Here is a 57,671-nt window from a genome sequence, read left to right as displayed (position 1 = left end):
GAAACGGAAGATCAGATCCGTTCCATCGTGGAAGTGAAGCAGGACATGGAAAAGGAAAGACCGATGGACCGCTTGCTTTGTGGAGACGTTGGATACGGGAAGACAGAAGTGGCCATCCGGGCGGCTTTCAAGGCGGTTTCGGATGGGAAACAAGTGGCTTTCCTCGTTCCGACGACCATTTTGGCACAGCAACATTATGAAACGATGAAAGAGCGGTTTACCGGCTTTCCTGTGGAAGTTTCTTTGTTGAATCGCTTCCGGACGAAAAAGGAACAAACTGAAACGTTGAAAGGCTTGAAAGCAGGAACGATCGATATTGTTGTCGGCACACACCGGCTGTTATCGAAGGATGTCGTTTATCAGGACCTTGGATTGCTGATTGTCGATGAAGAGCAGCGGTTCGGCGTGACGCATAAAGAGAAGCTAAAGCAATTGAAGACAAATGTCGATGTCCTGACGCTGACGGCGACGCCGATTCCTCGGACACTCCATATGTCGATGCTCGGTGTACGGGATCTGTCCGTTATCGAGACGCCGCCGTCCAACCGTTTCCCCGTCCAGACGTATGTCATGGAACATAATTTTGCGTTGGTCCGGGAAGCGATTGAGCGGGAAATGGCTCGCGGCGGACAAGTGTTTTATTTATATAACCGAGTGGAAGATATGACGCGCAAAGTGGATGAAATTCGCCAGCTCGTCCCCGAAGCCCGAGTGGCATTCGCGCACGGTCAGATGGGGGAATCCGCATTGGAGTCGATCATCTTAAGTTTCCTGGAAGGCGAATATGATGTCTTGGTGACGACAACTATCATCGAGACGGGCATTGATATTCCAAACGTCAACACGTTGATCGTCCATGACGCGGATAAGATGGGGCTTTCCCAACTGTATCAGCTGCGCGGACGGGTCGGACGCTCCAATCGGGTCGCGTATGCCTACTTCCTCTATCAGCGGGATAAAGTATTGACAGAAGTCGCCGAAAGCCGTTTGCAGGCGATCAAGGAATTCACGGAACTCGGCTCCGGCTTCAAGATCGCGATGCGAGACCTGTCCATCCGGGGAGCGGGTAACCTCCTCGGTTCGCAACAGCACGGGTTCATCGATTCGGTCGGGTTCGATCTGTATTCCCAAATGTTGCAGGAGGCCATTGAGGAAAAACGGACGGGTGTGGCCAAAGAGGATGTGCCGGATGTGGAAATTTCAATTCCGGTCAATGCGTATATCCCCGAATCGTATATTAAGGACGGATTCCAGAAAATCCAGATGTATAAACGGGTAAAAGCGATTGAAAGTGAAGAGGAATACGGGGAATTGGTCGATGAGATGACCGACCGTTTCGGCGACTTGCCATTCGAAACCGATCTGTTGCTTCGCATTGCCCGTGTCAAAGTATGGGCCCGCTCGGCAGGTGTGGAATCCATCAAACAACCGCGTTCGGTTATCGAAATTCGCTTAACACCGGAAGGGACGGCAAAAACGGATGGCGGGAAGTTGGTGTCGGAATCCGTGAAATTCGGCCGGGCAGTCGGATTCACGATGGAGAACAATCAATTGATCGTAACGATAGACGAGCGCCACGCCGGAAAGCAGCAGGTGTTTGACATATTGGAAGAAGTCATGAAGCTGCTTCAAACATCCGTGAGTTACGCTTCGGCGTGATAAATATATGGGCCCGTGAAGGAATTTGTTTCATCGGACCCCGTGTTCAGGACCTCTTGCATATTTTGTCCAAACTTGACGCATACTAGGACCAGTAATGAAAGCAACGTCCAATTTTGTGGAAAGTGAGGCATCATGCATGAAGGCAACAGGAATCGTCCGCAGAATCGATGACCTGGGAAGGGTTGTCATCCCGAAGGAAATACGGAGGACGCTCCGGATCCGAGAAGGGGATCCGCTTGAAATTTTTACTGACCGAGACGGAGAAGTCATCCTGAAAAAATATTCACCAATATCCGAGCTTGGACAGTTTGCGAAAGAATACGCAGAGACTTTATATGAAACGCTGGGGACTCCTGCACTCATTAGTGACCGTGACGAAATGATCGCGGTTGCAGGATTGTCCAAGAAGGACTATATGAATCGGCAACTGTCGCCGGATGTCGAGGAAATGATGGCCACCCGGAAAGTCATCACGGAAAAGCTCGAAAAAACAATCGAGTGGGTCCCGGGTCAAGTGGAGCAAGTGAAATCGTACTGCATCGCTCCAATTGTCGCAGGCGGCGATACAATCGGTGCGGTCTACATCTTATCCAAAGTGCATTTCGTTGGTGAAGTCGAACAAAAAGCGGTGGAAACCGCAGCCCATTTTCTGTCCAAACAGATGGAGCAATAGGAAACAGCCCCTCGTACCAATGAATGGTCCGCTGGGGCTGTTTTTAATATTAGGGCAGTGGGTTAGAAAGCTTTATAAATCTTGCCCGACAATCACTTTCCATTTGTTTTTCTTTTGCTGGATCGGAAGGGTTAATTCCAATTGCCCGTCCTCCTCAACTATTTCAACGGTAGCTTCAAACTCGGTCGGACTGATGGATTGAAGTTCGATGATTTTCGCAATAGGATTGGTATGCTCTATATCAAGGTAGTTTTCCTTTTGCACCGACTTGTCAGGAAACCTCAAGTCATCTGAGTACTTTACCAACGCATTGATATCATGGTTTTCCAATGCCGACAGGTAATTGGATAGGACATTCTCTGCCTGTTCTTCCAGGGTCATTTTTGAACATCCGAATAAAAGCACCAAGAAAAGTAATCCCATGGGTGCTAACTTCCGCATTTAAATCCTCCTCTCAGAATAATTTCCCCTGTATGAGTCTATGCAAATAGTGGGATATATGTATTATTTTACATAACATAATAGCATATAAAAAATGGTCTCTCAATGAACTATTTGGATATAAGGTGGTGTGAAACAGCATCGGCGAGTAAAACAGTGTGATATTGTTTTAATATCAGCACCTTTTTCAATGATGGTATACTAAGTTTATTCAAACATTGAAAGAGGCGCGGCCATGTCTTCAGCGGATTGGAATATGAAAACGTTCATGAAAGGCGCTTCGATTTTGGCGGTGTCGGCTATTCTGGTCAGAGTGCTCGGCGCGGTCTATCGTGTGCCTTTTCAAAACCTAGTGGGGGATAAAGGTTTTTATATTTACCAGCAAGTGTATCCGTTCATTGGAATTTTTATCGTTTGGACTTCTTACGGATTTGCGGTTGCCGTTTCGAAACTTTTGGCGGCTAGCGAGAGCCGAGATGAAAAGAACGCAACGAGGCGAATTGCGTTTTTTTATTTAGCCCTGGTCTCCCTTGTCTTTTTTATAGGGCTGACTGTTTTGGCTCCGTTTTTTGCACGCTCGATGGGGGATATGGAGTTGGCCCCCTTGCTCCGGACCGGTGCGTATATTGTACTTGTCATGCCGGCACTGGCCGTTTTGAAAGGCTCCTTTCAAGCAGAGGGGAACATGGTGCCGGTTGCTGTTTCCAGTGTTGGTGAGCAGGCGGTCCGGGTCTGTATTATTTTAGTGGGGACATGGATTGCCGTGCATGCAGGCGCAAGCCTCTATACAACCGGAACCATCGCGATGTGGGGTGGCGTCGTTGGACAGGCTGCCGGGGTCGCAATCCTTGCGTTTTATTCCCGAAAGTTGTTCCAAGGCCCGTTGATAGGGGTCAAACCTTGGCCGATCGTTAAAGAATTGACGGTTGTCAGCATTAGCGTTAGTGCCAGCTCACTCATTCTCCTGTTATTTCAATTGGTCGATTCATTCACCGTTTACAATGGTCTGTTGGCAAACGGGTTTGCGGAGGAAGCCGCCATGGCACGGAAAGGTGTCTATGACCGTGGTCATCCACTCGTCCAAATGGGAATCTTGATTGCGACGACATTGGCATTGGCGATTGTCCCGCTCATCGCGCATCATGCCCCCAAAGAAGAGGGGAGGGGCGCCTTGCCTTTCATCCGCTTGACGTTCCGGACAGCATTTTTATTCGGTTGGGCGGCGGCGGCCGGCCTCGCGCTCGTAATGCCCTATGTGAATGAAATGTTGTTCGAGACGAGAGACGGTTCCCTGACATTGATCATTTTTTCATTCCAAATTTTTTGGCTATCTTTAATCCTGCCGTTGACTGCCGTCTTGCAAGGGGCTGGAAAAGTGAAAATCCCGACGTTGCTCCTTGCGGGTGGACTCGTTATTAAAATAGTTTCCAATTATGTAGGGGTGCCGCTCTTCGATGTGACCGGTGCGGCCCTTGCGGGGAACATCGGATTGGCTGCCATTTCGCTTGGCCTTTTGTTATATTTTAAGAAGGTTTGGCCGATTGCGCTTGCGCCCATCCGTTTCTATGGATGGATAGTGGCCGCGACTGTATTGATGGCGGCAATTGTTATGTCGTGGATGATTCTAGGCGACTGGGTATTGTTCGACAAACTGCCATCCCGCATCGGCTCCGCCCTAATTGCGCTGTCGTCCGTCGCGCTGGGTGCAGCCGTTTTCTTAAGTGTCGTCATGAAATCACGTATAATGGCGGAGAAGGATTGGTATTTGCTACCGTTTGGCAAACGGTTGGCCGTCATCCAACTCTGGCTGAATAAAAATAGAAGGTGAAGAACATGAATCGAATTACAATTATCGGCCTCGGTGCAGGCGAGCTGGAGCAACTATCCATCGGTACCTACCGAAAATTGAAAGAAGCGGACATCATTGTCGCACGAACAGACCAGCATCCTGCTGTTTCGGAGTTAAAGGCGGAAGGCGTGGAACTGGCAAGTTTCGACGGAATTTACGAACGGAATGATGCGTTTGAGGACGTCTATGAACAAATTGTCGAGGAACTGCTTCGGATGGCGGCCGATCGCCCGGTGACTTATGTCGTACCGGGGCATCCGCTTGTAGCGGAACGGACCGTGCAGTTATTGATCGAAAGGGAGAACGCAGGTGAAGCAAGCCTTGATATCTTAGGCGGCAACAGCTTTCTAGACCCTATTTTTGCTGCGCTGCGCATCGATCCAATTGAAGGATTTCAATTGCTTGATGGAACTGATTTGAAGCGGGATGAGGTCCATATGCAGCAACATGTCCTCATTGGACAGGTGTATGATGCGTTCGTCGCTTCTGAGGTGAAATTGGCCTTGATGGAAAAGTACGCGTACGACCATCCGGTGACGATTGTGACGGCAGCTGGTTCTTCCAAGGAACAGCTGCGAACCGTCCCACTGTTTGAACTGGATCGGGAGACGACGATCGACAATTTGACGACGGTGTACGTCCCGCCTGTTGGAAAGCGGGAAGAGCGCCTGAAAGAATGGGCGACGTTCCGTGAAATCATAGCAGCTTTGCGCGCGCCGGATGGCTGTCCATGGGATCGGGAACAGACGCATGAAACGTTGAAACGCTATCTCGTGGAAGAGGCCCATGAGCTATTGGAAGCGATCGACCAGGAGGATGACGAGGCCATTATCGAAGAACTGGGCGACGTTCTATTGCAAGTGTTCCTTCATGCACAAATCGGGGAAGACGATGGTTTTTTTGCAATGGAAGACATTTTAGAATCGATCGGTTCCAAAATGATCCGCCGTCATCCCCATGTGTTTGGTGATATTGATGTGAAAGATTCGGAGGAAGTATTGCGGAACTGGCAGGATATTAAAAAGAGCGAAAAACCGCAGCAAGAGTCTTTATTGAAGGGGCAGGAACGGTCCGAATCATCTTTGTTGACAGCCTTTAATTATCAAAAAGAGGCGGCGAAAGTCGGGTTTGATTGGCCGGATATTGAAGGAGCCTTTGACAAGTTCGAGGAGGAATGGGCGGAATTCCGACAGGAGGTGGAGGAAGGAACGCCCGCAAGCCAAGTGGATGAGCTTGGGGATGTCCTCTTCACGCTCGTCAATCTGGCACGGTTCTTGAAAATCTCGCCGGAAGAGGCGATGATTCACGCCAATCAAAAATTCCATTCACGCTTTTCATTTGTCGAACAACAGGTAAAAGAGGGAAGCGGGAATTTCACCGACTACACACTGGATGAACTGGAAGAGTTTTGGCAACAAGCGAAAGGAAGGAGAAAGAAATGAGATTAGATAAGTTTTTGAAAGTATCCCGCTTGATCAAACGGCGGACTTTAGCGAAGCAAGTGGCCGACCAAGGCCGCATTACGATTAACGGGAAAGTGGCGAAAGCTTCTTCGGTAGTGAAGGCAGGCGATGAATTGGCCATCCGATTCGGCCAAAAAATCGTCACTGCACGAGTCGAGGTATTAAAAGACTCTACGAAAAAAGAAGATGCCGCGTCCATGTACATAATATTGAAAGAGGAAAAGTTGGAAAAGGTAGAGCCGGAATTTATTGACGATGAGGATTGAAAAGGGGGAAGTGTGAATTTCAGCAGTTGCGCTGAGATATCAGCTCTCCGGGAAAGTTATCAGCCGTTCGGTAGAGTTATCGGCGGTTGTGAAGAAGTATCAGCCGTTCGGTAGAGTTATCGGCGGTTGTGAAGAAGTATCAGCCGTTCGGTAGAGTTATCGGCGGTTGTGAAGAAGTATCAGCCGTTCGGGAAAGTTATCGACGGTTGTGAAGAAGTATCAGCCGTTCGGTAGAGTTATCGGCGGTTGTGAAGAAGTATCAGCCGTTCGGTAGAGTTATCAGCGGTTGTGAAGAAGTAACAGCCGTTCGGGAAAGTTATCAGCAGTTTTGCCAAGATATCAGTTTTCCGGTAGAGTTATCTGCGCCGTCGGTAAGCATTCGAAGAACGGCCAGTGTCCTCCTTTTGCAACGTGAATGTTCCTGTCATCTTTTCAAGCCGCACGGCATAAGATGGCTGTGAACGTACAAGCAAAGGAGGAAGCATATGCAAATCCAGACGGACAGCCCTACGTATACAATCCCATCAGGTGATCATGTAGTCACAATGCGCAACAGAAAAAGGATGGACCTCACTTCAGTCAAATCAATCGACCGGTTCGACCAAGAAGAATTCCTCATTCGGACATCGCAAGGCATGCTGCAAATACGCGGGGAGGAACTGCGCATCGTCCATCTCGATGTCGATAAGGGGCTTCTCACATTGGAAGGGACGGTATCGACCATCCAATACGATGAAGAAGAATCAGGATCACGGAATTTCCTCCATAAATTATTTGGATGAGCCTCTCCGTCCAGTTTCTTAGTCTCCTGGCGATGATCGGGACAGGTGTGGCAGGCGGAGCACTCATCGATTTGATTCAAACCGGGACGACGAATATGGGAAAACGGTCATTTATCCGCAGACACGCAATCTGGTTTGAAGCGATCGGGTGGATTGTGGTCGGTTGCGGGTCATTCTATGTCTTGTTCCTTGTCAGGGACGGGGCCTGGCGGATGTATGATCCGATTGCCCAGATTTGTGGATTGCTTTTGTATGCGAGTATTTTCCACAAGCCGTTTCGATTGGTCGGGCGCATCATCCTGCTAGTTGTGGTGAGGCCCATATTGTTTGTCTTGCGTATCATAATCTCCATCATACGGCGGATCATCCGAATTTTCATCAGACTGATCATCCTTCTCTTCACACCGTTCATCCGGCTCTATCAGGCCCTTCGTAGAAAACTCTTTAAAACGAAGGAAGACTGATGTATACTTTATGAAATACTGATCGGATGATGTGAAGAGAGGATGTGCAAGACATGGAGGAACGATCGTCGCGTGCAACAGTGGCATCGATTCAAACCGAATACGTCCGCAATCTCCAAAAACAACAGCAACGGAAGGCGGCGCGGAAAGTCCGTTTGTTTCGCAGGCTGGCAGTACTTGGCATCATTTCGGCTATCTTTTTCGGTGCATTGATCCACACCCATTTTAAACAGAAACAGGTCTTGGCTGATAAAGAGCAGCAAAAGGCCGAGTTGACTGTCCAATTGCAAGAAGTGCAAGCAGAGCAGGAATTATTGGAAAAGCAACTTGTGAAATTGGACGATGATGAATATATTGCAAAGCTGGCGAGAAAAGAATATTTCTTGTCAGACCGGAATGAAATCATATTTTCCATCCCTGAAAAGCACCAAAAAAAGGATGGAAATATGGAAGGAAAAGAGTAGTCTTATTGACACTCTTTTTTTGTTGGCTATAATAAGAGTAGGAATCTTGCACTTAGCAGGACCCGTCAATACGGTTGCACGGCTTCCGGTGCGAGGCCCGCTTAAAATTTAAGGAGGAGCATTTTTTTTATGTCAATTGAAGTAGGCAGCAAGTTAGAGGGTAAAGTAACAGGAATCACAAACTTCGGAGCATTTGTTGAGCTACCGAACGGTTCGACAGGCTTGGTCCATATTAGTGAAGTAGCGGACAATTATGTCAAGGACATCAATGATCATTTAAAAGTAGGCGACATGGTTGAAGTGAAAGTGATGAATGTCGGAACAGATGGCAAAATCGGTCTGTCGATTCGTAAAGCACAGCCTGAATCCGAACGCCCACAACGTCCTCAGCGCCCGCATCGTCCTCGTCAAGGCGGTCGGCCAATGAATGATCGTCCAGAAAATTTTGAACAGAAAATGGCAAAGTTCATGAAAGATAGTGAAGAACGCCTCTCCACTCTCAAGAGAGCGACGGAGTCCAAACGTGGTGGACGCGGAGCAAGAAGAGGATAACTTGCTGGCTGTTTCAATTCGGAAAAAATGACATTGCAATCCCCGCCTCATATGAGGGGCGCGGGATTTTTTTTGTGTCTTAGGAAATTAAAAGCTTACGGCCAGGCTTTGAGTACCAAGGACACGGCAATTTTAGTCGGCCGGCGCTTGTCGGGGCTTTGTACTTTTATTTTGGCCTAAGAAGTTAGACGCCGTCGAACAGGGTTATGTTTCTGCTTTTATGGCGATTCATGGCTACTCCTTCGAGGAAGAACTCTAGAAACGGTAGCAAATCGACAAGAAAAGCTCATAAAAAAAAGCAGCCTTTTCAGTTCAAAGCTGCTTTTTCATTTATCCGATTTTGTCTCTTCAATATGGCGGCGGAGGGAGTCGAACCCCCGACCTTACGGGTATGAACCGGACGCTCTAGCCAGCTGAGCTACGCCGCCTTGCTTGCAACAATACTCATAATACATGGGAACCCCGCATGTGTCAACCCGCTTAGGAAAAAAGAAAAACAGTCCCGGAACACGTCGAAACATTTTTTTGGCCACCCGCCAGGAACAGACAATTTCTTGTTGTCCTTCTATGTATACTCAATGAAAAGTGAACATAGGGGGAAATGGGATATGAAAATGATGAGCAATGTGGAACATTCAGCTGGGCAGTCCATCCGTATGTATATCGAGGCAATCGGAAAACGAAAACTGTATCTATTCATCTCACTCTTATTTTTGCTCGGTTCCTTCTTTTTATCGCAAGCGGTCTTGTTTGATGCGGCTGTTCCGTTTTTTCTTCCGGTGTGGGCATTGGCAAAGGCGCGTTTCCGTAAACACTTGATCTGGGTCTTTATCGGCGGAATGGCCGGAAGCGCTTTCCTTGGTCTTGGACAAGCGATCCTCCATCTTTTGCAACTTATTCTATTCAATGCGGTCATCAAATATCCATTCACACGGAAATCCGTTCCCATTACCGTCGCGGGATGTCTAATCGTCGTCCAAGTCGTATGGCAATTTATCATGCATGCGGGGCAGCCGCCGGTCATGGTCCAGCTGGCCATCGGATATGAAGCGGTGCTTGCCTTATTCATGACATTCTTCCTGTTTGTCGCCTTTCCCCCGATCGACCGCCTCTATTTTGAAAAATGGACGCCGGAACGTTTGAGTGCGGCTTGTATTATCGGTGCGATGGCGGCGACCGGGATGAGCGGGGTGATGATCGGCCATGTGTCAATTGCAAGTACCCTGATCCATTTGACAATTTTGCTTGCGGCTCTGGCAGGCGGGATTCCGTTTTCGACCACGGTCGCGATGATCATTGCAGCAATCATTGGCATAGCGGAGCTGTCCTTCACCGGGATGATGGCCGTGTATGGCATGACCGGATTCCTCGCGGGTGCCTTGAGGCGATTCGGCAAAATGGGCATTGCCTTGTCGGGATTATTTGTGTCGGTGTTCTTTCTCCTCTATGATTTGACACTGCCATTGGATACTTCCTATTTTGTTTCGATTGGGGTGGCTTCGATTTTATTTCTATTGATTCCTACCAAAAAGGTGGATCCGCTTCGTCATGCGTTGTTTCCCGAACGGCAGGAAGTTTCGGAAAAGCGGCAAAAGTGGCTGGCCGAGCGCTTGGATGAACAATTAGCGGACTTCCAGCAATTTGCAGAGTTCATGTCCACGCTCGTCAAAGACCGATTCTCCTCGACGGATGCATCGGCCGTGCGGGCGGTTCCTTCCATCTGTCAGTCCTGTTTCCGCTATTCGAAATGCTGGGAGGGACAGGATGAGGAGATGCCGCGCTTATTCCAGGCATGGGAGGCGACGTATTCCGTGACGAAGAAGGCGGCGCGCCATAAAGTGGAGGAAAAGATCCGATATAAATGTATCCGCTTCACCGGACTCGTCGCGGAGCTGGAGGAGCAGTCCGCCAGCCGTCTTTTGAACGGTCAGCTTCAGCATGGCCGTAAAATGTTGGCCCTCCAACTGAGGGACATGAGCGCCCATCTAGAGAAGATGATGAATGAAATTAAAGAGGATATTTCCGTCTATAAACCAGACGAGGAGGAGATTGCCAAGTCGTTGAAAGAAAGGAATATCGAATTCTTCCAGATTGATATTCTGTCAGGCGAGAGAGGGGCCCGTCGGATTGTCATCTGCATCCCGGAAAAGCGATCTGATTTCGAAACGGATACGACGGTGGCGGAACGATTGGTGCTGCCAATACTGGAGGAGCAGTATAATGAACCGTTCCAAGTCGTCAAGTCGTCTGTCCAGCAGCATCCGTTCCCTCATTTACAATTGACATTCGGTTCCGCTGTTCGTTTTTCATTGGAATACGGAATTGCGGCGGCATCGGGAAGTGGATCCTTCCAAGCGGGGGACGCCTATGAAGTTTTTCCGATCCATGAAGGCTTGACGGCTGTTCTGTTATCAGATGGAATGGGACAGGACCTGAATGCCTACCGGGAGAGCAGGAAAGTGATCCGGTTGATGCGTGAGTGCCTGAATCGGAAGATGAATCCTGAAACGGCAATGCACACGCTACATTATATGATGGCGTTAAATGGGTTGGACGATATGTACGCCACGCTGGATCTCGCTTTGGTCGACTTGCAGGAAGGACGCCTTTGGTCTTGGAAGGCCGGATCTATGAGTACGTATATCAAAAGAGGGGAAGACTTTATCAGATTGGACAGTAAATCGGTCCCGGTCGGCTTTTTACCATCATTTTCAGTGGAGGCTAAAAACGAAGAATTGAAATCCGGTGATTTAATTGTCATGATGACGGATGGACTGTTAAATGGCGAGATTTCATTGGAAATACAAGAGAAGGCAATATACAGCACACTTGAAAGATGCGGACATTCGGATTGCGATAAGATTGCCGACCGGATTATGAATGAAATGGAGCGCAGGTTCAGGGCGGTAGGGGATGACCGGACGGTGCTCGTCATGAGGGTGGACCACGCCCTTCCGAAATGGACAGGATTCAGACCGAATTCATCGGTTATTTCCCGGGAAAAGATGATAGGATAGAGAGAAGTGAAAGAGTTGGGGGGATGGTGAAGCTTTGGGAGAATTCGAACGGACCGTTTTACGTTTTATTGAGGAAAATGGGCTTGTGAAACGGGGGGACAGTTTGTTGGTCGCTTGTTCGGGGGGGATCGATTCCGTTGCGGTTCTTCATTTTATGGCGAGCCGCCGAAAAAGGTGGGGGATCGAAGTCGCCGCTGTCCATGTGGATCATATGTTGAGAGGGGAGGAGTCTGCCGAGGACGGTGTGCTGGTGAACAGCTTATGCAAGCAGTACGGCATTCCGTTTTACGGCAGAAGTGTGCCTGTCCCCGACATTCTTGCCGAAAAGGGGGGCAATGTCCAAGCGGTATGCCGTATTGGAAGATATGCTTTATTTGAAGAAATTATGCAAAAGGATGATTTCGCCTGCTTGGTGACGGCCCATCATGCCGATGACCAACTGGAAACGATGTTGATGCAGATGACCAAGGGGGTCCCGCCGCTTGGCATGCCAGCGGAACGGGAATTGGGCGTCGGCAGGCTGATCCGTCCGTTCTTCCCAGTTACCAAAACGGATATTCAGGGGTATGCCGCGGAGAATGAATTACCGTATCGAGAGGACCCAAGTAATGAAAGCGACGACTATATGCGGAACCGCATCCGTCATCAGCTACTGCCCTTCATCTTGGGGGAAAACGCGTCGGCGGCTGTTAATGCCGTCCGGATTTCCAACAGATTGCAAGAGGATAATGAGTTGCTTTGGCAGCTCGTCGAGGAGCGGGTTGGCCAATTCGTACAATTTGATGAAAACGCACTCCCTTTCATTGATGACCATGCCTTTTTCGGCATGCCCGTCGCTTTACAAAGGAGGGCGATTCCTCTACTATTGAATTATCTTTATGATGGTCGGCGTATATCGGTGGAATACCGTGACGCGCTAACTGAACAACTGCTGCGTCATGTTTCTTCGCAACAAGGAAATGTCACGGTTGACCTGCCGGAAGGATTTCGTTTTGTAAGGGAATATGGCAAATTGTTTTTCACTCAAAGACAATTTGCCGATGAACCGACAACTCAAAAACGATTGGAGAAAGGCGTTTGGACTCCATGGACAAATGGGCTCGAGCTTCTTTGGGATGATGTACATAAAGTAGAGGAAGACATGCTGGAGGATGGAACCGAAATCATGTATTTCACTCTCCCCGATGTGGCTTTTCCGCTTTTTGCACGGATCAGGGAAGACGGAGACCGGATCCTATTGGAAGGGATGCCGCATCCAAAGCGGCTATCGAGGCTGTTCATCGACGAAAAGATCGCAAGGACAGAGCGCGATCGTTTACCCGTAATTATTACCGCCCAAGGGGATGTATGTGCTGTACCAGGAGTGCGATACGGCATGGCTTTCTCGAAGAGGAGGACCGGCCAGCCATACATATTTGCAATGAAGAGACGACCTGCGCTTGCAGAAGATAAACTCCTAGAGAATTAGTGGAAGAGGGTGGATTTCGATGTTGGCAAAAGATATCGAAGAAGTACTGATTACGGAAGAAGAAATAGAAGGAAAAATTAGTGAGCTCGGTGCCGTTTTAACCGAAGAATACCAAGATAAGTTTCCGCTTGCCATCGGCGTGTTGAAAGGTGCATTGCCTTTCATGAGCGATTTGATGAAGAAGATTGACGCTTACATCGAATTGGATTTCATGGACGTGTCCAGTTATGGCAACGCGACCGTCTCCTCAGGTGAAGTGAAAATCATTAAAGATTTGAACACCAGCGTAGAGGGACGGGATGTCCTTATTATCGAGGATATTATCGACAGCGGAAAAACATTAAGCTATCTCGTTGACCTGTTGAAGTATCGGAAGGCTAACTCCATCAAAATTGTAACTTTGCTGGATAAACCGACCGGGCGTAAGGTCGAACTGAAAGCGGATTATGTTGGATTTATTGTCCCGGATGCCTTCGTCGTAGGGTATGGTTTGGACTACGCGGAAAAATACAGAAACTTGCCTTATATCGGCGTGTTAAAGAAGGAAATTTATTCTTTCTAAGAGCTTGCAGGATTGCCCTCTTGACAAGATGGAGGAAAAGCTCTTTGTCTTTATTCAGCTGAAGACTTCCAGCTCTATAAGATGGTGAGTTGAATGCGGTTTTATTTCCAATTCAGTGGGCGTCCAATTGCTCGCTGAATAAAGACAAAGCCTCCGGCGGATGTCACAGATTTTGTGGTGAGTTAATCGAGCAAGCTCGATTCAAAATCCGGACTCAATTACGCCGAGGCGTAATTGATATAAGGCATTTCCTTTGGAGAATGAAACCAACCTATGTTAAGATTTACAATAGTTTTCTTTTACTGAGTGAGGAGGCTTGGGATGAATCGGATATTTCGTTACTTTCTATTATACGGATTGATATTCCTGGCAATCATGGGAATTTTCAGTTCTTTAAACAGTACAAATCCGAAGTTGAAAGAGATTACTACCAGTGAATTCATCTTAGCTCTGCAAGATGGGGAAGTAACCTCCTTGACACTCCAACCAAATCAGCTTGTATATGAAGTTAGAGGGGAAATGAAGGGTTACGAGAAAGGCGAGGAATTCGTAACGAATATTGCGCAGAATGATGATCAGCTGCTAAGTAATATTCATGAACTTGCCCGTAAAATGGAGATTGATGTGAAAAAAGCACCTGAAACAAGTGCTTGGGTTTCTTTCTTTACTGGTCTTGTCCCGTTTATTATCATTTTCATCCTTTTCTTCTTCCTGTTAAATCAGGCGCAAGGCGGTGGCGGTGGCCGTGTCATGAACTTCGGGAAAAGCAAGGCGAAGCTTCATACGGATGATCGGAAAAAAGTCCGTTTTACAGACGTTGCGGGAGCGGATGAGGAAAAGGCGGAACTTGTGGAAGTCGTTGATTTCCTAAAAGATTCGCGGAAGTTTGCGGAAGTCGGTGCGCGGATTCCAAAAGGGATTTTGCTCGTCGGACCTCCAGGTACAGGTAAGACATTATTGGCCCGTGCAGTTGCGGGGGAAGCAGGCGTGCCATTCTTCTCGATCTCGGGTTCCGATTTCGTGGAAATGTTCGTAGGGGTCGGGGCTTCACGTGTACGTGACCTCTTTGAAAATGCGAAAAAGAATGCACCATGTATCATATTCATTGACGAAATTGACGCAGTCGGCCGTCAACGGGGCGCAGGTCTCGGCGGCGGGCATGATGAGCGGGAGCAGACATTGAACCAGTTGCTCGTCGAAATGGACGGCTTCGGGGAAAATGAAGGCATTATCATCGTTGCAGCGACGAACCGACCGGATATTTTGGACCCAGCCCTATTGCGTCCTGGTCGTTTCGACCGGCAGATCACTGTTGGAAGACCGGATGTCAAAGGACGGGAAGCTGTTTTGCGCGTGCACGCACGCAATAAACCTCTCGATGATTCAGTCAACTTGAAGGCACTTGCTCAACGGACGCCAGGTTTCTCCGGTGCGGACTTGGAGAACTTGCTGAACGAAGCCGCGCTCGTCGCAGCACGCCGCGGTAAGGAAAAAATCGATATGGCCGATATTGATGAGGCGACGGACCGTGTTATTGCGGGACCAGCGAAAACGAGCCGTGTCATCTCGGAAAAAGAACGGAATATCGTCGCATTCCACGAGGCAGGTCATGTTGTTGTCGGCTTGATGCTCGACGATGCGGAAATCGTCCATAAGGTAACCATTGTTCCACGCGGCCAAGCGGGCGGGTATGCCGTCATGCTGCCGAAAGAGGATCGTTATTTCATGACGAAGCCGGAACTTTTGGATAAAATTGCAGGGCTCCTCGGTGGCCGTGTAGCGGAAGAAATCGTCCTTGGTGAAGTATCGACCGGGGCACATAATGACTTCCAGCGCGCTACGGGTATTGCCCGATCTATGGTGACGGAATACGGAATGAGCGACAAGCTTGGACCGATGCAGTTCGGCCAGTCCCAAGGCCAAGTATTCTTGGGCAGGGATTTCAACTCCGAGCAAAATTATTCCGAATCCATTGCTTATGAAATTGACCAAGAAATGCAGCGCATCATTAAAGAGCAGTATGAGCGGACGAGACAGATCCTGACGGAAAAACGGGATTTGCTTGATTTGATCGCGACTACACTCCTTGAAGTGGAAACTCTCGATGCCGAGCAGATCAATCACTTGAAAGATCACGGCACGTTGCCGGATCGACCATATGAACGGAACGGCAAGGACCAAGACGCTCCTCCCGTTGCGGATAATGAACAAGACTCTGTGATCCCGGATGTCACGGGTGCACCTACGGATCCTTCAATCGGCGACTTGCCGAAAGAGAACAGTGGCGACCGTCCACTGCGACCGATCGACGAAGAACGTAGGGACTGAACGATGAATGATAGCCGACTGTTTCTTTCGAAGCGGTCGGCTATTTTTCTATTAGTCTTCAGCTTATGAAATTTCCTGTTCTCATAAGACGGAACCTGAGCCGGATTTATGGTATGATGTGGTGGAAAAAAGTCGAAATAAGCGAGGAAACCATTATGATCTTAGTGTTAGATACCGGTAATACGAATATTGTCCTTGGGGTATATGAACAAGGAGACTTGAAATACCATTGGCGCATGGAAACATATAGGCATAAGACGGAAGATGAGTATGCCATGCAAGTGAAATCGCTTTTCACGCATGTCGGCCTGTCTTTCGAGGACATTAACGGCATCATCATTTCATCCGTCGTCCCGCCGGTCATGTTCCCGCTAGAGCAGATGTGCCGCAAATATTTTAATCAGAAGCCACTCGTTGTCGGACCTGGCGTGAAGACCGGCTTGAACATTAAGTACGAAAATCCGCGTGAGGTGGGAGCGGACCGGATTGTAAACGCCGTAGCGGCGACTCATGATTATGGCGATCCGCTCGTCATTGTCGATTTTGGGACCGCCACGACCTATTGTTATGTGAATGAACGCGGCGAATATATGGGAGGCGCCATTGCACCAGGAATCGGCATCTCCATGGAAGCCCTATTTGACCGGGCATCCAAACTGCCACGTATTGAACTGACCCGGCCGGAACACGTCATCGGAAAAAATACGGTTGCTGCCATGCAGGCGGGGATCGTCTATGGGTACGTAGGCCAAGTCGAAGGTATTGTTACCCGGATGAAAGCGCAGAGTAAAGTGGAACCGACCGTCATTGCAACCGGTGGACTTGCTGATTTAATCGCAAGTGAAACGGATGTTATTGACGTGGTTGACAATTTCCTGACGTTAAAAGGGCTTCATCTAATTTACGAACGGAATATGTAATTCCCCCAAAAGAAGGAGAGATAGATGAAAATGAGTGATTATTTAGTGAAAGCCATTGGATATGAGGGGACGATCCGGGCCTATGCAGTCCGTTCGACCGAGACAGTGGCTGAAGTGCAACGCCGACATACAATGTGGCCCACTGCGACAGCGGCACTCGGCCGAACGATGACTGCGGCGGCCATGATGGGTGCCATGGCGAAAGGGAAGGACAAGCTGACGCTTAAAGTCGAAGGGAATGGGCCGATCGGCGCGATGGTAGTCGATGCCAATGCCGATGGCGAAGTACGGGGCTATGCCACGAACCCCCATGTCCATTTCGAATTGAATGACCAAGGGAAATTGGATGTTCGACGGGCTGTCGGAACAGAGGGAATGTTGACGGTTGTAAAAGATCTCGGTCTGCGTGATTTCTTTACCGGTCAAGTTCCGCTCGTTTCGGGGGAAATTGCCGAGGACTTCACGCAGTACTTTGTCGTTTCTGAGCAGGTTCCTTCCGCTGTTGGACTTGGGGTGCTTGTCAATCCGGATAATACAGTGAAGGCGGCAGGCGGTTTTATTATCCAAGTAATGCCGGGGGCAACTGACGAAACGATTAGCCTATTGGAAGAAAAGATCGCCAAGGTAGATCCGATTTCAAAACAGATTGACCGAGGCTTGACGCCGGAAGAAATTCTCGGTGAGGTCCTAGGTACGGAACAAGTGACCATCTTAGATCGTTTAGATGTAAAGTTCTCATGCAATTGTTCAAAAGAACGATTTGGGAACGCCATTATCGGGTTGGGTGAAAAAGAAATCCGGGAAATGATCGTAGAGGACGGAAAAGCAGAGGCACATTGCCACTTCTGCCTGGAGACATATACGTATTCAAAAGATGAGCTGGAAGGTTTTATCGATGAAATACGGTCGCAGTCCTAAGGAAACTTCTACGAAACGAAGATTGAAGACCAAGCCGCTTCTTATTTTGATCGGCATCCTGTTTACTTGCAATGTCCTCTGGTTTATTGGATGGTTGATTCCCGACAAGTCCAAGAAATCGGATGAAGTCGTGGCGACAGTCGCAGGGGAGCCGATCATGAGGGAGGAGTGGCTGACGGCCATGGAAGAGGAAGTGGGCCGTGAAACGTTGCTTGAACTGGTCAATGGACATGTCATGGAAGCGGCGGCCAAGCGGTATGGCATCAAGGTGAACGATCAGGAAATCGATTTGGAGCTCGCTTTGATCGCTTCTGTTGGAGGTCAATCATACTCTGGCCTGGACGCTGAAAAGATGCGTCAAAAAGTCCGTTCCAATTTGATATTGGAAAAGGTATTGACCAATGATGTCATCATCCAAGATCAGGAGATCGAGGATTACTATGACACCAATACGAGCCTCTATCATATCGAGACTGCCTATCGTACATCTGTGATCGTTTTGCCTAGTAAGGAGGAGGCGGAACAGGCCACCGACGAGTTGGCGGATGGGTCGAATTTTGCGGTCCTCGCCAAAGAGCGGTCCGTCGATGCCGCTTCTGCAAGCCTTGGCGGAGATATCGGTTATATCAACGATTCGACAAATACCATCGACCCGGCGATAGTGGAGGCGGCTGTCGGGGGCAAGGTCGGGAAACCGAGCGATGTCATCCAATTGAAAGACGGTACATATGCAATTGTTCTTGTTAATGAAGTGGTGGAAGGGCGCTCCTTCAAACTGAACGAAGTCAAAGATCAGATAAAGCGTGAATTGGCCTTGGAACAATTGTCCCAGTCCGTTAGTCCAGAAACGTTCTGGAAAGAATTCGATGCAGAATGGTTTTATGGGAAATAAAGAAAAAGCTGTCTGCGGGCAGCTTTTTTGCTTACCAAGATATTTTATTAGAAAATTAGGGTAAGTTTCAGTGATGTCCTCATTGACAAAAGTCACAATTCAGTAGTACAATAAAACATATTAATATAGTAGGGATTGGGAGAGGGTAAAAATGAGTAAAGTCGGAAATTCGGTTGTAGATTTAGTTGGAAAGACACCGCTCGTGAAATTGAATCGTTTGACAGGACCGGAAGATGCGGAAGTATATCTGAAATTAGAATACTTCAACCCGGGTTCCAGCGTCAAAGACCGTATTGCGCTTGCCATGATCGAAGCAGCTGAGAAATCAGGGGAATTGAAAGAGGGCGGCACGTTAATCGAACCGACTAGCGGAAACACCGGAATTGGTTTAGCGATGATTGCGGCGGCCAAAGGATATAAGGCTGTTCTCGTCATGCCGGATACGATGAGCTTGGAACGCCGCAACTTGCTGCGTGCGTATGGGGCGGATCTTGTTTTGACACCAGGAGCGGAAGGAATGAAAGGCGCCATCGCGAAAGCGGAAGAACTGGCCAAAGAAAATGGCTGGTTCGTGCCACAACAATTCAACAATGAAGCAAATCCGGAAGTCCACCGTTTGACAACTGGACCAGAAATCGCCGATGCGTTGGACCGTGTCGATGCTTTTATTTCAGGCATCGGTACCGGCGGAACGATTACAGGGGCAGGCAGCGTTTTGAAAGAACGTTTCCCGGAAGTGAGAATAGTAGCGGTCGAACCGACAGATTCCCCGGTCCTTTCGGGCGGCAAACCAGGTCCTCATAAAATCCAAGGGATCGGCGCCGGGTTCGTTCCAAAAGTATTGGATACCGATATCTACGATGAAATCATCCAAGTGTCCAACGACGAATCATATGATACGGCAAGACGCGCAGCGAGGGAAGAGGGAATCCTTGGAGGCGTTTCCTCAGGGGCAGCCATCTTTGCGGCATTAAAAGTGGCGAAAGAACTGGGCAAAGGCAAAAAAGTCGTTGCCATCCTCCCGTCGAACGGAGAACGCTACTTGAGCACACCGCTCTACCAATTTGACGAATAAGAAATTTGCGAAAGAAGGAGTCTAATTGCTCCTTCTTTTTTTATTGGGTTGGGCGTAAACCGGCGTAGCTGGGACTGTCGTGAGGTGGTGGAACTGTCATGGCAATTCGTGCAACTGTGCGGGCAAATTGGAGAACTGTCATGGCTCGTCCGGAAACTGTCATGGAGCGCCGGAACTGTCAGGGCAATTTCAGCAACTGTGCGGGCAAATTGGAGAACTGTTATGGCCCGGTCGGAAACTGTCATGGGGCTGCGGAACTGTCATGGCAATTTCAGCAACTGTGCGGGCAAATTGGAGAACTGTCATGGCTCGGCTGGAAACTGTCATGGAGCGCCGGAACTGTCAGGGTAATCCAAGCAACTGTCAGGGGAATCCAGAAAACTGTCATGCCCCCAAAATTCCTTCCCCCCCACCCAATTCCAAAGCAGGAAAGATGGGAAATTTCGGGTGGCCTCCAGTTTTGGAGTGGCATAATCGCCTTCCGCCGCGGTAAGATAGAAGGACTATGAGTGACCAGGGGGAACAGAACATGCAAGGACAGACACCGAGCTATACCACGACGAAAATGACGAAGGAGCAATTTTTCCAAGCCTATAAGGAATTGGCGCAGGGGAATGAAAAGCATATTCTTTTGGAAAGCGGGCGGGGCGGCGAGATGTGCATCGTGGGGATTGATCCGCTTGTTACGCTGCAGGCATTGGAAGGAGACCGGCTCCAGATGGACTGGCGTGACGGCCGGAGTGAAATCCGGGAGGGCGATCCTCTCCAACTGCTGACGGAATTCGTACAGGATTATGAAATGGAGCGCATGCCGGAACTGCCGGCCTTCCAAGGAGGCGTGCTTGGTTTTATCAGCTATGATTATGTGCGACGCTATGAAAATTTGCCGGATTTAGCGCGGGATGATCTCGAAACGCCGGATTTGTATTTTTATTTATTCGACCGGTGGGTGGTGCTCGATATTGCAACGGAGACTGCGTATTTCATGACGCTCCCGGATTGTCAAGATGTCCCTTCTACCGTAGCGGCTCAGTGGTTGGATGCAGCCTCCGCGACTCAAAAGCCGGCATGGGAACATGTGTCGGCGGACTATAAAAGACCGAAAAACGTCGATGTCTCCGTATCGGGTTCAGAATTCGAGCAAATGGTGCGGGATGTTCAGCAATATATTGAGCAAGGCGAGGTCATTCAAGTGAATCTGACCGTTCGCCAATCTAAGACTTTGCTTGCCGCTCCACTTGATATGTACGAAGCGCTTCGAGCTTTGAATCCATCACCTTACATGGCTTCCCTCGGCGCTCCGGAATTCGCGGTCGTCTCCGGCTCTCCTGAACTGCTCTTGAAAAAGCGTGGCAATGAATTGAGCACTCGGCCGATTGGCGGGACGAGAAGGAGAGGAAAAGATGAAAAGGAAGACGTCGAATTGCAGGCGGAACTCTTGTCGAATGAAAAAGAGAAAAGTGAACATAAAATGCTTGTCGATCTGGAAATGAAAGATTTCGAAGGCGTGTGCATACCCGGTACCGTCGAGACGGATGAATTCATGGTTATCGAAAAATATTCCCACGTCATGCACCTCGTTTCGAATGTCAGGGGAACGGCCGCGGAAGGGTTGTCGAATGCAGCGATCATCCAAGGAATCTTCCCTGGCGGCTCCATTACAGGCGATCCGAAACTTCGGACGATGGAAATCATCGAGGAATTGGAGCCGACGCGGAGAGGGCTTTATACCGGCTCGATCGGCTGGTTTGATTTCAATGGGGATGCGGAGTTAAATATCGTCATCCGGACCGCTTATATCAAAGACGGTATCGCCCATATCCAGGCAGGCGCCGGCCTCGTGGCGGAGTCTGTCCCGGAAGCGGAGTACATTGAATCATTGAATAAAGCAAAAGCCCTTTGGCAGGCGAAGGAAATGGCGGAATCGGTGAGCCGGATAACAGAGGAGGGATAAGGCATTCATGTTATGTTGGATGAATGGTGAATATAAAGAGGATACGGAGTTGACCATTTCCCCGTTCGATCATGGCTTCCTGTACGGAGTCGGTTTTTTCGAGACGTTTCGGACCTATGGAGAAGATGTGTTTTTATTCCGAGAGCATATGGAACGATTGCGTACCGCGCTCGCTGAATTCCGCATTTCGATGCCATATGGGGACCGAGAGATGTTGGATGCTGTACGACAGCTCGATCGGGAGGCGGGCGATGGAGATGGCTATTTCCGGCTTAATGTGTCGGCGGGCGTGCATGATATCGGGCTGGGCCCCAGTTCCTATGGGACTCCGAATGTCATCTTGTTCCGCAAAGCGCTCTCTCCCGCAAGGCGTGGAACGGAGAAAAAAGGCATTTGGCTCGAGACTCCGCGTAATCAACCGGAAAGCGATATCCGGCAAAAATCGCATAATTTCTTGAACAATGTCAGGGGCCGGCTGGAGCTCCCTTCCCTGAAGGATCAGGAGGGGCTTTTCCTGACGGCGGATGGGCATGTGGCGGAAGGTGTTACATCCAACGTCTTCTGGATGAAAGACGGAGAACTGTTCACACCTGCTATCGAAACGGGAATTTTGCCAGGAACGACGCGGGCATTTCTGCTGCGGTTGGCGGAAGTTTCCGATATTCGAGTGAATGAAGGGTTTTATCCGAAGGAGATGGTGGAGGTTGCGGACGAAGTGTTCGTCTCCAATGCCGTCCAGGAAATTGTGCCGTTGTCTTCCGTCGGGGGGATTCTCCTTCCCGGAGCGTCGGGGGTTTATTATAAAAGACTGCATGATGCCTATGTGCAAGCAATAGATGAAATGAAAGAGAGTGGACTGGAATGGAGTTAACGAATGCTCGGGACGTCTATCGATTCGGCAAAGTCGAATTGGATTTCCGGAAAGAGACCGGCGTGATGGGAATTTTGAATGTCACACCGGACTCGTTCTCGGATGGCGGACGTTTTAATACGATCGACACGGCCTTACAACGGGCGGAGATAATGGTCCGGGAAGGCGCCAAGATCATTGACGTCGGAGGGGAATCCACCCGTCCCGGCCATGTTCCGATTTCGTCGGGTGAGGAGATTGAAAGGATTACCCCGGTCATCGAGGCGCTGGTCCGTGAACTAGATTGCGCCGTGTCAATTGATACATATAAATCGGATGTAGCCGAGGCGGCTGTCCTAGCTGGCGCCCATATTATCAACGACATTTGGGGAGCCAAGCATGATCCGGCGATTGCCCAAGTTGCGGCGAAATACGGAGTGCCTATCATCCTCATGCACAACCGCAAGGAAGCTGTTTACAATGGGCCTGTAATGGAGGAGGTTCTTGCCGACCTAGACGAAAGTGTGTCGATTGCGCTGGAAGCGGGTGTGGAAAAGGACGATATCTGGCTCGATCCAGGCATCGGCTTCGCCAAGGACACCGCCCAGAACATAATTGTCATGCAAGGGCTACAGCGGATTTCCGACATGGGCTACCCTCTTTTGCTTGCCACTTCGCGGAAACGGATGATTGGTAATGTGCTGGGTCTGCCGGTGGATGAACGGATGGAAGGTACGGGGGCGACGGTTTGTTACGGGATGGAGCGCGGTTCCCATATGGTGCGCGTCCATGACGTGAAGGAAATTTCGCGAATGGTGAAGATGATGGATGTCCTGATCGGGAAAACGGCGTTCGTGGGAGAGGAGTGACGACGTGGATTATATTCATTTGAATGAAATGCAGTTTTTCGGGTATCATGGCGTTCTGCCCGAAGAGACGAAGCTTGGGCAGCGTTTTAGGGCGACCGTAACGCTGGCGCTCGATTTGTCGGAAGCCGGGACGACGGATGCGTTGGAGAAGACGGTGAATTATGCGGAAGTGTACAGTGTATGCAAATCTGTCGTAGAGGGAGAACCGTTCAAGCTGATTGAGTCGGTCGCAGAAAAAATGGCGGACCGAATTCTGAACAGCTTCGGGAATCGAGTGCTCGGCGTTCGGATTCTGCTCGTCAAGCCCGATCCGCCGATCCATGGGCATTATGCTTCTGTAGCAGTTGAAATCACAAGGGGGCGGTTTACGTGAACGTCGCATATCTTTCAATCGGCTCGAATATCGGCGATCGGCTTGGCCACTTGCAGGAGAGTGTAAAGGCCCTTCATTCCCAGGAGGGGATTGAAGTGACAGCGGTGTCGTCCATTTACGAAACGGCGCCGGTCGGCTATATCGGCCAGGCGGACTTTTTGAATATGGCCGTGGAACTTCAGACGGACCTGGATCCTCATGCGTTATTGAATGTATGCCAGCAGATTGAGTATGACCAGGGACGGAAGCGGCTGATCCGGTGGGGTCCTCGGACCATCGACCTTGACATATTGCTTTATAATAATGAAAATATTGAATCGGAGAACTTAATTATCCCCCATCCGCGTATGCAGGAGCGGGCCTTTGTTCTTGTACCCCTTTTTGAAATAGCGCCTGAGCTTGCTAGTTCGGGAAAACCGCTTCAAACGAATGGCGTGCGTCTTTGGAAGAAAATCGATGAGGTATCATCTTTCTTGAATGGGCCTCTTTTATAATAACCGTCGCTAGGAGCAGCGGAATCGGTTATATGAAAGGGATTTGCGGCAACGCACAGATCCGGAAAGCCGTCAATGCGGCAGAGTCCGCAGATGAATTGATCCGCCTATTGAACGCATTCAATGTTGAAATGACAGAGCGTGAACCGGAAGTGGCCGGTTTTAGTGCAGTTTGATAGGAAAAAATTTGAGCTGTCGCATCGTTGTGGCGGCTCTTTTGGGTTTATCGACCAAGAAAACGTGTCGGGGCGGCCCAAATTGTGTACAATAGGTGCATGCTATCCTATGAAGCGGATAAACATGAAGGAGTGAAAGAAATGTCCCATCTGGACGAATTAAATGATCAGCTTTTGGTGAGACGCCAGAAGATGGAAGATATACGGGAAAGCGGGCTAGATCCATTCGGCGCTCGGTTTGAGAGAACTCATCTCTCCAACGAAATCCGAGAGCAATACGACCAGCTATCCAAAGAGGAATTGGATGAAACATCGCATGAAGTAGTCATCGCGGGAAGAATCATGACGAAACGCGGAAAAGGGAAAGCCGGATTCGCGCACATCCAAGACCTAGGCGGTCAAATCCAAATTTATGTCAGACAAGATGCAATCGGGGAAGAAGCCTATAAATTATTTACCAGTGCGGATCTTGGAGACATTGTTGGTATCAAGGGGACAGTATTCAAAACAAAAGTGGGCGAACTCTCCGTCAAAGCTCTAGAATTTACGTTTTTGACGAAAGCGTTGCGTCCTTTGCCTGAGAAGTTCCACGGCTTGCAAGATATTGAACAACGGTATCGCCAACGTTATTTGGACTTGATTGCTACGGAAGGAAGCAAAGAGACATTTATCCTGCGAAGCCGGATTATCCAGTCGATGCGCCGCTATTTGGATGGAATCGGTTTTCTGGAAGTGGAAACGCCGATGCTGCATTCCATTGCAGGTGGGGCTTCCGCGAGACCATTCATTACCCATCACAATGCGTTAGACATGACGTTATATATGCGGATTGCCATTGAACTTCATTTGAAACGGCTTATTGTCGGTGGATTGGAGAAAGTCTATGAAATCGGCCGCGTTTTCCGGAATGAAGGGATTTCGACACGCCACAATCCAGAATTCACGATGCTTGAGCTATATGAGGCATATGCGGATTACCAAGATATCATGGAACTGACCGAAAACCTCATTGCCCATGTGGCGCAAGACGTGCTCGGCACGACAAAAGTGAAATACGGAGAAGACGAAATCGATCTATCCCCAGGCTGGACACGCCTCCATATGGCGGATGCTGTGAAGCAATACACGGGCGTCGACTTCTGGAATGAAATGACGAAGGAAGAAGCGCATGCGCTGGCCAAAGAACATGGTGTAGAAGTTACTAACATGATGGAAGTCGGCCATGTACTAAATGAGTTTTTTGAACAGAAGGTCGAAGAGCAACTCGTCCAGCCGACATTTATTTATGGTCATCCGGTTGAAATTTCTCCGCTTGCGAAGAAAAATCCGGAAGATGAACGATTCACAGATCGTTTTGAGTTATTCATCGTTCGCCGCGAACATGCGAATGCTTTCACAGAATTGAATGATCCAATCGATCAGCGTGAACGCTTTGAAGCGCAGCTGTTGGAGAAAGAGCAAGGAAACGACGAAGCGCATGAGATGGATGATGACTTCATCGAAGCGTTGGAATACGGCTTGCCTCCAACTGGTGGACTTGGAATCGGGATCGACCGCCTTGTCATGTTGTTGACAAATGCACAATCCATCCGGGACATCCTGCTATTCCCGCAAATGCGTTCCAAAGATTAATAAGTGGATGCCATGCAAGGGAGCAACATCTCTTGCATGGTTTTTTATTTGAGAAGCAATCCATAGTTGGAGATGTGGAATCCCTTTTAATTAAGTGATTTTACGTATGAAAAGCTGGCTTACAAAAAAGAGTAGCAGTTTTTTTAATTTAGGGGTTGCAAAGTAGAAGACATCGGAGTATAGTAGAGAACGTTGCGCTTCACATAACGGCAAACAACGAAAAAAGAAATTGAAAAAAGTTGTTGACATTGAGAACGCAATTTGGTATGATATAAGAGTTGCTGCGAAACACACTAGCAACGAAATGAACCTTGAAAACTGAACAGCAAAACGTCAACAAATAAAGTTCGGAAGCCGACCCCGTCGGTGAAACGGACAAAACGAATCTTTGGATTCAAAATTGACATCTTAACTGATGCCAGCAAGAAACTCGAGCTACTCGAATTTCTCTATTATGGAGAGTTTGATCCTGGCTCAGGACGAACGCTGGCGGCGTGCCTAATACATGCAAGTCGAGCGGACGGATGGGAGCTTGCTCCCTGAAGTTAGCGGCGGACGGGTGAGTAACACGTGGGCAACCTGCCCTGCAGATGGGGATAACTCCGGGAAACCGGGGCTAATACCGAATAATCAGTTCCTCCGCATGGAGGAACTCTGAAAGACGGTTTCGGCTGTCACTGCAGGATGGGCCCGCGGCGCATTAGCTAGTTGGTGGGGTAACGGCCTACCAAGGCGACGATGCGTAGCCGACCTGAGAGGGTGATCGGCCACACTGGGACTGAGACACGGCCCAGACTCCTACGGGAGGCAGCAGTAGGGAATCTTCCACAATGGACGGAAGTCTGATGGAGCAACGCCGCGTGAGCGAAGAAGGTTTTCGGATCGTAAAGCTCTGTTGTAAGGGAAGAACACGTACGGGAGTCACTGCCCGTACCTTGACGGTACCTTATCAGAAAGCCACGGCTAACTACGTGCCAGCAGCCGCGGTAATACGTAGGTGGCAAGCGTTGTCCGGAATTATTGGGCGTAAAGCGCGCGCAGGCGGTCCTTTAAGTCTGATGTGAAAGCCCACGGCTCAACCGTGGAGGGTCATTGGAAACTGGAGGACTTGAGTACAGAAGAGGAAAGCGGAATTCCACGTGTAGCGGTGAAATGCGTAGAGATGTGGAGGAACACCAGTGGCGAAGGCGGCTTTCTGGTCTGTAACTGACGCTGAGGCGCGAAAGCGTGGGGAGCAAACAGGATTAGATACCCTGGTAGTCCACGCCGTAAACGATGAGTGCTAAGTGTTAGGGGGTTTCCGCCCCTTAGTGCTGCAGCTAACGCATTAAGCACTCCGCCTGGGGAGTACGGTCGCAAGACTGAAACTCAAAGGAATTGACGGGGACCCGCACAAGCGGTGGAGCATGTGGTTTAATTCGAAGCAACGCGAAGAACCTTACCAGGTCTTGACATCCCGCTGCCCGGCATGGAGACATGCCTTTCCCTTCGGGGACAGCGGTGACAGGTGGTGCATGGTTGTCGTCAGCTCGTGTCGTGAGATGTTGGGTTAAGTCCCGCAACGAGCGCAACCCTTGATCTTAGTTGCCAGCATTCAGTTGGGCACTCTAAGGTGACTGCCGGTGACAAACCGGAGGAAGGTGGGGATGACGTCAAATCATCATGCCCCTTATGACCTGGGCTACACACGTGCTACAATGGACGGTACAGAGGGCTGCGAACCCGCGAGGGGGAGCCAATCCCATAAAACCGTTCCCAGTTCGGATTGCAGGCTGCAACTCGCCTGCATGAAGCCGGAATCGCTAGTAATCGTGGATCAGCATGCCACGGTGAATACGTTCCCGGGTCTTGTACACACCGCCCGTCACACCACGAGAGTTTGTAACACCCGAAGTCGGTGGGGTAACCCTTACGGGAGCCAGCCGCCGAAGGTGGGACAGATGATTGGGGTGAAGTCGTAACAAGGTAGCCGTATCGGAAGGTGCGGCTGGATCACCTCCTTTCTAAGGATATTTACGGAATATGAACCTTGGGTTCATACGTTGACGTTTTGCGTTCAGTTTTGAAGGTTCATCCTTGAGATGGATTTTCAAACTTGTTCTTTGAAAACTGGATAAAACGACATTGAAAGCAACAAACACAAGTAATCAACCGAGTCGATCACTTTTTGTGATTGAACATGCAAGTCTTTGTAACGATCTGGAAGCCATATCGCTATGGCCGAACGATCGACCATTTTGGTCAAGTTAGAAAGGGCGCACGGCGGATGCCTTGGCACTAGGAGCCTATGAAGGACGGCACTAACACCGATATGCTCCGGGGAGCTGTAAGTAAGCATTGATCCGGAGATTTCCGAATGGGGAAACCCACTGCCCGTAATGGGGCAGTACATGTACGTGAATACATAGCGTACATGAGGCAGACCCGGAGAACTGAAACATCTAAGTATCCGGAGGAAGAGAAAGAAAATTCGATTCCCTGAGTAGCGGCGAGCGAAACGGGAAGAGCCCAAACCAGGAAGCTTGCTTCCTGGGGTTGTAGGACACTCTATACGGAGTTACAAAGGGATGGGTTAGGCGAAGCGACCTGGAAAGGTCCGCCGCAGCGGGTAATAGCCCCGTAGCCGAAAGTCCATCCCCTCCAGAGTGGATCCTGAGTACGGCGGAACACGTGAAATTCCGTCGGAATCCGGGAGGACCATCTCCCAAGGCTAAATACTCCCTAGTGACCGATAGTGAACCAGTACCGTGAGGGAAAGGTGAAAAGCACCCCGGAAGGGGAGTGAAACAGATCCTGAAACCGTGTGCCTACAAGTTGTCAGAGCCCGTTAAGGGGTGATGGCGTGCCTTTTGTAGAATGAACCGGCGAGTTACGATTCCATGCAAGGTTAAGCCGAGAAGGCGGAGCCGCAGCGAAAGCGAGTCTGAACAGGGCGAATGAGTATGGGGTCGTAGACCCGAAACCAGGTGATCTACCCATGTCCAGGGTGAAGGTAAGGTAACACTTACTGGAGGCCCGAACCCACGTACGTTGAAAAGTGCGGGGATGAGGTGTGGGTAGCGGTGAAATTCCAATCGAACCTGGAGATAGCTGGTTCTCTCCGAAATAGCTTTAGGGCTAGCCTCAAACAACGAATCTCGGAGGTAGAGCACTGTTTGGACTAGGGGCCCATCCCGGGTTACCGAATTCAGACAAACTCCGAATGCCGATGATTTAGGTTTGGGAGTCAGACTGCGGGTGATAAGATCCGTAGTCGAGAGGGAAACAGCCCAGACCACCAGTTAAGGTCCCCAAGTATCCGTTAAGTGGAAAAGGATGTGGCGTTGCCCAGACAACCAGGATGTTGGCTTAGAAGCAGCCACCATTTAAAGAGTGCGTAATAGCTCACTGGTCGAGTGGCGCTGCGCCGAAAATGTACCGGGGCTAAACGGATCACCGAAACTGTGGATTGACACCATTGGTGTCAGTGGTAGGAGAGCGTTCCAAGGGCGTCGAAGCCAGACCGGAAGGACTGGTGGAGCGCTTGGAAGTGAGAATGCCGGTATGAGTAGCGAAAGAAGGGTGAGAATCCCTTCCACCGAATGCCTAAGGTTTCCTGAGGAAGGCTCGTCCGCTCAGGGTCAGTCGGGACCTAAGTCGAGGCCGAAAGGCGTAGACGATGGACAACAGGTTGATATTCCTGTACCACCTCCCCGCCGCTATCAGCAATGGGGGGACGCAGTAGGATAGGGTGAGCGCGCTGTTGGTCATGCGCGTCGAAGCAGTGAGGTGTGGAACGAGGCAAATCCCGTTCCTCTAACATTGAGCTGTGACCGCGAGGGGAATTATTCCCCGGAGTCCCTGATTTCACACTGCCAAGAAAAGCCTCTAGCGAGGCGGGAGGTGCCCGTACCGCAAACCGACACAGGTAGGCGAGGAGAGAATCCTAAGGTGATCGAGAGAACTCTCGTTAAGGAACTCGGCAAAATGACCCCGTAACTTCGGGAGAAGGGGTGCTCTGGTAGGGTGAATAGCCCGAGAGAGCCGCAGTGAATAGGCCCAGGCGACTGTTTAGCAAAAACACAGGTCTCTGCAAAACCGTAAGGTGACGTATAGGGGCTGACGCCTGCCCGGTGCTGGAAGGTTAAGAGGAGAGGTCAGCGCAAGCGAAGCTTCGAATTGAAGCCCCAGTAAACGGCGGCCGTAACTATAACGGTCCTAAGGTAGCGAAATTCCTTGTCGGGTAAGTTCCGACCCGCACGAAAGGCGTAACGATCTGGGCACTGTCTCAACGAGAGACTCGGTGAAATTATAATATGCGTGAAGATGCGCATTACCCGCGACAGGACGGAAAGACCCCGTGGAGCTTTACTGTAACCTGATATTGAATTCCGGTGCAGCCTGTACAGGATAGGTAGGAGCCTTGGAAGCCGGAGCGCCAGCTTCGGTGGAGGCATTGGTGGGATACTACCCTGGCTGTATTGGACTTCTAACCCATGCCCGTGATCCGGGCAGGAGACAGTGTCAGGCGGGCAGTTTGACTGGGGCGGTCGCCTCCTAAAGTGTAACGGAGGCGCCCAAAGGTTCCCTCAGAATGGTTGGACATCATTCGTAGAGTGCAAAGGCATAAGGGAGCTTGACTGCGAGACCTACAAGTCGAGCAGGGTCGAAAGACGGGCTTAGTGATCCGGTGGTTCCGCATGGAAGGGCCATCGCTCAACGGATAAAAGCTACCCCGGGGATAACAGGCTTATCTCCCCCAAGAGTCCACATCGACGGGGAGGTTTGGCACCTCGATGTCGGCTCATCGCATCCTGGGGCTGTAGTCGGTCCCAAGGGTTGGGCTGTTCGCCCATTAAAGCGGTACGCGAGCTGGGTTCAGAACGTCGTGAGACAGTTCGGTCCCTATCCGTCGCGGGCGCAGGAAATTTGAGAGGAGCTGTCCTTAGTACGAGAGGACCGGGATGGACACACCGCTGGTGTACCAGTTGTCTTGCCAAAGGCATCGCTGGGTAGCTATGTGTGGACGGGATAAATGCTGAAAGCATCTAAGCATGAAGCCCCCCTCGAGATGAGATTTCCCTTTACATTCGTAAGTAAGATCCCTCAAAGAAGATGAGGTGGATAGGTCCGGGGTGGAAGTGCGGCGACGCATGGAGCTGACGGATACTAATCGATCGAGGACTTGACCTCAAATACAAAGGTTGCATGGCTTGTGGCAGACAATGTTGGTTTTATCCGGTTTTGAGCGAACAAGCTCAATCAAGTCTGGTGACGATGGCGAAGAGGTCACACCCGTTCCCATACCGAACACGGAAGTTAAGCTCTTCAGCGCCGATGGTAGTCGGGGGCTTCCCCCTGTGAGAGTAGGACGTCGCCGGGCGGACAGGTCATTCCCAATGGGGGATGGCTTTTTTTATTGCCTTTTTTCCGAGCAGGTGGATATGATGCCTTGTCGAGGAGTTATCAGCGTTGTCCGGAGATATCAGTATTTCAGAGGAGTTATCAGCGGTTGTGTAGGGATATCAGCGCTGCGAAGAAGTTATCAGCGGTTGTCCAGAAATATCAGCATTCTGGGAAGGTATCAGCGCTTGCCCAGGGATTTCGGCAGTTGTCCGGGACTCTATAAATTTACTAGCAGTTATGAGCGCGAAACTCGTCTTATGAGAACGGAACCTTGACTTATGAGCGTGGACCCCGTAACTACGGGCGCAGGCCCTGATTTATGGGCACTCACCGTAAGTTATGGTCGTTGCCATGAAAAAATCACGCGAATGGATGCTCCCGTTTATACCATGTCTACTTAATGCCTATCGAAGCTCCCAACCACTCCATGGTAATCTTCCAAACTTGATTCCAACTCTACCTCTGCCAATAGGCCAAAAGATTAGAAATGGATAACTCTCCCTTTCCACTTTTCAAATAATCCATTAGAAATTTGCAAATAATATTCAGCGAATAATAGGAATACTTTTTCTTCTCGATGCCGCCTTGACAGCCTTCTCGCTCGCTGATACCCTTTTAATAATATTCAACTGTAAATAATAAATTCAACGGGAGGAATCGTGGAAATGTGGGAAACAAAATTTGCGCGTGAAGGACTAACGTTTGATGATGTGTTATTGGTACCGGGAGCATCGGACGTTCTGCCTAAAGACGTTTCACTTTCCGTCAAACTTACGGAGAAGATCAAGTTGGGCATTCCGATGATCAGTGCGGGTATGGATACCGTCACGGAATCCAAAATGGCGATTGCGATGGCTCGTCAAGGCGGCCTTGGGATCATCCACAAGAACATGAGCATTGAGGAGCAAGCAGAGCAAGTCGTCACGGTGAAACGTTCAGAGAATGGTGTCATTACCAATCCTTTTTTCCTCACGCCAGAACATCAAGTGTTCGATGCTGAACATTTAATGGGGAAATATCGCATTTCCGGCGTTCCGATTGTTAATACAATGGAAGAGAAGAAATTCGTCGGTATTTTAACAAACCGTGATCTTCGATTCATCCAAGATTATTCCATGCAAATCAGTGATGTGATGACGAAGGAGAATTTAGTGACAGCTCCTGTCGGTACGACATTGGAAGATGCGGAAAAGATCTTGCAAAAATATAAAATTGAAAAGCTCCCGATTGTAGATGAGAACGGTATCCTGACAGGATTGATCACGATCAAGGATATTGAAAAAGTGATTGAATTCCCGAATGCTGCGAAAGATAAACAAGGTCGTCTTCTCGTCGGGGCAGCGGTTGGTGTCACTTCTGACACGATGGTTCGTGTGAAGAAGCTTGTCGAGGCGGAAGTGGATGCTATTGTTATCGATACGGCACACGGCCATTCCAAAGGGGTTCTTGATACGGTTGCCCAAATCCGGAAGAGCTATCCGGAGCTTGATATTATCGCGGGTAATATCGCGACTGCAGAAGGGGCACGCGCTTTGTATGAAGCAGGAGCGGACGTAGTCAAAGTCGGAATCGGACCAGGTTCAATTTGTACAACTCGTGTGGTCGCCGGCGTCGGGGTTCCTCAAATCACGGCGGTTTATGATTGCGCGACTGAGGCACGCAAACAAGGTAAGACGATCATCGCGGATGGCGGGATCAAATACTCTGGCGATATCGTAAAGGCACTTGCTGCAGGTGGACATGCCGTCATGCTTGGCAGTTTGTTGGCTGGCACAACCGAGAGCCCTGGAGATACGGAAATCTTCCAAGGTCGCCGTTTCAAAGTGTACCGGGGTATGGGCTCGGTCGCAGCCATGGAACGCGGTTCGAAGGATCGTTATTTCCAAGACGATGCAAAAAAATTGGTTCCAGAGGGAATTGAAGGTCGGATGCCGTACAAGGGGCCTTTGGCGGATACGGTCCATCAATTGGTCGGCGGTGTCCGTGCCGGTATGGGGTATTGCGGAACAGGAGATTTGGAAGCTCTTCGTGAAAATGCACAGTTTATCCGGATGACGGGCGCCGGTTTGCGTGAAAGCCATCCGCACCAAGTCCAAATTACGAAAGAAGCACCGAACTACTCCTTGTAAAAATAACCATGCAACTATTTAAGGAACTTCAGCACCTTTCCTGCGTCTATATGAGCGGAAAGGTGTTTTTATCTTTATTCAGCAAAAGTTCTCTCTGACAAAGGGAGTGGGATGAAGACGATTGTTTTCCATCAATGCGCGTCGAAGGCTGGCAGGGAAAATCAAAGGAGTTCCGTTAGGAGTGCCTTAATTCCTGCAAAGTACGCAGAAATACGGTAAATTGAACCCTTTGCTGTTCGAAAGGAGTGCCTTAATTTCTGCAAAGTAAGCAGAAATACGGCAAATCGAACCCTTCGCTGTTCGATTTGTAATTGATTTTATTTTGGTCCCCATGGAATGGTGGGGATATGGTAAACTGATTTTTGGGGAATAGCCATAATGGAGGTAGACAGAGTGAAACGGGAAATGAAGAAATGGGTGGCCGTACTGCTAGTGCCGCTCTTGCTGTTGATGTCGCTTGGCTCGGCTCCGGCACATGCCGAATCGACGCTGGGCATCCACGTGGATGGAGCCATACTGATCGACGCAGAAAGTGGAAAGATTTTGTACGAAGAAAATGCAGATACTCCGCTTGGCATTGCCAGTATGACAAAAATGATGACGGAATACCTTCTGTTTGAAGCAATCGAAGAAGGTACTATTACATGGGATCAAGAATACAAGGTCAATGAGTATACATATATCGTTTCACAGGATCGCGCGCTCAGCAATGTTCCGCTCCGACGGGATGGGACGTATACGATCCGGGAACTTTACGAAGCGTTGGCCATCTATTCGGCAAATGCCGCAACCATTGCGATTGCCGAAACCATTGCTGGAACCGAAACAGAATTCATCAAAATGATGGATGCCAAGGCACAAGAACTTGGTTTGGAAGATTATAAATTCGTCAATTCAACGGGTTTGAATAATGCCAATCTGCATGGAATGCACCCGCAAGGGACAGGCCCCAAAGATGAGAATGTCATGCCGGCCAAGTCGGTTGCTAAATTGGCGTACCGGTTGCTGAAAGATTATCCAGAAGTGCTAGAAACGACATCTATTAAGACGAAGAAGTTCCGTGAAGGTACAACGGATGAAATCAAAATGGACAACTGGAACTTCATGCTTCCGGGCTTCGTGTATGAATACGAAGGGGTCGATGGTTTAAAAACGGGGACTACCGAATTTGCAGGGCATTGTTTCACAGGAACTGCTCAACGCGACGGTAAGCGGGTCATCGCAGTCGTCATGAAAGCGGTCGATGCCAAAGGGGTCGGCTCGTATAAAGCTCGCTTTGACGCGACACGTGCGTTATTCGATTATGGGTTCTCTCAATTTTCCGAAGTGGAGTTCGTTCCAGCTGGTTATCAATTTGAAGATCAAAAAACGGTAGATGTTATAAAAGGGAAAGAGAAAACGGCATCCATTGCCGTGAAAGAACCGATTCGCATGCTGGTCAAAACAAGCGAAAAAGACTTGTACGTTCCCGAGTTGGTGCTCGATGAATCCAAATTGAAAGACGGCACTTTACAGGCGCCGGTTAAAAAAGACACCGTTGTCGGCCATGTCAAACTCGTGAAAACCGAGGGGACCGACTACGGCTACATCGATTCCGATAATCCGGGATCGGAAGTTGTTGTGACGGACACGGTGGAAAAGGCTGGTTGGTTCTCCTTGATGATGAGTGCCATTGGCGACTTCTTTGCTGGTGTTTGGAAAAGTGCGACCGGTTTTGTGAAAGGTCTATTTAACTGAATTAAAGCGATGGTTCCTCAAGAGAGAGGACCATCGCTTTTTTGTATGCTCCAAGCGTCCATGAGCTTCTCTACGGCTCTTTCGATCCCAATCAGGGCTAAGCCTCCAAATCCAAGAAGGAACTGTGGAGGGCCGTCTACAGGTAGTTTGCGATAGCCATTCAAGCCATAGACACGTATTCCAGCTTGACTGGCGATTTCCGTCAAAGCTTTTTCAGAGGAATTGGTATGAATTGTGATGATGATATGCATACCGGCCTCATCACCGGAATACGTCACTTTAGGCGCGTAAGGATGAAGGGCATCCGTCAGCGACTGCAATTTCCTACGATAGATTTTACGCATCCGGTTTAAGTGGCGGGAAAAGTATCCATCTGCCATGAAACGCGAGAGCAGATGCTGATCCAGCCGCGGCACCGTCGAAGAGTAATGGATGAACGCCTCTTCATAGCGATGGAGCAAAGAAGGGGGCAAGACCATGTAAGCAATCCGCAATGAAGGCATGAGCGATTTGGAAAAAGTACTCAAATAAATGACATTGCCTCCTTTGTCCATGCCATGGAGCGAGGGAATGGGCCGGCCAGTGTACCGGAATTCGCTGTCATAATCGTCTTCTATGATGAAATTCTCTTCCCGGGAGGCGGCCCAGTTCAACAAAGCCGTCCTGCGAGACGCAGAAAGGACGGTACCGGTCGGAAACTGGTGGGAAGGGGTCACATAGGCAATGGTCGCTTCTGACCGTTGTAGAGCCCGTACGTCCATCCCTTCTTCATCTACCACAATCGGAATGGCTTCCCGGTTGTTATGGATGAACACATGGTGGGTCAACGGATAGCCGGGGTCTTCGATGGCATAAGCTGCGTCTTCCCCGAGAATCCGAATGACGAGCGGCATGAGCTGTTCGGTTCCAGAACCGACGATGATCTGATCGGGCGTACATTCGACGCCGCGCGAATGATACAGATAACGGGCAATTTCCCTGCGCAGCTCGATATCTCCATGCGGATGCCCAAGCAAGAGCAGATGCTCGGATGAATTGTCGATAATGTCCCTCGCATACTTCCTCCATTGCGTGAACGGGAACGACCCGGTATCGATTTTCCCTGGTGAAAAGTCAATCGATACCTTCTCTTGTTCCTTTGAAGCAGGACGATATTTCAACTTGGCTGGCTGGACATAGGCCAATTCCTCGATCGCCTGGACGAAATACCCTTTCCGCGGCTTGGAGGATATGAACCCCTCCGCCGCCAGTTGCCCATAAGCAAGTTCGATTGTCGTCTGACTGACACTGAGAAACTCCCCGAGCTGCCGTTTGGAAGGCAGTTTCATGCCGACGGGCAACTTCCCTTCCGTAATATCCCGCTGGATTTGATTATAAATTTGTTCATATAACGGCACTTCCAATGATTTATCAAGTTGAATAAATAACATCTCCATAAACAATCTTCCTATCTGACCACTTTATTTTTAATTAAACTGGGCATTTCAATAAGGTCATATTCCATTATACTGAACAATGAGAAAAGGAGGAAGATACATATGAAATTTCAATACGGCGGCGTCATTATGGACGTCATTAATGCAGAGCAGGCAAAAGTGGCGGAAGCATCAGGAGCGATTGCGGTCATGGCATTGGAACGCGTCCCGTCGGATATACGCAAGGCGGGCGGCGTGGCACGGATGGCCGACCCACGCATCATCGAAGAAGTGAAAAATGCGGTATCGATTCCGGTCATGGCAAAGGCACGCATCGGCCATATCTCCGAAGCTCGCGTCCTGGAAGCTTTGGGAGTGGACTACATAGACGAAAGTGAAGTGCTCACTCCCGCGGATGAAGAGTTTCATCTGCTGAAAAGCGCATTCTCCGTACCGTTCGTCTGCGGAGCGCGGGACCTCGGGGAAGCGGCACGCCGGCTAGGCGAAGGGGCGAAGATGCTCCGGACAAAAGGGGAACCGGGTACCGGCAATATCGTAGAGGCGGTTCGCCATCTGCGTAAAGTAAATGCTCAAGTGAATAAAATCGTCCATATGAACGAAGAGGAACTCATGACGGAGGCGCGTGATCTAGGGGCTCCGTATGACGTCCTGTTGGCCATCAAGGAACACGGCCGACTGCCAGTCACCAATTATGCAGCAGGCGGCGTCGCCACTCCTGCAGACGCAGCTCTCATGATGGAACTCGGAGCGGATGGCGTATTCGTCGGCTCGGGGATCTTCAAATCGGAAAATCCTGAAAAGTTTGCGCGTGCCATCGTGCAAGCGACACAAAATTTCAAGGACTATGCATTAATCGGCGAGCTTTCCAAAGACATCGGTAATCCGATGAAAGGCCTGGAAATCGGCACGCTCCTACAGGAAGAGCGCATGTCGGAACGCGGACGATAAACGAATTCAGGCAAAGGCAATCAACCAAGTCGTTGCAGATCCTAATCGTGGCGGAAAGAAGATGACTTCGGGAAGCAGCCGGAGTCTTCTTTCTTTTTGGAAAAACAAGGTCCAATCTTGCTAAAACTGTGTCCATGTAGTACAGTAAGGATAATTTCAAACATGTGACGATGATGGGAAGTAGTAGCAAGGCAACCCTTTTCAAGAGAGTCGGCGGGTGGTGCGAGCCGATAGAGGGAATTGTGAATCCGTCCCTGAGTAGCCGGGCCGAAGAGGAGTAGGCTCGTGCCGGTACTTGAACCGTTATTTCAATGAAGCGGATTGGATGGAGTCCAATCAATTTGGGTGGCAACGCGGGTAGCTCTCGTCCCTTTTCCAGGGGGATGACGGGCTTTTTTTGTTGCACTTTTCCATGATCGTCCATATTGAGGGAGGAATTGTCCATGTTAGATATTAAAAAAATCCGGGCTGATTTCGATGGTGTGAAAGAAAAGCTGTCGAAACGCGGGGAAGACCTTACGGATTTCGATAAATTCGGGGGGCTCGATGAAAAACGGCGTGAATTGATTGCCAAAGTGGAAGTGTTGAAGGCGGAACGCAATGAAGTATCGCAACAAGTGGCCATGATGAAACGCAATAAGGAAAATGCTGACGATGTCATCGCGCGAATGCGTGAAGTCGGCGATGAAATCAAAAAGCTGGACGAGGAATTGAATCAGGTAGAAGAAGAGCTGAACTACGTCATGATGCGCATTCCGAACATTCCGCATGAAAGCGTCCCTGTCGGCGATAGCGAAGATGACAACGTCGAAGTGCGGACTTGGGGAGCACAACCGGAATTCTCTTTCGAGCCGAAACCGCATTGGGAACTCGGCACCGATCTGAATCTGTTGGACTTTGAGCGCGCGGCGAAAGTGACAGGCAGTCGGTTCGTCTTTTATCGCGGTCTTGGCGCGCGGCTGGAGCGGGCATTGATCAATTTCATGCTGGATCTTCATATTGAGGAGCATGGCTATGAAGAGATGCTGCCGCCGTACTTGGTAAACCGGACGAGCTTGACCGGGACAGGCCAGCTGCCGAAATTTGAAGAGGACGCTTTCCTAGTTGAGGAAGAGGATTACTTCCTGATCCCGACTTCTGAAGTGCCCGTCACTAACTTCTATCGAGATGAGATTTTGGATGGGGCTCAGCTGCCGGCAGCGTTTGCCGCATACAGCACCAACTTCCGTTCTGAAGCAGGATCTGCAGGCCGTGACACACGCGGTTTGATTCGCCAGCATCAGTTTAACAAAGTGGAACTCGTCCGCTTTGTGAAGCCGGAAGAGTCGTATGATGAACTTGAGAAACTGACAGGCCATGCGGAGAAAGTACTTCAATTGCTGAACTTGCCGTATCGCGTTCTGAAAATGTGCACGGCAGATCTTGGTTTCACGGCTGCCAAGAAATATGATATCGAAGTATGGATTCCGACGCAGAACACCTATCGTGAAATCTCGTCTTGTTCCAATTTCGAAGATTTCCAAGCGCGCCGGGCTCACATCCGGTTCCGTCGTGAAGCGGGAGCGAAGCCTGAATACGTCCATACGTTGAATGGAAGCGGACTGGCAATTGGTCGGACGGTAGCTGCCATTCTAGAGAATTACCAACAAGAAGACGGCTCCGTCGTCATTCCAGAAGTCCTTCGTCCATACATGGGCGGCAAAGAAGTTATCCGATAATACGTAAAGGCTGCATCCGGATCATTCGATTTCGGACGCAGCCTTTTTCTCACTCTTTTTTCTTTCCCGGATCGCCCTGAAAAAGGCGGATAGCATGTCTCCACATTCCTCGCCCATGATGCCTTCGGTTACATCGCATTCATGGTTGAACCGCGGGTCGTTCAGCAACCGGTATAAGGAATCGACACAGCCGCCTTTCGGATCGCGGGCACCGTAGACGACGCGGGGAATTCTCGATTGCAGAATGGCGCCTGCACACATCGGGCAAGGCTCCAATGTGACATAGAGGGTTGTCTGTTCCAACCGCCAGCTGCCGAGTGTTTGGCAAGCTTCCTGAATAGCGGATAATTCCGCATGCGTTACAGCATTTTGGGAAGTCTCGCGTAGGTTATGAGCACGCGCAATGACGTTGCCCTCATGGACAATCACCGCGCCAATCGGCACTTCTCCAAGCGCCTCCGCCATTTTTGCTTCCTCAATCGCCAATCTCATGAACGATCGGTCCGTTTCGAATACATCCATGTTCATCGCTCCTTGAGTTTATTTTAGCATGGAAATTCGAAATCACGTCTAAATTGTTCCACGTGGAAAAAACAATGGATATGATAGAATGAGGAACATGGAATTTGAAAGGTGGGCTTTTGATGGCAATACCCTTCCTGGCGGTCGAGGGGCCGATCGGTGTCGGCAAGACATCGCTCGCCAAGACGATTGCGGAAACGTGGAATTACAAACCTTTACAGGAAATCGTATACGAAAATCCGTTTTTAGATAAATTTTATGGGAACATGGAGGAATGGAGTTTTCAGACGGAAATGTTCTTCCTTTGTAACCGATACAAGCAACTAAACGACATCAAGCAGGGGATGCTTGCCGATCCACAACCGGTTGTCTCCGATTATCATATATTCAAAAATTTGATCTTCGCAAAACGGACATTGCCCCCTGCAGAGTATCAAAAATATGAAGAGATCTACATGATTTTAACACGGGATATGCCCGTTCCGAATATCATCATCTATTTACATGCCAGTTTGGATAAACTGATGGAACGGATCGCCAAACGGGGTCGGGAGTTCGAAAAAAATATGGATACTGCCTATTTGAGACAGCTGACGGATGACTATGAAATTTTTATGAATGAGTTTGAACAGGCGCATCCATCCATTCCCGTCTTGCGGTTTGATGGGGATGCAACCGACTTTGTAAACAATCAAACCGACCGGGATACCATCTTGAAGGCGATTCAGGCGGTATTGGATAAAGGAGCTTTTTCGCAATGAAACTGCGAGATCAATATCACATCCCTCATAATGCAGTGATTACGGTGGCGGGCACAGTCGGCGTCGGAAAATCGACGATGGCTCAGGCGCTTGCCGAGGCATTGGAATTCAGGACTTCATTTGAAAAGGTGAATGAGAATCCGTATCTTGAACGCTTTTACGACGACTTCGAGAAATGGAGCTTCCATTTGCAAATTTACTTCCTGGCAGAGCGGTTCAAGGAGCAGAAACGGATGTTTGAATATGGCGGCGGGTTTGTCCAAGATCGGTCGATCTACGAAGATACGGGGATTTTTGCAAAGATGCACATGGAAAATGGGACGATGGATCCGGTCGATTATGCGACCTACACCGATTTGTTCGAAGCGATGGTCATGACCCCGTATTTCCCGCATCCCGACGTCCTCATTTATTTGGAAGGCTCGCCCGACGTCATTTTGGAGCGCATCCGGGAACGTGGACGGCCGATGGAGCAGGAGACGCCCATTTCCTATTGGACAGAGATGTATGCGCGCTATGCGGACTGGATCGACTCATTCAACGCTTGTCCGGTGTTGCGGGTTGACGTCAGCGACTATGATTTGCTTAGAAGGCCGGAAGAAGTGGAAAAAATTGTGGAACGGATTGGTTCAGTTTTACAACATGTCAGATGAGTGGATGATTTTCTTTCCCCTGAATAGTATGTATAGGGGGGAGTGAGGGAATTTGAAATGGGTTTGTAGCCCAATCGGTTATTTTCCAGTTTACCAATACAGTCGCCCAGTGCAGTCGTCGTCCTGTGTAAGTACGGCAAAGGTGGCATTTTGGAATCGACATCGTCTTTTATGGGAGCAGCATGTCTCATGGACACGGATGGCGATCATCAGTCTGGTGTTTAATTTACCGGATATTGAATTTGTCTTGACGAGGCTGCTTCGCAATGCGACGGATATGGGGGAGCTTCTGCGACCTTATTATGGCGATGCCGTTGCGGATGAATATAGTCGGCTAGTCAAAGAGCATTTGACAACCGCGGCCGAATTGGTCAAGGCCGTATTGGCGGGAAATACGGAACAAGCGATGAAATTGGAAAAGGATTGGTATCGAAATGCGGATGACCTGGCGGTGTTTTTAAATAAAATCAGCCCGTATATCAATCTCGAAGGTATCCGAAAAATGTTTTACGACCATTTGACATTGACCAAAATGGAGGTCATCTGCATGATCGATCGAAATTTTGAATTGGATATCGAAGTGTTTGACCAGATTGAGCTGGAAGCTCTGGCAATGGCGGATATGATTTCAGAGGGTATTTTCAAGATGTTCCCCTCAGTCTTTACCTGAAGATTTTCCGTGATGGGGCTGTCTCTTAATTGAGGCGGCTATTTTTTATTGGTCGTGATGACGTAATATTGCTTGCCAAGGTGATTGCAGAAACGTGAACTACAAACCGATCATATACGAAAAAATAGGGAGGAATGAAGTTTTCGAACGGAAATATTCTTCCATCGTAACCGGTATAAGCAACGGTACGATAGTAAGTCCACTTGTCAGATAATTTTAAATTGACTATTGACTTTTAAGAAGTACTAAAATAAAATAGGGAATCATAACTTTATGCAAGCGCTTACCTAGGATATACGCATACTGGTTATGATGACATGACGACATTATCACTTGGGGAAAAAGGAGTGTTACAAATGAATTGGTGGCTCGCTTGGCTTATCGCCTTTCTGGTTGGTCTCTCTATTATAAGTATTTACTTTTCAAGAAAAATTAAATCGTCTGATGAATATGTAATGGCCAACTTCAGTCTTGGGTTTTTCCCGATCGCAGGAAGTATCATTGCTACTGCCTTGGGAGCCTCGGCAATCATCGGAAATGCAGGAAAAGGTTTTTCTATGGGGATGACTTGGTTTACGGCAACGATTCCGTATGTAATAGTTTCAATGATTCTTGCTTTTGTCTTAGGCGCAACCATTCGAAAGCTGAAGTTATATACTGTACCAGATTTATTTGTACGTCGTTTTGGGAAAGCTGCTGGGCTCATTCCGGCCCTTGTTGTTAGTGTATTGTATATGACACCGGTTTTTGGAATGCAAATTGTCGGAATGGGCTCCATCTTAACCTCTATTGTCGGAATACCGTTATTTTGGGCCATGCTGCTTGGATTTGTTGTATGTGTATGTTTCACTATTTTCGGTGGAATGCCAGGCGTTTCATGGACAGACGCCGTGCAATCTGTCTTGATTATCGCAGGATTGGTCATTATGTTCTTCATGGGACTCCACCACGTCGGAGGTTTTCAAGTCGTTTTGGATGAAACACCTGGGGAACTATTAAGCTTTTTCTCTTTTACGCCAGTTGAAATGTTTAACTATCTTATCATCTTTGGTCCATTTTATATTGTATGGCAAACAACTTGGCAACGGTTTTCCGCAGCAAAAACGGAAAAAATTGCTGTGCGTGCAGTAGCGACAGGCTATTTCTTATGCGGGGTTGTAAGTATATTTGCAATTGGGATTGGCGTCGTTGCCAAGCTTGCTCTTCCAGCAGGAACACCAGATGACCTTGTTTATACTAATTTTATGACGATGATTGCACATCCGGCAATTGGTGGTCTCTTTATGATCTCGCTGTTTGCGGCTGTATTAACTGGGGCCACTTCATTTTTATTAAGTGGTGCGACGAATATTTCAAATGATATTTATTTGAATTGGATTAATCCTAAAGCGACAGATAAAAAGTTATTGTTAGTTTCTCGTCTTTCTGTATCGGGAATGGCTTTGGCGGGACTTGCCATCGCTTTATTCATCAAAGATATCATGGTTATTTTCACATACGCCCTATCGCTGTCTGCTGTTACGCTCGTTATGCCAGTCTTGGCGGCCATGTTCTGGAAACGGGCAACAAAAACAGGCGTCATCTGGAGTACTATTACCTCGCTTCCTGTTGCTTTAGTATGGAGCCTAATCGGAAATCCATTTGGTTTGCATGAAATTGTTCCAGGTATTATTGTATCTTTTCTTGTCCTAGTAACGGTGAGTTTAATGACGAAGCATTCGGAGGACGAAGAAGTGGTAGCATACTATTTTGCACTGAAAGATGAGATTGATCCGGCCTTGGCATTGGAGCAGCAGGATAGTATGGGAGTTGAACAGGCAAGGTCATAACAGTGGAATTCGTCCATTGTTCATCTATCGATTTAAATTCAATTTGACAGATAAACTGGTAATGATGTCATAAACAGTTAGCGTTGGTCAATGAATAAGGCTAGGAGGATTTAAATGGAAATTGCAGTTGTTTTTCAATCAATTACGGTTATTACAGTGATGATCGTAATAGGTGCACTTCTCACCAGAACGTTTCCATTTAATGATGATACACGAAAAATGTTTATCAGCCTAATAGTGAATGTGGCGATGCCTTGTATTATTCTTTCTAGTATTTTTAATGTGGAAATGGAAGAAGACACGTTCAAAATGATTGCGCTTGTCTTTTGTCTGTCAATTATCATTAATATAATGGGGATCGGCATTGGCTGGCTCTTTGCGACGGTATTTTATCGACATTCGAATAAAAAGAATGAACTTGCGTTATTATCCGGTTTAGGGAATACAGGTTTTATCGGTATTCCCCTTTGCGCGATTCTACTAGGACCAAAAGGGGCTTTGTTTGCAGCGATATTTGACGCTGGAGTCGATTTGACCATTTGGACAGTTGGAGTCATCATGCTTCAGAAAAATAGGAAGTTTGCTTTTCAGACTTTGAAATCCATGATTAATATTCCGATTGCAGCAATTGTAATCGGCTTGGTGGCAGCCTATTTTCACGTTAAGCCGCCTTCGACAATTATTTTAGTTACGGACCAACTGGCAGCATTGGCAGCCCCGCTAGCGATGTTTTACATCGGTGTCCTTATTATGACAGTTCGTCGTTCCAAAGTGCGTGAGGTCGGGTCTAAGGTAATGCTGCCGATATTTGTAAAACTAATCTTATTGCCAGTGTTTGCTGCAATCTTGATGTATTTTATTCGGGTTGAACCACTGGTCATTCAAACGATACTCATTCAATCGATGATGCCGACTTTAACACTGGCCTCTATTCTATTTGCAAAATACTCAGCCGACGAAGATATGGGGGCACTTACAACTGTTTTGTCAACAATCTTCGCCTTAACAACGATACCGCTAATGATTTATTTAATGAATTTGTTTATTGTATATTAAACTTTTTTAGAAATGAGGTTATCAAATGATCCAAGCGGATTTCATTATTAAGAATGCCAATATCCTAACGCTTGACGAGCAAGGGACAAGGGGGGCTTCGCTGACAGCGTACAAGGGTCGCATTACCGGAATTTGGCCTGAACAAGTACCGCCTTATCATGAAATCGAACAGGTGAAGGGGACACAGGAATTTGATCTGAAAGGGGCAACCCTGCTTCCGGGCTTCATTGATACGCATAACCATATCTTGATGTATGCGCAATATAAACGACAAGTAGATTGTACGTCGCCACGTAATGAATCCATCGCGGATATGCAGGCCAGTGTCGCACAATTTACGGGTAAAACTGAAAAGGGAGATTGGGTTCTCGGCTTTGGATACGATGATACCTTGCTGTTGGAGAAACGGCACCCAACAAAACAAGATCTCGATGTGGTTAGTACGGAGCATCCGATTTTCATCCGGCATATCTCAGGACACTTGGCTGTCGCGAATACTGCCGCGTTACGTCTTGCCGGTGTGAATGAAAACACCCCTCAGCCTGAAGGAGGACATATAGGGAAGGATGAAGCGGGTGAATTAACGGGAGTGCTGTATGAACCGGGTGCCATGGATCTCGTGTTCCAACATATCCCGATTCCACAGGCAGACGAACTTGTTCAATTACTGAAAGAAGCGGCAATCGATTATACTTCGCAAGGAATTACGACGAATACAGACGCGGGGGTCGGATTGTTGCTGGGCGAAAGGGAATTCGACGTACATATCCGAGCGGTCAATGAGAAAGCAAATCCGATGAAAATGCGTTTTATGGTGTTAAATCATCTCCTGTCAGGAAATGGGGCATTTAGCACATATACAGCGGAAGAACTTGATAGAGAGATTCAAGGTAGAACAGGTGGGAAGGCGAAGCTGGACAGCGCCAAGCTCTTTCAGGATGGTTCCATCCAAGGGCTGACAGGCGCACTTCGTGAACCTTATAGTTGTGATGAGCAATTGTACGGTGAGTTGATATTTGATCAAGAAAAACTCAATGAATTTGCACTTGATTTCCACAACAGGGGATTCCGAATTGCAACGCATGGCAATGGGGACCGCGCAATCGGCTCTGTCATTGAGGCATATGAATACGCTATAAAAAATGGAGTAGAACGCGATCACCGACATCGGATTGAACATGTGCAGACGGCGTCTAAACATGATTTAGAAACAATGCGGGAACTGGACATCGCGGCTTCTTTCTTCATTAACCACGTTTACTATTGGGGAGATCGCCATCGGGATATTTTCCTCGGGCATGAGCGTGCACAACGGATCAATCCATTGAAGGAAGCGGATGAGCTGGATATGCTGTTCACCCTCCATTCGGATTGCCCAATTACACCGATTTCGCCGTTATTTTCTGTATGGGCGGCCGTGAATCGTGTAACAAGAAACGGGGAGATCCTTGGTCCGGATCAGAAAATAGACGTTGAAACAGCATTGAAGTCGATGACAATATACGGGGCGCGGTTAAATTTCGAAGAGGACGAGATGGGGAGCGTTGAAGTAGGGAAAGCAGCAGATTTTGCTGTCTTAGCTGAAGACCCGACAAACGTGGATCCGATGCATATTAAGGACATTGAAGTGCTTGCAACAGTAATTGACGGGGAAGTCGTATACAGCAAGTCCCCTTCTCTAACTCTGCCCGAAGTAAGGGAAACATACTCCTTCTGAGCCGGACAGCAGACTAGCTTATTTAATGAAGACTGTAAGTGAACTTGAAATGACGGGTTCGCTTACAGTCTTGTTGTTGAAAGGAATGTACGATGTAAAAATATCTACCATTAGGTAATGGAACCGCACGTCAGCAAAAATTAAAGAATCAACGGGATAACTTGCGGGATGACTTAATCTTGATGGCATAGAGGTCTGGCCGGTACAGGGCGTCCTCGTACTCGATGAAGGCGCCTTCATTGTCCCGTATCACGCGTTCCACCCGAAGGGCATGCGGTTGGTTGTCCTTTGAAATAAGTTCGATATCTTCCTCAGACAATAACGTACTCGTCACGGTCTGATCAGACTCCCCTAAACGGATGTTCAACTCTTTTTCAAGCAAGTCGTACATAGTGGCATCGTTCAAATCAAATTGTAGGAGCTTTTCTCCGATTTCTACCGGATAATAATGGCGCTCGATGCCCATCGGGATATGGTTTGCATAACGGAGCCGCTTGATATAATATCCTTCGTCCAAACCAGTCAATGAAGCAATCGGTTCACTTAGCTTTGTTTTATAATGGTCAATCAGCCGAGCACCCGGTTCCATCCCCATCATCTGGATGATTTCGGTCGTGCTATATAAATTTCCGGGCCAGTCGTTGATAGGTCTGGATGTGATAAATGTTCCGATTCCATGCCTTTTTTCAAGGATCCCTTCGATTACCAACAGATTAATAGCCTCCCGGACAGTACTGCGACTGACCGCAAAGTTCTCGATTAATTCCCGTTCGCTAGGTATCTTTTCCTTGTAAAGCCGATTGTTAATATTTTTTTCGATAGCTCGTTTTAATTGTATATGGAGTGGTAGTGCACTTTTATGGTCGATCAATTGCATTCCCTCCTTACCGAATAGCCTATTTATTTGGTATAAGCATACCATTCGGGGTTTACGATTAACAAGCTGCATCGGCTATTTTCCAAGGATAATTATAGTAAGCAAAAGGTAAAAGGCTGTCCTCCAGTATGACTAGTTGGAGGACAACCTTTTGGATTAGGAACAGACTTTGATATTCGAAAAGAACTCTTTATACAACTCTTTTAGGATGATTGTTTCGTCTTCTTTCAGGACGCCGAAGACCAAGCTCACTTCCGAAGATCCTTGATTGATCATCTGGATGCTTGTGCCGGTGCGGGCAATCGCTCCAGCAGCACGTGCAGCCAAACCTGTCGTGTCGCGCATTCCTTCCCCGACAAGTACGATCATGGAGTAATCATGATTGAAGAAGACTTTATCCGGCTTCAGCTCCTCTTTGACCCGTTCCAAAATCCGCTGCTCTTTGCCCGGTGTCAGGAAGCGGCTGCGAATGATCACCGACAAGTTATCGATGCCGGATGGCGTATGCTCGTATGGAATCTCTTCCTCTTCCAAGATTTGAAGAAGGCGGCGTCCGAACCCGATTTCCAAGTTCATTAGGAATTTATCGACGAATAAGGTGGAGAAACCATGGTCCGCGGCGATTCCGATAACTGGCTGAGACGAATGGTCGCGTTCTTTCACGATCAATGTCCCTGGTGCGCTCGGGTTATTCGTGTTTTTAATGCAGACCGGAATCGAGCGGCGGAAAGCCGGAATCAACGCTTCATCATGGAAAACAGAGAAGCCGGCATACGCCAGTTCGCGCATTTCCCGGTATGTCATTTTACTAATGGCTGCCGGCTCATCCACGATACGCGGGTTGGCGGCGAAGACCGAATCGACATCCGTGAAATTTTCATAGAGTTCGGCATCGGTGGCAGCTGCCAGCAACGAGCCTGTAATATCCGACCCTCCTCTATTGAATGTTCGTAACGTTCCGTCTTCCGTGAAGCCGAAAAATCCTGGGAATACGATGATGCCTGGCAGCTCTCTCAGTTTCGCCAGTTGTGCATCACCTTCCGGCAGGGCCTGTACACGTGCTGGGCGTTGATTGACGAGGAGACCGGCTTCTTTTGGCGAGATATATTGAGCTTCAATACTGATGGAAGAGAAATACTCGGCAATCAGTTTGGCATTGTTGTCTTCTCCAGCAGCTTTCAATGTGTCTGTAAAGAGGGTTGAATCGTTTTTATCGCCTTCCAGACGTTCTTTCAAATCGCGTTCGATGATTTGTACGATGTCATTGGAAAGTTCGAGGCCTTCCGCAATTTGGCGATACCGTTCCACAACTTCCCCCAGCTGTGCTGTTGCATCTTTTCCGTCTAGTGCTGCTTCAGCTAAACGGATTAGCAGGTCCGTCACTTTCGTGTCCTCATCGGAGCGTTTGCCCGGAGCGGAAACAACGACGATTTTACGCGTTGGATCGGATAGGACGATATCCGCCACTTTCTTGATCTGATCTGCTGTTGCAACCGATGTTCCGCCAAATTTACATACTTTCATTTTTTCACCAAATCCTATCTTTTTAAAATTGTCCATTGGATGTATTATTTGATTATAACAAAAACAGGGTTGTACTTGTTGATGTTTTTCACTATAATGTCCTTATGCAATGAACATGTGTTTTTTCATAGTGTACATATAGATAGGAGAATCGTCAAATGAAAAATGAAATTAATATTGGATTACTAGGGTTCGGAGTGGTCGGCAGCGGTGTTGCTAAAATTCTGGACAACCACCAAGAAGATTTGCAGCATAAGCTTGGTGTTCCGGTATCCATTAAGAAAGTTCTTGTAAAGAATCTTAACAAGGAAAGGGACTGTGATCTTCCGGCGGACGTGTTCACGACCGATCTTGATGAGATTCTTGGCGATTCTTCCATAGATTTGATCGTGGAAGTGATCGGGGGCACTTCGGAAGCACGCGAGGCGATTGAAAAATCATTGAATGCTGGCAAGGGCGTCGTAACGGCGAATAAAGACGTCATGGCTGAATATGGGCTTGACCTTTTGCAACTGGCGGATGAAAATAAATGTGACCTCTTTTTCGAAGCGAGTGTAGGAGGCGGAATCCCGTTAATCCGTACACTTGAAGATGGATTGGCATCGGATCGGATCAGCGCGTTGACTGGGATTGTCAATGGTACGACGAACTTCATCCTGACGAAAATGAAACACGAGAACATGTCTTATGAGGATGCGTTGGCGGAAGCGACGGAATTGGGCTTCGCCGAGGCGGATCCGACTGCCGATGTCGATGGAATCGATGCAGCACGGAAGATGGTCATCTTGGCATCTCTCGCATTCTCTACCGAAGTCCGTTTGGATGATGTATTCGTCCGCGGCCTGCGGGAAATCCAGGACGGCGACTTAGAATTGGCAGAACAATTCGGCTATACAGTCAAACTTGCCGGTTCTGCTAAAAAGAATGGCGATGGCATTGAAGTGGCTGTAGAGCCTGTCCTTTTGCCGAATTCCCATCCACTGGCATCAGTGAACAATGAGTTCAATGCCGTCTATGTATATGGAGAAGCTGTCGGAGAGACGATGTTCTACGGACCGGGCGCCGGCTCACTGCCGACTGCCACTTCCGTCACAGCAGATATCGTGGCTGCTTGCCGCAATCTGTTGATGGGAGTAAATGGAAGAAGAACCCACTCGCCTCAGCATGAACGTCATGTGAAAACGGACGATCAAAAGTTCGCCCGCTATTTCCACCGGATCCGCGTGAAGGATGAAGTGGGTGTGTTGACCAAATTGACTGCCATCTATAGTAGATACGGGGCTAGCCTGGCGACAGTCATCCAAGATTCGGACAATGGCGTTGAAGCGGATCTGATTTTCATTACACATCAGATTTCACGCCAGCAGCATTTGGATATTATGAATGAATTAAATGAAACACCTGAAGTGATCCATGTATTGAGTCACTACCGGGTGGAGGGGGAATCACGATGAAAAGATGGAACGGTTTGATCGAAGAGTATAAAGAATGGTTGCCGGTCACGGAAAATACACCGGCGTTGACATTGCAAGAAGGGAACACACCCCTCATTCATATGAAAACTCTGTCCGAACAATGGGGCATTGATTTATATGTGAAAACGGAAGGGACGAATCCGACAGGTTCCTTCAAAGACCGCGGAATGGTCATGGCAGTTGCGAAAGCGAAAGAAGAAGGCAAGAAGATCCTCATTTGTGCATCTACCGGAAATACATCGGCATCGGCTGCAGCTTACGGCGCACGTGCGGGCATGCGGACGATTGTCGTTATTCCGGAAGGACGCATTGCGCTTGGAAAACTGGCGCAAGCAAGAATGTACGGCGCGGAAATTCTGCAAATTGAAGGGAATTTCGATGAGGCGCTTCAGATGGTGCGTGAAGCGGGTGAAGGGGATATCGCTCTTGTCAACTCGGTGAACCCTCACCGATTGGAAGGACAAAAAACGATCGCTTTTGAAACAATTGAACAGCTTGGAAAAGTGCCGGATATTTTCGCGCTTCCAGTTGGGAATGCAGGGAACATCTCTGCTGCTTGGAAGGGATTCAAGGAGTATGCGGAGAAAAAAGGAACTGACCTTCCGGAACTTCTAGGCGTGCAGGCGGATGGTGCTGCACCAATCGTTTATGACCGTGTATTCGAAAATCCGGAAACTGTTGCAACGGCAATCCGGATCGGCAACCCGGCAAGCTGGCAGCTGGCGAAAAATGCGTTGGCGGAATCGAAGGGTAACATTTTGTCCGTTACGGATGAAGAAATCCTGGAAGCATACCGCTTGATCTCTTCCACGGAAGGGGTATTTGCAGAACCGGGGTCTTGCGCATCGATTGCCGGCTTGAAAAAACAAGTCGAGAGCGGTTTGTTGAAAAAAGGATCGACTGTCGTTGCTATCTTGACAGGGAATGGATTGAAAGACCCGGATACGGCAATTGAAGTGAACAAGGACGAGCCGTTCCTTTCACGTGAACAGTTCGATCAAATCCTCAGCGAGTTGAAAGAAGGCAAAAACTGATGACGGAGGCCAATTTTTCAGTCGTCGTCCCCGCGACCACGGCAAATCTTGGCCCGGGGTTCGACAGCATCGGGCTTGCTCTCGCCTTATACATGACAGTCGACGTGGAACCATCTGAAGCATGGAGTGTCTCCTATGATGGCGACGAATATGGAAGCCTTCCAAATGGGGCGGACAATTTGATTGTCCAGACAGTCCTAAAAGTAGCGGCGCGATACGATAAGAAAGTTTCCACGCATGGCCTCCGCGTCCATTCTGATATACCTTTGGGAAAAGGACTCGGAAGCAGCGCGACCGCCATTGCGGCAGGCATTGAAATTGCGGATCAGCTGGCAGGATTGGACCTTACTCCGATGGAAAAGGTGAAAATCGGCAGCGAGATGGAAGGGCATGCGGATAATGTATCAGCAGCACTTCTCGGCGGCGTGACCATTTCCTATTATGTTGGGGACTCGATTGATATCGTCCATATCCGGAAGCCCGAGATGGGTGCCGTTATTCTAGTTCCGCCGGCAGCATTGCGAACGGAAGAATCCCGTGGACTTCTCCCAGGACAGCTGCTGCATGCAGAAGCGACATTAGGAAGTGCCGCTAGCAGTGTCATGGCCGCAGCCATTGCCCGGGATGACTGGGCGACCGCTGGCAAGATGATGGAACAGGATATTTTCCATGAGCCGTACCGGAAGCATCTGTTTCCCGATTTTGAGGAAATCCGTTTGGCCGCCAAGGAAATCGGCGCTTACGGCATGACGATCAGCGGGGCGGGCCCTTCGATTTTCATTGCGGTGAAATCCGGTGAAGAAGCTAGGATTGCAGATCAATTGATGGAAAAGTTCCCGTATTATAAAGGGTTGGCCGTACAGCCGTCTAGTGACGGTGCGGTCTTGAAATGAAAGAGGCAGCCTCGGCTGCCTCTTTTGTCATCGAGAAGATATGGTTTTAATTGGAACGGGAGGCGTCTTATGAAAAGAGCAGTAATGTTTTTGGCTGTGGTGCTAATCGGCTTCGGCGTATATGCGGTCGGTTACTTTAGCACCTACAGCATACCGAAAAGCGAAGAAGCGGCGGAAGAATTTCTGATTGAGTTCGATGCAAAGAAAAGCGGGATGGGCGTATCGGCGGTGGTCGGCTGGATGCAGCTAGGCGAATCGGATTCCTGGCTGGCCCGGGTATTATTTGAAGACGGGGTCTATGGCTATGCCCATTTTGTCAAAGGGTGGAATGGCAAGATGAAATTTATGAGTCTAGGCACAACACAGCCGCTCACATATAGGGAGTTCCAAACGAATGATGGTTTCTACGGCGTTGTGTTCGGGCGCAATGACAACCTGACCATCGACCATATCAACGTGAAGACGCTAGGCAGAACTACATATGAATTTGTCATACATGTTGCGGATCAGGAGAATTTCATGGTTAGCGAGAAGTTGCCTGATGGCGTGCAGGACACGTTTCCGGCCGAATTCGAGGTAGTCGATAAGGATGGGAATGTCCTAGAAGCAGGTTGATTAGCCCTGAAATAAAAAATAAAAAACCGCCACGATTACGTAACAGTTTTACAAGGTTATGTATTAAGTATAAAAATGGCGGAGGAAGAGGGATTCGAACCCCCGCGGGCTTTAACACCCCTGTCGGTTTTCAAGACCGATCCCTTCAGCCAGGCTTGGGTATTCCTCCGTGTCGGACAAAGAATAATGTACCACGGTTATCTGGTGGAGTCAATAACCTTTGTATCAGGCGTTGTCACGTCTAGCTCCGGGGCAGCATACATGCAAGATTGTGAATGTGCCTTAATTTCTGCAAAGTGCGCAGAAATTAAGGTAAATCGAGCGCTTCGCTGTTCGAGAAGCGTGCCTTAATTTTTGCAAAGTGCACAGAAATACGGCAAATCGAACCCTGCGCTGTTCGATTGGCAAATAAACGTTTGCATTTCGGCCTGGAAAACGGTATACTAGTGAATGCCGTGCTAGGTGGGAAGGTAGCGGTGTCCTGTAACTTGCAATCCGCTCTAGCAAGACTGAATTCCTTCTCGAGGCTGCATGTATTGTAGGGTCTGCCTCTTGCACGTAGTGTTGACGTTTGGGTCCTGCGCAATGGGAACCCATGAACCATGTCAGGTCCGGAAGGAAGCAGCATTAAGTGGATCCTCCCATGTGCCGCAGGGTCGCCTAGACCGAGCTGGCGACAGGAGTAACGCCTATGTGCTGCAGTCGAAGGAAGGTGCACGGCTTGAATTTATCCATTCACTCGTCCGTTTTTGCGGGCGGGTTTTTTATTGCTTCTAGAAAGGTTTTAAACAAGGCAATATGCTATACTTAATCTAATACCGCAATGCGTCTAAAGGAGAGGGAACTGTTGGTGTATCAAGCTTTTTACCGTGTATACAGGCCTCAGTCATTCACTGAGATGTCCGGGCAGCATCATGTGAAGCAGACACTTCAGAATGCCCTCCTTCATAATAAGACAACCCACGCCTATCTGTTCTCCGGACCACGGGGGACAGGGAAAACCAGTGCAGCGAAGGTCTTTGCCAAAGCGTTGAACTGTGAAAATGGGCCTGCGAAGGAACCATGCAATGATTGTCCGAGCTGCCGAAGCATTACGGATGGCTCCAATACCGACGTCATTGAATTTGACGCGGCGTCGAATTCCCGGGTGGAAGAGATGCGGGATATTATTGAGAAAGTCCGGTTCGCCCCGTCGAGTGCCCGATTCAAAGTGTATATCATCGATGAGGTGCATATGCTTTCGAACTCGGCGTTTAATGCGCTTCTAAAAACATTGGAAGAACCACCTTCTCACGTCGTCTTCATATTGGCGACGACCGAGCCGCATAAACTTCCTTTGACCATCATTTCCCGGTGTCAACGCTTCGATTTTAAACCGATTACATCTGTCGAAATTATCGAACGGATGAAAACGGTACTAGCCGATGCGGGAATCGAGTCGGATGAGGGGGCCTTGAAAGTGATTGCCCAGGCTGCTTCGGGAGGGATGCGGGATGCGCTCAGCATGCTCGATCAAGTTGTCTCTTTCAGTGGTGATCGGGTAACTGTGGAAGACGCCCTTCTTGTCACCGGCTCGATCGGGGAAGACATTTTCTATCAATTAGCGGAAGCCTTGCTTGAAAGAGACGCAGGAACGGCGATTTCCTTATTGGATTCATTGATTGCAGAAGGGAAGGACGTCGGTCGGTTAGCCGAGGATCTGATCACTTTCTTCCGTGACCTTCTCCTGCTTCGCACCGCCCCTGACCTGAAGGACTTGCTGGAATTAATCGCCGGTGATCCGCGCTTCGTGGAGCTGGCACAGACATTTGACATGGATGTCCTGTATGCGTTCATCGACATATTAGCGAAAACGCAGCAGGAAATGCGCTTTTCCAACCATGCCAAAGTCTACATCGAGTCCGCACTTTTGAAAATGATCCACGTCAGGCAACAACCCGTCGGGGGAGACGGAGCTACCCACTCAGCAGGCGATCCGGCTCTGATGGAAAAGGTTGAAATGCTGGAACGGACCGTTCATGAGTTGCGTCAACAGATTGCTAACGGCGGCGGAGGGCAGCCACGTGCAGAAGAACGCCCTGCCCAAGCACGGAAGAGTGCATCCAAATCTTCACAATCATTTAAAGTTCCGGTCGGAAGAATTCATGAAGTGCTGAAAGCTGCAACAAAACAAGATATCTTGACTATTCGACAAGAGTGGGCAGGGATGATGCAGACGATGCAAAAATCGCATGCGGCCCTTCTCGAAGAAACAGAACCGGTTGCAGCATCCGAGAGTGCTTTTGTGCTAAAATTCAAGTATGAAATCCATTGCCTGATGGCTTCGGAAAATCCTTCGCTTCGATCGGGTCTATCCGAGGCGCTTCGTTCACGGACGGGAAAACCATATGAGGTGGTATACGTCCCGGAAGAAGGTTGGCTGAAGGTGAGGGAGGATTTCATCCGAACCAATGGCCTTGGAAAACAGCAAGGTTCAACTTCCACCGAGGAAGAACCGGTTGCGGAGGAGACCCTGTCTTTTGTAACAGAGGCAGAACAAGAAAACGCCGATCCGGTCGTAACAGAAGCGGCTAAAATTTTTGGCGAAGATTTTATTCAAGTCTATGATGACTAACACTTAAGGAGGAATTGACATGCGTGGTATGGGGAATATGCAGGGCATGATGAAACAAATGCAGAAGATGCAAAAGAAAATGGCGGATGCGCAAGAAAAGCTAGGGGAAGAGCGCCTGGAAGGGACAGCAGGAGGCGGAATGGTCAAAGTGATCGTCTCAGGCCATAAAGAAGTGTTGGAAGTGATCATCGATCCGTCTGTAGTCGATCCGGAAGATGTTGAAATGCTGCAAGATCTAGTCGTCATCGCTACCAACGAAGCAATGACAAAAGCGGAAGAATTAGCGAACTCCACTATGGGTCAATTCACGAAAGGATTGAACCTTCCTGGAATGTTCTAGGAGGTAAAAGGATGCACTATCCAGAACCGATTTCAAAACTGATTGATAGTTTTATGAAGCTGCCAGGCATCGGCCCGAAAACAGCGGGCCGGCTGGCGTTTTTTGTATTGGGAATGAAAGAAGATACCGTACTAGATTTCGCGAAAGCACTTGTGGATGCAAAACGGAATCTGCGTTTCTGCTCCGTGTGCGGGCATATTACCGATATCGATCCATGCCATATTTGCCAAGATTCGCGCCGAGACCACTCCATGATTTGCGTCGTCCAAGATCCGAAAGACGTCATTGCAATGGAGAAGATGAGGGATTATAACGGGTTATATCATGTGTTGCATGGAGCCATTTCTCCAATGGACGGAATCGGACCGGAGGATATCAATGTTCCTTCCTTATTGACCCGTCTGCAAGATGAAGAAGTGCAAGAGCTCATATTGGCAACCAATCCGACAATTGAAGGAGAAGCGACCGCGATGTATATTTCCCGTCTTGTAAAACCATCTGGTATCACGACAACCAGGATCGCTCACGGTCTGCCGGTCGGCGGAGATCTGGAATACGCGGACGAAGTGACATTGTCAAAGGCACTGGAAGGTCGCCGGGAACTATAAGGGGTGGCTTGGATGTTTGGCCGAAAGAGGAAATTGAAAAAGGAATTCGATGAGCGGCTCCGTTCTCTCATGATGGAGACGAAGGAAGAATGGGAGAACGCAAGAGAAATCGAACGGTATATAAATGATTATGATCTAGAAGTCATTACCCAGCGAAAAATAGCAGAGAGCAAACATTTCTATCTATTTAAAGAAGCTAAAGAACGCCGACTTGGCAAGGACTGATATATATGAAGAGGGACGCATATACTGGACCAATTATGGAAAGGGGCGTTTCCCGTGAATATTATCATTCTCGCAACGGTCGGCGTTGCACTTCTTCTATTATTGATGCTGGATAAAAAGCAGATTCGAAATGGAGCGGAACGGCTATCGATATTTTGGTTCCGGCTCGCATTCGCCTTCCTACTATTATTCGCCATGAATATTGCAGGTGGATTTATCGGTGTCTATGTACCTGTAAATATTGCATCAGGGCTGATTTTGGCCATTTTAGGAATACCGGGATTCGTATCCCTATGCACTTTGGCAGTTCTCTTATGAGGCTTCAGTTGAGAAACGAAGAACAGCTACCGGCCAAAGCGGCGTGGTATAGCTGTTTTTTCTTTCTCTACACCAAAAAACTAAACTTTTTTTAATTTAGGGGTTGCAAAGTAGAAGACATCGGAGTATAGTAAAGAACGTTGCGCTTCACATAACGGCAAACAACGAAAAAAGAAATCGAAAAAAGTTGTTGACATTATGGACGCAGCTTGATATGATATAAGAGTTGCTGCGAAACACACCGGCAACGAAATGAACCTTGAAAACTGAACAGCAAAACGTCAACAAATAAAGTCCGGAAGCCGACCCCGTCGGTGAAACGGACAAAACGAATCTTCGGATTCAAAATTGACATCTTAACTGATGCCAGCAAGAAATGAGCTATTCATTTTCTTCTATTATGGAGAGTTTGATCCTGGCTCAGGACGAACGCTGGCGGCGTG

General features: G+C 48.7%; 49 protein-coding genes, 2 tRNA genes, 4 rRNA genes, 1 other RNA gene and 1 other annotated feature (2 of these 57 only partly in view). Of the genes, 49 read left to right on the top strand and 7 right to left on the bottom strand.

The genetic code is table 11. From position 1 onward, the window contains the following. Window positions 1-1,659: the 3' end of a transcription-repair coupling factor gene (gene mfd, locus MKY41_RS13835; RefSeq protein WP_340745562.1), read on the top strand. It extends 1,863 nt beyond the left edge of the window; only the last 1,659 of its 3,522 coding nucleotides appear in the window; its start codon lies beyond the left edge, outside the window; the stop codon is at window positions 1,657-1,659. Window positions 1,660-1,798: 139 nt separating this feature from the next. Next, complete coding sequence (gene spoVT, locus MKY41_RS13830) at window positions 1,799-2,335, top strand: stage V sporulation protein T (RefSeq protein WP_340745561.1); 537 nt, start codon at window positions 1,799-1,801, stop codon at window positions 2,333-2,335. Window positions 2,336-2,407: 72 nt separating this feature from the next. On the opposite strand, the gene MKY41_RS13825 is transcribed toward spoVT, so the two are convergent. Next, window positions 2,408-2,776, bottom strand: a complete 369-nt coding sequence (locus MKY41_RS13825; RefSeq protein ID WP_340745560.1) for a hypothetical protein — start codon at window positions 2,774-2,776, stop codon at window positions 2,408-2,410. A gap of 235 nt (window positions 2,777-3,011) precedes the next feature. Between MKY41_RS13825 and MKY41_RS13820 the strand changes: the two genes are divergently transcribed. From MKY41_RS13820 to MKY41_RS13790, 7 genes are all read left to right on the top strand, one after another. Next, window positions 3,012-4,604 (top strand): putative polysaccharide biosynthesis protein, encoded by a 1,593-nt coding sequence (locus MKY41_RS13820; protein WP_340745559.1) that lies wholly within the window; start codon window positions 3,012-3,014, stop codon window positions 4,602-4,604. A 5-nt stretch (window positions 4,605-4,609) separates the two neighbouring features. Further along, window positions 4,610-6,067: a nucleoside triphosphate pyrophosphohydrolase gene (mazG, locus tag MKY41_RS13815; RefSeq protein WP_340745558.1), complete on the top strand. Its 1,458-nt coding sequence runs from the start codon at window positions 4,610-4,612 to the stop codon at window positions 6,065-6,067. Next, the gene (locus tag MKY41_RS13810; protein ID WP_340745557.1) at window positions 6,064-6,354 is read left to right on the top strand and encodes an RNA-binding S4 domain-containing protein; all 291 of its coding nucleotides are present in this window, start codon (window positions 6,064-6,066) and stop codon (window positions 6,352-6,354) included. The genes mazG and MKY41_RS13810 overlap by 4 nt, the downstream gene beginning before the upstream one ends. 485 nt (window positions 6,355-6,839) lie before the next feature. Beyond that, window positions 6,840-7,136, top strand: a complete 297-nt coding sequence (gene yabP, locus MKY41_RS13805; protein WP_041072500.1) for a sporulation protein YabP — start codon at window positions 6,840-6,842, stop codon at window positions 7,134-7,136. After that, window positions 7,133-7,600, top strand: a complete 468-nt coding sequence (gene yabQ, locus MKY41_RS13800; RefSeq protein ID WP_340745556.1) for a spore cortex biosynthesis protein YabQ — start codon at window positions 7,133-7,135, stop codon at window positions 7,598-7,600. Before yabP ends, yabQ begins: the two co-directional genes overlap by 4 nt. 53 nt (window positions 7,601-7,653) lie before the next feature. Then, window positions 7,654-8,064, top strand: coding sequence for an FtsB family cell division protein (locus tag MKY41_RS13795; RefSeq protein WP_340745555.1), 411 nt, complete (start codon window positions 7,654-7,656; stop codon window positions 8,062-8,064). Window positions 8,065-8,193: 129 nt separating this feature from the next. Further along, window positions 8,194-8,616, top strand: a complete 423-nt coding sequence (locus MKY41_RS13790) for a S1 domain-containing RNA-binding protein (protein ID WP_041072506.1) — start codon at window positions 8,194-8,196, stop codon at window positions 8,614-8,616. 354 nt (window positions 8,617-8,970) lie between these two features. On the opposite strand, the gene MKY41_RS13785 is transcribed toward MKY41_RS13790, so the two are convergent. Further along, a tRNA-Met gene (locus MKY41_RS13785) sits at window positions 8,971-9,044 on the bottom strand. 180 nt (window positions 9,045-9,224) lie between these two features. Between MKY41_RS13785 and MKY41_RS13780 the strand changes: the two genes are divergently transcribed. From MKY41_RS13780 to MKY41_RS13680, 21 genes are all read left to right on the top strand, one after another. Then, window positions 9,225-11,633, top strand: coding sequence for a SpoIIE family protein phosphatase (locus MKY41_RS13780; RefSeq protein ID WP_340745554.1), 2,409 nt, complete (start codon window positions 9,225-9,227; stop codon window positions 11,631-11,633). Between the two features lie 34 nt (window positions 11,634-11,667). Beyond that, on the top strand, window positions 11,668-13,101 hold the full coding sequence (tilS, locus tag MKY41_RS13775; RefSeq protein ID WP_340745553.1) for a tRNA lysidine(34) synthetase TilS: 1,434 nt from the start codon (window positions 11,668-11,670) through the stop codon (window positions 13,099-13,101). A 19-nt stretch (window positions 13,102-13,120) separates the two neighbouring features. Further along, a complete protein-coding gene (gene hpt, locus MKY41_RS13770) occupies window positions 13,121-13,663 on the top strand; it encodes a hypoxanthine phosphoribosyltransferase (RefSeq protein ID WP_340745552.1) in 543 nt (180 codons plus the stop codon). A 321-nt stretch (window positions 13,664-13,984) separates the two neighbouring features. Then, window positions 13,985-15,991 carry an ATP-dependent zinc metalloprotease FtsH gene (ftsH, locus tag MKY41_RS13765; RefSeq protein ID WP_340745551.1) on the top strand — a complete coding sequence of 669 codons (2,007 nt, stop codon included), beginning with the start codon at window positions 13,985-13,987 and terminating at the stop codon, window positions 15,989-15,991. 155 nt (window positions 15,992-16,146) lie between these two features. Beyond that, the gene (locus tag MKY41_RS13760) at window positions 16,147-16,911 is read left to right on the top strand and encodes a type III pantothenate kinase (protein WP_340745550.1); all 765 of its coding nucleotides are present in this window, start codon (window positions 16,147-16,149) and stop codon (window positions 16,909-16,911) included. Between the two features lie 30 nt (window positions 16,912-16,941). Continuing rightward, on the top strand, window positions 16,942-17,829 hold the full coding sequence (hslO, locus tag MKY41_RS13755; RefSeq protein ID WP_340745549.1) for an Hsp33 family molecular chaperone HslO: 888 nt from the start codon (window positions 16,942-16,944) through the stop codon (window positions 17,827-17,829). Beyond that, on the top strand, window positions 17,807-18,721 hold the full coding sequence (locus tag MKY41_RS13750; RefSeq protein ID WP_340745548.1) for a peptidyl-prolyl cis-trans isomerase: 915 nt from the start codon (window positions 17,807-17,809) through the stop codon (window positions 18,719-18,721). The genes hslO and MKY41_RS13750 overlap by 23 nt, the downstream gene beginning before the upstream one ends. Window positions 18,722-18,872: 151 nt before the next feature. Next, entirely contained in the window at window positions 18,873-19,796 is a 924-nt protein-coding gene (gene cysK / locus MKY41_RS13745; protein WP_340745547.1) for a cysteine synthase A, read from the top strand. 84 nt (window positions 19,797-19,880) lie between these two features. Beyond that, window positions 19,881-20,147 (top strand): hypothetical protein, encoded by a 267-nt coding sequence (locus MKY41_RS13740; RefSeq protein WP_340745546.1) that lies wholly within the window; start codon window positions 19,881-19,883, stop codon window positions 20,145-20,147. Window positions 20,148-20,325: 178 nt separating this feature from the next. Continuing rightward, complete coding sequence (locus tag MKY41_RS13735; RefSeq protein ID WP_340745545.1) at window positions 20,326-21,750, top strand: anthranilate synthase component I family protein; 1,425 nt, start codon at window positions 20,326-20,328, stop codon at window positions 21,748-21,750. Between the two features lie 7 nt (window positions 21,751-21,757). Continuing rightward, window positions 21,758-22,621 (top strand): aminodeoxychorismate lyase, encoded by an 864-nt coding sequence (gene pabC / locus MKY41_RS13730; RefSeq protein ID WP_340745544.1) that lies wholly within the window; start codon window positions 21,758-21,760, stop codon window positions 22,619-22,621. After that, complete coding sequence (folP, locus tag MKY41_RS13725) at window positions 22,612-23,469, top strand: dihydropteroate synthase (protein ID WP_340745543.1); 858 nt, start codon at window positions 22,612-22,614, stop codon at window positions 23,467-23,469. The genes pabC and folP overlap by 10 nt, the downstream gene beginning before the upstream one ends. Window positions 23,470-23,473: 4 nt before the next feature. After that, window positions 23,474-23,842, top strand: a complete 369-nt coding sequence (gene folB / locus MKY41_RS13720; protein WP_340745542.1) for a dihydroneopterin aldolase — start codon at window positions 23,474-23,476, stop codon at window positions 23,840-23,842. Next, window positions 23,839-24,336, top strand: coding sequence for a 2-amino-4-hydroxy-6-hydroxymethyldihydropteridine diphosphokinase (gene folK, locus MKY41_RS13715; protein ID WP_340745541.1), 498 nt, complete (start codon window positions 23,839-23,841; stop codon window positions 24,334-24,336). The genes folB and folK overlap by 4 nt, the downstream gene beginning before the upstream one ends. A gap of 32 nt (window positions 24,337-24,368) precedes the next feature. Beyond that, window positions 24,369-24,512, top strand: coding sequence for a hypothetical protein (locus MKY41_RS13710; protein WP_340745540.1), 144 nt, complete (start codon window positions 24,369-24,371; stop codon window positions 24,510-24,512). A 141-nt stretch (window positions 24,513-24,653) separates the two neighbouring features. Then, window positions 24,654-26,144 carry a lysine--tRNA ligase gene (gene lysS, locus MKY41_RS13705; protein ID WP_340745709.1) on the top strand — a complete coding sequence of 497 codons (1,491 nt, stop codon included), beginning with the start codon at window positions 24,654-24,656 and terminating at the stop codon, window positions 26,142-26,144. A 451-nt stretch (window positions 26,145-26,595) separates the two neighbouring features. Beyond that, window positions 26,596-28,147: ribosomal RNA gene (locus MKY41_RS13700) — 16S ribosomal RNA — on the top strand. 236 nt (window positions 28,148-28,383) lie between these two features. Further along, window positions 28,384-31,316, top strand: a 23S ribosomal RNA gene (locus tag MKY41_RS13695). A 74-nt stretch (window positions 31,317-31,390) separates the two neighbouring features. Further along, window positions 31,391-31,506 (top strand): 5S ribosomal RNA (rrf, locus tag MKY41_RS13690). Together the 16S, 23S and 5S rRNA genes form the textbook arrangement of a ribosomal RNA operon. Before the next feature lie 688 nt (window positions 31,507-32,194). After that, entirely contained in the window at window positions 32,195-33,658 is a 1,464-nt protein-coding gene (gene guaB / locus MKY41_RS13685; RefSeq protein WP_340745539.1) for an IMP dehydrogenase, read from the top strand. A gap of 393 nt (window positions 33,659-34,051) precedes the next feature. After that, entirely contained in the window at window positions 34,052-35,395 is a 1,344-nt protein-coding gene (locus tag MKY41_RS13680) for a serine hydrolase (protein WP_340745538.1), read from the top strand. A gap of 17 nt (window positions 35,396-35,412) precedes the next feature. Here the strand turns inward: MKY41_RS13680 and pdxR are convergent, their stop codons facing one another. Further along, complete coding sequence (pdxR, locus tag MKY41_RS13675; protein WP_340745537.1) at window positions 35,413-36,831, bottom strand: MocR-like pyridoxine biosynthesis transcription factor PdxR; 1,419 nt, start codon at window positions 36,829-36,831, stop codon at window positions 35,413-35,415. A gap of 102 nt (window positions 36,832-36,933) precedes the next feature. Here pdxR and pdxS point away from each other — a divergent pair, with 102 nt between their 5' ends. Beyond that, a complete protein-coding gene (gene pdxS, locus MKY41_RS13670) occupies window positions 36,934-37,779 on the top strand; it encodes a pyridoxal 5'-phosphate synthase lyase subunit PdxS (RefSeq protein ID WP_340745536.1) in 846 nt (281 codons plus the stop codon). 161 nt (window positions 37,780-37,940) lie between these two features. After that, window positions 37,941-38,154 (top strand) — a binding site (T-box leader). Between the two features lie 68 nt (window positions 38,155-38,222). Further along, window positions 38,223-39,497, top strand: coding sequence for a serine--tRNA ligase (gene serS, locus MKY41_RS13665; protein WP_340745535.1), 1,275 nt, complete (start codon window positions 38,223-38,225; stop codon window positions 39,495-39,497). A gap of 21 nt (window positions 39,498-39,518) precedes the next feature. Here serS and tadA read toward each other — a convergent pair whose 3' ends face one another. After that, a complete protein-coding gene (gene tadA, locus MKY41_RS13660; RefSeq protein WP_340745534.1) occupies window positions 39,519-40,019 on the bottom strand; it encodes a tRNA adenosine(34) deaminase TadA in 501 nt (166 codons plus the stop codon). 122 nt (window positions 40,020-40,141) lie between these two features. On the opposite strand from tadA, the gene MKY41_RS13655 reads away from it, so the two are divergent. The 6 genes from MKY41_RS13655 (at window position 40,142) to MKY41_RS13630 (ending at window position 46,705) form a co-directional block, all read left to right on the top strand. Next, entirely contained in the window at window positions 40,142-40,780 is a 639-nt protein-coding gene (locus tag MKY41_RS13655; RefSeq protein ID WP_340745533.1) for a deoxynucleoside kinase, read from the top strand. Next, complete coding sequence (locus tag MKY41_RS13650) at window positions 40,777-41,433, top strand: deoxynucleoside kinase (RefSeq protein WP_340745532.1); 657 nt, start codon at window positions 40,777-40,779, stop codon at window positions 41,431-41,433. The genes MKY41_RS13655 and MKY41_RS13650 overlap by 4 nt, the downstream gene beginning before the upstream one ends. A gap of 52 nt (window positions 41,434-41,485) precedes the next feature. Then, on the top strand, window positions 41,486-42,103 hold the full coding sequence (locus MKY41_RS13645; protein ID WP_340745531.1) for a hypothetical protein: 618 nt from the start codon (window positions 41,486-41,488) through the stop codon (window positions 42,101-42,103). A 356-nt stretch (window positions 42,104-42,459) separates the two neighbouring features. Continuing rightward, window positions 42,460-43,932: a sodium:solute symporter family protein gene (locus tag MKY41_RS13640; protein WP_340745530.1), complete on the top strand. Its 1,473-nt coding sequence runs from the start codon at window positions 42,460-42,462 to the stop codon at window positions 43,930-43,932. A 114-nt stretch (window positions 43,933-44,046) separates the two neighbouring features. Continuing rightward, complete coding sequence (locus MKY41_RS13635; RefSeq protein ID WP_340745529.1) at window positions 44,047-44,988, top strand: AEC family transporter; 942 nt, start codon at window positions 44,047-44,049, stop codon at window positions 44,986-44,988. 25 nt (window positions 44,989-45,013) lie between these two features. After that, window positions 45,014-46,705 (top strand): amidohydrolase, encoded by a 1,692-nt coding sequence (locus tag MKY41_RS13630; protein ID WP_340745528.1) that lies wholly within the window; start codon window positions 45,014-45,016, stop codon window positions 46,703-46,705. A gap of 148 nt (window positions 46,706-46,853) precedes the next feature. Here MKY41_RS13630 and MKY41_RS13625 read toward each other — a convergent pair whose 3' ends face one another. Then, entirely contained in the window at window positions 46,854-47,576 is a 723-nt protein-coding gene (locus MKY41_RS13625; RefSeq protein ID WP_445683314.1) for a GntR family transcriptional regulator, read from the bottom strand. Window positions 47,577-47,738: 162 nt separating this feature from the next. Next, the gene (locus MKY41_RS13620; protein WP_340745526.1) at window positions 47,739-49,106 is read right to left on the bottom strand and encodes an aspartate kinase; all 1,368 of its coding nucleotides are present in this window, start codon (window positions 49,104-49,106) and stop codon (window positions 47,739-47,741) included. Between the two features lie 158 nt (window positions 49,107-49,264). Between MKY41_RS13620 and MKY41_RS13615 the strand changes: the two genes are divergently transcribed. From MKY41_RS13615 to MKY41_RS13600, 4 genes are all read left to right on the top strand, one after another. After that, complete coding sequence (locus tag MKY41_RS13615) at window positions 49,265-50,560, top strand: homoserine dehydrogenase (RefSeq protein WP_340745525.1); 1,296 nt, start codon at window positions 49,265-49,267, stop codon at window positions 50,558-50,560. Then, on the top strand, window positions 50,557-51,615 hold the full coding sequence (gene thrC, locus MKY41_RS13610) for a threonine synthase (RefSeq protein WP_340745524.1): 1,059 nt from the start codon (window positions 50,557-50,559) through the stop codon (window positions 51,613-51,615). Before MKY41_RS13615 ends, thrC begins: the two co-directional genes overlap by 4 nt. Next, window positions 51,615-52,508 carry a homoserine kinase gene (gene thrB, locus MKY41_RS13605; protein WP_340745523.1) on the top strand — a complete coding sequence of 298 codons (894 nt, stop codon included), beginning with the start codon at window positions 51,615-51,617 and terminating at the stop codon, window positions 52,506-52,508. Before thrC ends, thrB begins: the two co-directional genes overlap by 1 nt. Window positions 52,509-52,577: 69 nt before the next feature. Continuing rightward, window positions 52,578-53,123 carry a hypothetical protein gene (locus MKY41_RS13600; RefSeq protein WP_340745522.1) on the top strand — a complete coding sequence of 182 codons (546 nt, stop codon included), beginning with the start codon at window positions 52,578-52,580 and terminating at the stop codon, window positions 53,121-53,123. Between the two features lie 76 nt (window positions 53,124-53,199). Here MKY41_RS13600 and MKY41_RS13595 read toward each other — a convergent pair. Then, a tRNA-Ser gene (locus MKY41_RS13595) sits at window positions 53,200-53,292 on the bottom strand. Window positions 53,293-53,576: 284 nt separating this feature from the next. On the opposite strand from MKY41_RS13595, the gene ffs reads away from it, so the two are divergent. The 7 genes from ffs to MKY41_RS13560 all read left to right on the top strand — a co-directional run. After that, window positions 53,577-53,843: signal recognition particle sRNA large type (ffs, locus tag MKY41_RS13590), an RNA gene on the top strand. A 127-nt stretch (window positions 53,844-53,970) separates the two neighbouring features. After that, a complete protein-coding gene (gene dnaX, locus MKY41_RS13585) occupies window positions 53,971-55,737 on the top strand; it encodes a DNA polymerase III subunit gamma/tau (RefSeq protein WP_340745521.1) in 1,767 nt (588 codons plus the stop codon). A 19-nt stretch (window positions 55,738-55,756) separates the two neighbouring features. Beyond that, complete coding sequence (locus MKY41_RS13580; protein WP_340745520.1) at window positions 55,757-56,077, top strand: YbaB/EbfC family nucleoid-associated protein; 321 nt, start codon at window positions 55,757-55,759, stop codon at window positions 56,075-56,077. A gap of 11 nt (window positions 56,078-56,088) precedes the next feature. Next, the gene (recR, locus tag MKY41_RS13575; protein ID WP_041072437.1) at window positions 56,089-56,685 is read left to right on the top strand and encodes a recombination mediator RecR; all 597 of its coding nucleotides are present in this window, start codon (window positions 56,089-56,091) and stop codon (window positions 56,683-56,685) included. 12 nt (window positions 56,686-56,697) lie between these two features. Further along, the gene (locus tag MKY41_RS13570) at window positions 56,698-56,910 is read left to right on the top strand and encodes a YaaL family protein (RefSeq protein WP_340745519.1); all 213 of its coding nucleotides are present in this window, start codon (window positions 56,698-56,700) and stop codon (window positions 56,908-56,910) included. Window positions 56,911-56,964: 54 nt separating this feature from the next. After that, window positions 56,965-57,228 carry a pro-sigmaK processing inhibitor BofA family protein gene (locus MKY41_RS13565; protein ID WP_340745518.1) on the top strand — a complete coding sequence of 88 codons (264 nt, stop codon included), beginning with the start codon at window positions 56,965-56,967 and terminating at the stop codon, window positions 57,226-57,228. 397 nt (window positions 57,229-57,625) lie between these two features. Further along, window positions 57,626-57,671 (top strand): 16S ribosomal RNA (locus tag MKY41_RS13560) (it continues 1,506 nt past the right edge of the window).

This window comes from Sporosarcina sp. FSL W7-1349 (assembly GCF_038003045.1).
GTDB lineage: Bacteria > Bacillota > Bacilli > Bacillales_A > Planococcaceae > Sporosarcina.
Note: the sequence above shows the minus strand (reverse complement) of the source record. Positions and strands in the feature narration are given on the sequence as shown.

Coding starts and splice junctions, on each gene's coding strand:
- MKY41_RS13620 (WP_340745526.1), bottom strand. CDS start 49,106: ATGAAAGTATGTAAATTTGGCGGAACATCGGTTGCAACAGCAGATCAG.
- folP (WP_340745543.1), top strand. CDS start 22,612: ATGGAGTTAACGAATGCTCGGGACGTCTATCGATTCGGCAAAGTCGAA.
- MKY41_RS13580 (WP_340745520.1), top strand. CDS start 55,757: ATGCGTGGTATGGGGAATATGCAGGGCATGATGAAACAAATGCAGAAG.
- MKY41_RS13650 (WP_340745532.1), top strand. CDS start 40,777: ATGAAACTGCGAGATCAATATCACATCCCTCATAATGCAGTGATTACG.
- MKY41_RS13825 (WP_340745560.1), bottom strand. CDS start 2,776: ATGCGGAAGTTAGCACCCATGGGATTACTTTTCTTGGTGCTTTTATTC.
- lysS (WP_340745709.1), top strand. CDS start 24,654: ATGTCCCATCTGGACGAATTAAATGATCAGCTTTTGGTGAGACGCCAG.
- recR (WP_041072437.1), top strand. CDS start 56,089: ATGCACTATCCAGAACCGATTTCAAAACTGATTGATAGTTTTATGAAG.
- yabQ (WP_340745556.1), top strand. CDS start 7,133: ATGAGCCTCTCCGTCCAGTTTCTTAGTCTCCTGGCGATGATCGGGACA.
- spoVT (WP_340745561.1), top strand. CDS start 1,799: ATGAAGGCAACAGGAATCGTCCGCAGAATCGATGACCTGGGAAGGGTT.
- MKY41_RS13630 (WP_340745528.1), top strand. CDS start 45,014: ATGATCCAAGCGGATTTCATTATTAAGAATGCCAATATCCTAACGCTT.
- tadA (WP_340745534.1), bottom strand. CDS start 40,019: ATGGATGTATTCGAAACGGACCGATCGTTCATGAGATTGGCGATTGAG.
- MKY41_RS13640 (WP_340745530.1), top strand. CDS start 42,460: ATGAATTGGTGGCTCGCTTGGCTTATCGCCTTTCTGGTTGGTCTCTCT.
- MKY41_RS13750 (WP_340745548.1), top strand. CDS start 17,807: ATGAAATACGGTCGCAGTCCTAAGGAAACTTCTACGAAACGAAGATTG.
- thrC (WP_340745524.1), top strand. CDS start 50,557: ATGAAAAGATGGAACGGTTTGATCGAAGAGTATAAAGAATGGTTGCCG.
- MKY41_RS13820 (WP_340745559.1), top strand. CDS start 3,012: ATGTCTTCAGCGGATTGGAATATGAAAACGTTCATGAAAGGCGCTTCG.
- thrB (WP_340745523.1), top strand. CDS start 51,615: ATGACGGAGGCCAATTTTTCAGTCGTCGTCCCCGCGACCACGGCAAAT.
- MKY41_RS13790 (WP_041072506.1), top strand. CDS start 8,194: ATGTCAATTGAAGTAGGCAGCAAGTTAGAGGGTAAAGTAACAGGAATC.
- MKY41_RS13760 (WP_340745550.1), top strand. CDS start 16,147: ATGATCTTAGTGTTAGATACCGGTAATACGAATATTGTCCTTGGGGTA.
- pdxS (WP_340745536.1), top strand. CDS start 36,934: ATGAAATTTCAATACGGCGGCGTCATTATGGACGTCATTAATGCAGAG.
- serS (WP_340745535.1), top strand. CDS start 38,223: ATGTTAGATATTAAAAAAATCCGGGCTGATTTCGATGGTGTGAAAGAA.
- hpt (WP_340745552.1), top strand. CDS start 13,121: ATGTTGGCAAAAGATATCGAAGAAGTACTGATTACGGAAGAAGAAATA.
- pabC (WP_340745544.1), top strand. CDS start 21,758: ATGTTATGTTGGATGAATGGTGAATATAAAGAGGATACGGAGTTGACC.
- MKY41_RS13570 (WP_340745519.1), top strand. CDS start 56,698: ATGTTTGGCCGAAAGAGGAAATTGAAAAAGGAATTCGATGAGCGGCTC.
- MKY41_RS13710 (WP_340745540.1), top strand. CDS start 24,369: ATGAAAGGGATTTGCGGCAACGCACAGATCCGGAAAGCCGTCAATGCG.
- mazG (WP_340745558.1), top strand. CDS start 4,610: ATGAATCGAATTACAATTATCGGCCTCGGTGCAGGCGAGCTGGAGCAA.
- cysK (WP_340745547.1), top strand. CDS start 18,873: ATGAGTAAAGTCGGAAATTCGGTTGTAGATTTAGTTGGAAAGACACCG.
- guaB (WP_340745539.1), top strand. CDS start 32,195: ATGTGGGAAACAAAATTTGCGCGTGAAGGACTAACGTTTGATGATGTG.
- MKY41_RS13810 (WP_340745557.1), top strand. CDS start 6,064: ATGAGATTAGATAAGTTTTTGAAAGTATCCCGCTTGATCAAACGGCGG.
- MKY41_RS13635 (WP_340745529.1), top strand. CDS start 44,047: ATGGAAATTGCAGTTGTTTTTCAATCAATTACGGTTATTACAGTGATG.
- pdxR (WP_340745537.1), bottom strand. CDS start 36,831: ATGGAGATGTTATTTATTCAACTTGATAAATCATTGGAAGTGCCGTTA.
- MKY41_RS13780 (WP_340745554.1), top strand. CDS start 9,225: ATGAAAATGATGAGCAATGTGGAACATTCAGCTGGGCAGTCCATCCGT.
- hslO (WP_340745549.1), top strand. CDS start 16,942: ATGAGTGATTATTTAGTGAAAGCCATTGGATATGAGGGGACGATCCGG.
- MKY41_RS13615 (WP_340745525.1), top strand. CDS start 49,265: ATGAAAAATGAAATTAATATTGGATTACTAGGGTTCGGAGTGGTCGGC.
- MKY41_RS13600 (WP_340745522.1), top strand. CDS start 52,578: ATGAAAAGAGCAGTAATGTTTTTGGCTGTGGTGCTAATCGGCTTCGGC.
- MKY41_RS13655 (WP_340745533.1), top strand. CDS start 40,142: ATGGCAATACCCTTCCTGGCGGTCGAGGGGCCGATCGGTGTCGGCAAG.
- MKY41_RS13735 (WP_340745545.1), top strand. CDS start 20,326: ATGCAAGGACAGACACCGAGCTATACCACGACGAAAATGACGAAGGAG.
- MKY41_RS13795 (WP_340745555.1), top strand. CDS start 7,654: ATGGAGGAACGATCGTCGCGTGCAACAGTGGCATCGATTCAAACCGAA.
- yabP (WP_041072500.1), top strand. CDS start 6,840: ATGCAAATCCAGACGGACAGCCCTACGTATACAATCCCATCAGGTGAT.
- ftsH (WP_340745551.1), top strand. CDS start 13,985: ATGAATCGGATATTTCGTTACTTTCTATTATACGGATTGATATTCCTG.